This is a genomic window from Bradyrhizobium sp. LeoA1Lang (assembly GCF_055413685.1).
The window spans coordinates 1-56,981 of the sequence record NZ_JBVAPG010000038.1 but is presented as its reverse complement, the minus strand read 5'-3'; the positions used below and the strand labels follow the sequence as shown (position 1 = coordinate 56,981).

Here is a 56,981-nt window from a genome sequence, read left to right as displayed (position 1 = left end):
CCGCCAGCTCTCGCGCTATTCCTCAGCCTTCGCAATTTGCGCCGACATGGCGCTGCTCACGCTCGGCGGCGCGCTCAAGCGCAGGGAGATGCTCTCGGCCCGTTTCGGCGACATCCTCTCCGAGCTCTATCTGCTCTCCGCCGCGCTGAAGCGCTGGCAGGATGAAGGCCGGCAGAAGGAAGATTTCGCCGCGCTCGAATGGTGCATGGCGAGCGGCTTCAAAACCATCGAGAACCGTTTTGCGGAGATTCTCGCCAACCTGCCGAACCGGTTCGTGGCTGTAATCCTGAAGTTCTTGATCCAACCGTTCGGCGCCCGTGTGCTCGGCCCCTCCGACCGCGTCGTGCATCAGTGTGCCGCCCTTGTGCTGGAGCCATCGGACGCGCGCGATCGAGTCACCCCCGATCTCGCCTTCGTCGAGGACGACGGCGGCGTGGCGCGGCTGGAAAAGGCCTTCCGCCTGGTCGCCGCGACCGAAGATATCGCGAAGCAGATGCGCGCCGCGCGCCTGCGCGATCCGGATGAAGCGGTGAAGAAGGGCGTCATCACGCAATCCGATGCCGATAAGCTAGTCGCCGCCCGCGCGGCGGTCGCCGCGGTGATCGAGGTCGACGATTTCGCGCCCGAGGCGCTGTCGCCGATTTACAGGAAGGGTGCCGACGTGCATCAGTTCTTCCAGGAATTGGGAGAGCAGAGGGCTGCGAGCTGATGGCGCGACCGGTCTTTATCGTCGACGGCAGCCGTACGCCGTTCCTGAAGGCGCGCTCCGGTCCAGGACCGTTCACGCCTGTTGACCTCGCCGTAAGGAAAATTGCGGCACGATGAGTAATCCGCCTCGCATCTGGCTCGACTATCGGCCCGTTCGCATAGGTTGGGTCGTCCAAGAGCGTGACATGGCGCTGCTGGTTGAAATGGCGCGTTGGAATACCTGCCTATGGGGCGGTTCCTACAACTGCGTAATTCCAGCCTACGACACCGAATTAGCCGACATGCTAGTGTCGTGCTTCGCTGTAGACGTACTGCTACCAGTTCGTCCAGACGAGACGACCAAAGCCTTCATTGAACGCTTTCCCTACCTGAAGCATCATCGTTGGAGCGACTCCATCTTTCATCAGCAAGACTGCGAATTTGCTGATATCCGACATGTCTTGAGACGCATTGCAGGACGCCAGGACGAGAAGTTTGGAAAAAACGTATGTCTGCCGACATGGGAAGAGGCTGATCCTCTTAGCGTGCTCTTCGCCATACAATTTGGTGGGTATCCTCCTGCAAGTACAGACACCGCCGACTACCAAGGCAGCGTGCAGAGTACATTCGGGATACCGGAAACTCTGATCGCCGCTGAACTGCCGCCCACAATCTTGGAAACAATTCTACCTCTTTGGTTGACGCGCTACGATACTACGCGGTCAAGAGTTCGCGCTGGGTGGCTTGGTGCCGGTATCATGTTGGGCTCAGTCGCGGATTTCGATTCATTGGCGCTGTTCTGGAATCTTCGGGCCGCCGGTGCGCCTCTTATCTTCTACGATCAAAGCCATGGAGAGCGCCTTAGAGCGTACGCTAATGCCTTTCTCGAGAAGTTTCGCAAGCCGGCTCTCGGCAGAGACTCGCACATCACGTTCTGGATGCGCGGGGAGACTCCGCGCGACGACAGCTGGAGGCCCGACTTGGACTTAGGAGGACTGACAGTCAGCTTGAATGATGGTCGAGACTCCATGTTGTGGAACGGGCTAAATATTCGTCCGCAAATGCCGAGCTTTTCAATATTGCACCGAGATGTAGTCCCGACCCACCTCGAGGACAACGGCAAAGCAGAAGCATTCTTCGCGCTGCCCGATCGTCCGTTCGACAATGACGACGTGCATTCGCTGCGTCAAAAATACGCGGTCGTTGTCGACGCGACCCAATACGGGGCGCCAGATGCGGAGCTAACGTTCGAGACGCCATTCGTTCCGCGGCTCAACGAATTTTATGGCCGGAACTTTCATTTTCACCACGACGCGGCTCGGTCGCAGCTTGGTCGGCTCGACCGCGGTGCCGTAGCCTTTATAACTCAAGTTTCAACCCAGCGGCTTCGGGTCAGCGCTTTTCGTGTATTCGACTGGATGAAATCCTTCTTTGCGCTTTCCGGCATCGACATTGAGCGCTCGGAAGCTGGACTGCGCGCTTCGCGCCTGATCGCGCAACTGGGTGGTGTGCAAGATTGTCGCGTGCTGAAAATCCGAGGTGTTCGTAACCTGCTGCGCAAGTATGGCGTTGAGGAGTCCTTCACAAGAAGCGGGGCAATAGAGACGATCCGCGACAGTGACACCGCAGCTCGCGTGGTCGGGTTTGACGCTTTCAGGCGGCTACACATCGAATATCGTGAAAAGGCCGATATGAAGCCCGATGATGTGTTGCGTTATTTACTGATGCGCCGCGTGTTCCGTGTGGGCTTGGAGTTTATCTGCCCGAATTGTCAGCTGTCTCACTGGGCGCATTTGGACGACGTTAAGACTGTTTCGCCGTGCCCGTATTGTGATCACAGTTACGACGTGACGCCGCAACTCAAAGACCGAGATTGGCGCTACCGCCGATCCGGCATCTTCGGGCGGAACGACGACCAACTCGGCGGCGTGCCCGTCGCGCTCACTCTGCAGCAGCTTTCAAACAGTCTCCACGATGACGCTCTGATGTATTCTACCGGGGTTAACTTTCGGCCGCATGGTGCTGAAATCGAAGTCTGCGAATCGGATTTCCTTGTGGTGGTTGCGGGCAAGCTTGGGATCGAGGAATCACCGGTACAAATCGTGTTTGGCGAGGCGAAGACAGAGGGGGAAATTGATCATCAGGATATCCGGAAGCTCGGCAAGTTGGCGGATGCCGTTCCTCCTGAGATCGCACGCGCCTATATATTGTTGTCAAAGACAGGTACATTCTCTCCGAGCGAGATCGCGCTCGCAAGGACATTGAACTCTGATTACCGCAAGCGGGTAATTTTATGGTCCCGGGACCAGCTTGAGCCCTATTATCCTTATGAAAGATGTAGAGAAAAGCTTGGCGACAGCTGGCACGCGGCGTCGCTCAGCGACATGGCACAGATCACACAGCGTCTCTATTTGGGAGGGTAGCGAAGTGATGCAGAGGGCTGCGAGCTGATGGCGCGACCGGTCTTTATCGTCGACGGCAGCCGTACGCCGTTCCTGAAGGCGCGCTCCGGTCCAGGACCGTTCACGCCGGTCGATCTCGCCGTGCAATGCGGCCGGCCGCTGCTGGCGCGGCAGCCGTTTGCGCCCGATAGCTTCGACCAGGTGGTCCTCGGCTGCGTCAATGTCATTGCCGACGAGATGAACCCGGCGCGCGTCGCGGCGCTGCGGCTCGGCATGGGCGAGAAGATGGTCGCCTTTACCGTGCAGATTAATTGCGGCTCCGGTATGCAGTCGATCGACACCGGCTATCGCTACATCCGCGAAGGCACAGCCGATCTCATCCTCGCCGGCGGCGCCGAGGCGCTGAGCCATGCGCCGCTGGTCTGGCCGAACGCCGGCGTGCGCTGGTTTGCTGGCCTTGCCGGCGCCAAGAGCATGGGCGCGAAGATCGCCGCCTTCTTCAAGCTCCGCCCCGGCTATTTCAAGCCGATCATCGGCCTGGAGCGCGGGCTCACCGATCCCATCACCGAGCTCAACATGGGCCAGACCGCCAAGGTCGTCGGCCATCTCTTCGGCATCACCCGCGCGCAATCGGATGCCTATGCCGCCGAGAGCCACCGCCGCCTGGCAAAAGCGCAGAGCGAAGGCTGGCTGAAGGGCGAAGTCGAGACGTCGTTCTCGCGCGACGGCAAGTTCTACGATCACGATGACGGCGTCCGCCCGGACTCGACGCCGGAGACGTTGGCAAAACTGAAGCCGGTATTCGAGCGGCCGTGGGGACAGGTCACCGCGGGCAATTCCTCGCAGATCACCGACGGCGCCTCCTGGGTGATCCTCGCGTCCGAAGAGGCGGTGGCAAAGCACGGGCTGAAGCCGAAGGCCGTCATCCTCGACAGCCAGTGGGCGGCGCTCGATCCTGCTATCATGGGGCTCGGCCCCGTGCTGTCAGCGACCGCGCTGCTGAAGCGCAACGAACTGACCCTGCAGGACGTCGAGACCTGGGAGTTGAACGAGGCCTTTGCGACACAGGTGCTCGGCTGTCTTGCGGCCTGGAACGATGAAAAATTTTGCCGCGAAATTCTCGGCCTCGAGGGCGCGGCGGGCGAGATCGATCGAGCGAAGCTGAATATCGATGGCGGCGCCATCAGCCTCGGCCATCCCGTCGGCACCAGCGGCAACCGCATCGTGCTGCATCTCGTCAACGCCATGAAGCGGCTCGGCACGCGGCGCGGCATCGCCACCGAATGCATCGGCGGCGGGCAGGGCGGCGCCATGCTGATCGAGACGGTGTGATCATGGATTCTGCGATCATGAACGTCCTTGCCGACCGCGTGCTCGAACTCGGGCCCGCGCCGGAAGCCGGTCCCTACAAGCATTTCAAGCTGACGCGCGATGGCGACGGCATCGCCTGGCTGCTGTTCGACCGTGAAGGCGCCAGCGCCAACACGCTGAACGCCGAGGTGCTCGAGGAATTCGATGCGGTGCTGGCCGCGCTCGAAAGCCAGCGTCCGACCGGCCTCGTCATCCGTTCGGCGAAGACAAGCGGCTTCATCGCCGGCGCCGATGTCAACGAATTCCGCGGCGCCAGCGATGCACGCGCGGTCGAAGCCGAGATCGGCCGGGCGCATGCGGTGATCGACCGGCTCGAAGCGCTGCGCGTGCCGACGGTCGCCGTGATCCACGGCTTCTGCCTCGGCGGCGGCCTCGAAGTCGCGCTGGCCTGCCAATCGCGGATTGCCATCGATGACGCGCGGTTCGGCTTTCCCGAGGTGATGCTCGGCCTGCATCCGGGCTTAGGTGGCACCGTGCGCTTCACGCAGCTCGTCAATCCGGTGCAGGCGATGAGCCTGATGCTGACGGGCAAGACCATCGATGCGCGCCGCGCCAAATCGCTTGGCCTGGTCGATGCGGTGACGCAGGAGCGCCATGTCAGAAACGCGGTGAAGGACGCGGTGTTCGGCCGCCTGAAGCGCGCCAGGCCCGGGTCGGTCAACACGCTCCTGAACTTCGGCCCGGTGCGCGGCTTTCTCGCTTCGCGCATGCGCAGCGAGGCCGCCAAGGCCGCGCCGCAGGCGCACTATCCCGCGCCTTACGCGCTGATCGATCTCTGGGAAAAATACGGCAGCGAAAAGTCGGCGATGCTGAATGCGGAAAAGCGTTCCTTCGCCGAATTGATGGTGACGCCGACGGCGCAGAACCTGATCCGCGTCTTCTTCCTGCGCGAGCAGATGAAGAAGCTCGCAGGCAGCGGCAACAGGATCGCGCATGTCCACGTGATCGGCGCCGGCGCGATGGGCGGCGATATTGCCGCCTGGTGCGCGCGGCAGGATCTGCGCGTCACGCTATCGGACATGAAGCCGGAGCCGATCGCGGGCGCGATCAAGCGCGCCGACGATCTCTATGGGAAGATCATCCGCAAGCGCACGGAGGTGCGCGATGCGCATGATCGGCTGATGGCGGATATGGACGGCGAGGGCGTGCGCAATGCCGACCTCATCATCGAGGCGGTGCCGGAAAAGCTCGAGCTGAAACAGAAGGTCTATGCCGGCATCGAGCCGAAGATGAAAGCGGGCGCAATCCTTGCGACCAACACCTCCAGCATCCCGCTGCAGGATCTGCGCGCGACGCTGGAAAAGCCCGAGCGCCTGCTCGGCCTGCACTTCTTCAATCCGGTCTCGCGATTGCAGCTCGTCGAGGTCGTCAGCCATGACGGCACCGACGCCGAGCTGTTGAAAAAGGCGCTCGCCTTCGTCGGCGCCATCGACCGCCTGCCGCTATCGGTGAAGAGCTCGCCGGGCTTCCTCGTCAACCGCGCGCTGACGCCCTACATGCTGGAAGCGATGTTGCTGTTGGACGAGAAGGTCGACAAATCAGTGATCGACGCCGCGGCGAAGAAGTTCGGCATGCCGATGGGACCGATCGAGCTTGCCGACCAGGTCGGCCTCGACATCTGCCTCGACGTCGGCGACATGCTTCGCTCGAAGTTCGGCGACCTGCTGCCGCCGACGCCGGCCTGGCTGCGCGAGAAGGTCGCCAAGGGCGAACTCGGCCGCAAGACGGGCAAGGGCTTTTACGTGTGGAAGGATGGTAAGCCAGACAAGACGTCCGCTGTGACATCGACCGCCGAGCCGACACAGGAGATGATCGACCGCCTGGTGCTGCCGATGTCGAATGTCTGCGTCGCCTGCCTGCGCGAAGGGATCGTCGATAATGCAGACGTGGTCGACGGCGCGATGATCTTCGGCACCGGCTATGCCCCGTTCCGTGGCGGTCCGCTGAATTACGCCCGCACGCGCGGTGTCGAGAATGTGGTGTCCACCTTGCAAGCACTCGAGCAGAAATTTGGCGGCCGCTTCGCGCCCGATGCCGGCTGGGAGAGTTTCAAGTGACTGACACCACCGTTCCGATGGCGCAAAATGAGCCGCAAGGCGATCTCTGCATCCGCACGCTGGCGATGCCGGCGGATACCAACGCCAATGGCGACATCTTCGGCGGCTGGCTGCTCAGCCAGATGGATCTTGGCGGCGGCGTGTTCGCCTCGAAGGTCGCGCGATCGCGCACGGTGACGGTCGCGATCGAGGCGATGAATTTTCGTAAAGCCGTCTATGTCGGCGATCTCGTCTCCGTGCACGCCAACCTTGTGCGCATTGGCCGCACCTCGATCACCGTCCATCTCGAAGCCTGGGTGCTGCGCCGCAAGGAACGTCAATCGATCCTGGTGACCGACGGCAATTTTACTTACGTTTCGATCGACGACCATGGCCAGCCGCAGCCAATCCAGCGCGACGGCGCCACGCTTGCGACGTAACCAAGACGTCTCCTCGCTTACACACAGTTGTTATCTGCCGCTCGTATCCCACACCTCGTGAGAGCAGGTGATTCGGTGTTCGGGAATGCGGCGATATCAGGACAATTCGCCGCGCTGGCCATCGCTTTTCGCGGGACGCAGCAGTGATGAAAGCGCGGAACGATCAGGCTCCCATCACGTTATAGGCCCGCACTTCAATTGGGACTGGGAAATGTCTGATACCTACATCATCGAAGTCGGCTCCAATCCGGCCGGCATCGTCGTGCGCGATGAGCGTGGCTATCGCTTCTTTGCGGCCAGTCCTGAATTCAACCGATTGGAAGGCCAGCTCTTCCGCAACGCCCGCGAAGCCGAGCGCGCCGCACGCCGCCTCGCCGACGGCGAGCTGAAGCTGGCATCATAGATTCCAGGAAGCCCGTAGCCAGGATGGAGCGCAGCGCAATCCGGGGAGACGCCATGCCGTGCCGTTTCCCGGATTACGCTGCGCTCCATCCGGGCTACAACTAGCGCGTTGACCTTGGCGCCAAACCGCCGCAGCATGCGGCTTTCGATGTCGCAAGGTGCCGCCGTGCCAGTATTGACCCATCGCCAGACCGAGATCCTGAACCTCGCGCGCGCCTTTGGCCGCGTGATGGTGGAGGACCTTGCCAAACGTTTCGAAGTCTCCGCGCAGACCATCCGCAAGGACCTCAATGATCTCTGCGACCGTCGTTCGCTGACGCGCATCCATGGCGGCGCGATCATCGCCTCCGGCGTGGAAAATCTTGCCTATGAGGCGCGGCGCTTCGTCGCTGCCGAAGAGAAGAAGGCGATTGGGGCGGCAGCCGCCGCGCGCATTCCGAACGGCTGCTCGCTGTTCATCAATATCGGCACCACCACGGAGGAGGTCGCGAGCGCGCTGACCTCGCATGAGGGGCTGCTCGTCATTACCAACAACCTCAATGTCGCGATGCTGCTGTACCGCCATCCCCGCATCGAGGTGGTGGTGGCGGGCGGTACCGTGCGGCGCGCCGACGGCGCCGTGGTCGGCTCGACCGCGACGCAACTGATCGGCCAGTTCAAGGTCGACTACGCGATCATCGGCGCGTCGGCGATCGACGAGGAGGGCGCGCTCCTGGATTTCGACTATCGTGAAGTCCAGGTCGCCCAGGCCATCATCGCCAACGCGCGCAACGTGATGCTGGTGGCGGACTCAACAAAACTCCGCCGCAGCGCCCCGGTCCGCATCGCCCATATCAGCCAGATCCAGACCTTCATCACCGACACCGCATTGCCGGCGGGACTGGCGAACATCTGCCACAGCAGAGGCATCGAGGTGGTCGTGGCAATGGACAAGCCCGCCGCCGACATCGACGACGCCGCACCCGAGCCCGCCCCGGTGACGCTGCGAAGCGTCTAGCACCGCCAGTGGCCTCGCCCTTCGAGACGCCCGCTTCGCGGCCGCCTCAGGGTGAGGGGATAGATGCGAGCGCGCCGCTCTCTCCTCCACGTCATTGCGAGCGCAGCGAAGCAATCCATCCCTCCACTTGCGGAGGCATGGATTGCTTCGTCGCTATCGCTCCTCGCAATGACGGAAAGGGGCCAGAGCCGTCGCCCCTCATCCTGAGGAGCGCGGAACGCGCGTCTCGAAGGATGAGGCCCCGATATCGCCCCGAATCCCGCCTCATCCCCAAGTCGTAGACCGCGGTTCCCCATTTTCGGTTTGCTTTCGTTTTTCGTTGTGATCTAATCGAATCCGAAAGTGAAATCGCCGAAAGCGAACGCGAGCGGCCGGGGAAGCGTCTGTTGGATCGGATTTTCGACCTCGCAATCATTGGGGGCGGCATCAACGGCTGCGGCATCGCGCGCGATGCGGCGGGGCGGGGTAATTCTGTTTTCCTCTGTGAAATGAATGATTTGGCGAGCGGGACGTCGTCCTGGTCGACCAAGCTCGTGCATGGCGGGCTGCGCTATCTCGAATATTACGAGTTCCGCCTGGTCCGTGAGGCCCTGATCGAGCGCGAGATCCTCTGGCAGATCGCGCCCCATATCATCCGCCCTCTGCGTTTCGTTTTGCCGCACCATGCCGGCCTGCGCCCGGCCTGGCTGCTCCGGCTCGGGCTGTTCCTTTATGATCACATCGGCGGCCGGCACCTGCTGCCGCCGACCCGGTCGGTGGACCTCAGTCGCGACGAGGTCGGCAAGCCCCTGATCAAGAATCGCTACGTCAAAGGGTTCGAGTATTCCGATTGCTTCGTCGACGACGCGCGGCTGGTCGTGCTGACCGCGCGCGATGCCGCCGATCGCGGCGCCGAGATCTGCACGCGCACCCGCGCCGTCGAGATCAGGCGGGCTGACGGTCTCTGGAATGTCACGGTCGAGGACGAAGGCAGCGGCGCGCGGCGGACGGTGCGTGCGCGTGCGCTGGTCAATGCCGGCGGTCCATGGGTCGAAGAGGTGCTGACTTCGAGCGCCGGCGTCAACGCGCGCGCAAAAGTGCGGCTCGTGCAAGGCTCGCATATCGTGGTGAGAAAACTCTACGACCACGACCGCGCTTACATCTTCCAGAACGCCGATGGCCGCATCGTCTTCGTGATTCCCTATCAGAATGATTTCTCGCTGATCGGCACCACTGACCGTGACTATGACGGCGACCCCGCCAAGGTGAAGGCGACGGAGGAGGAGATCAGTTATCTCTGCGCTTCCGTCAGCGAGTATCTCGCAAAGCCGGTGAAGCGGGAGGATGTGGTCTGGACCTATTCCGGTGTGCGCCCGCTCTATGATGACGGTGCGAGCGAGGCCAAGGCCGCCACACGCGATTACGTGTTCGAGCTCGATACGCCCGGCGGCGTGCCGCTGCTCTCGATCTATGGCGGCAAGATCACGACCTATCGGCGATTGGCGGAAGAAGCGCTTGAGCGCCTTGCGCCCTATTTGCGCAGCGCGAAAGCCCGCGAGGGCTGGACCGGCAAGTCGCCGCTGCCCGGCGGCGACATGGATGTCTCCGCGGTCGATGCGCTCGCTGCGGAACTCGTGCGCGACTATCCGTTCCTGTCGGCGCCGCATGCGAGCCGGCTCGCACACGCCTACGGCACGCGTGCGACAAAAGTACTCGGCAGCGCGAAATCGATCGGCGATCTCGGAAAGTCCTTCGGCGCCACCTTGACGGAAAGCGAAGTCAGGTACCTGATGGCGAACGAATGGGCGTTGACCGCCGAAGACATCGTCTGGCGCCGCTCCAAACTGGGTTTGAGGATGTCGGCCGCCGAGATATCGGCGCTCGACGAATGGATCGCCGCTCATGGACTGTCCGGCGAACGTCCGCTACGCGAGGCGGGAGGACGGCCATGAGCGTCACGCTCGACCACGTCACGCGCACCGTGGACGGCATCCCGGCCATCCACGATGTCGCGCTGACGCTCGAGCGCGGCACGCTGAGCGTGCTGCTCGGGCCGACGCTATCAGGCAAGACCTCGATCATGCGGTTGCTCGCCGGCCTCGACAAGCCGACGAGCGGCCGCGTGCTGGTCGACGGTGCGGACGTCACCGGCATCGATGTGCGCCAGCGCTCGGTCGCGATGGTCTACCAGCAGTTCATCAACTATCCCTCGCTCTCGGTCTATGAGAACATCGCCTCGCCCTTGCGTGTGCAGGGACGGCCGCGCGAGGAGATCGACAAGCGCGTGGCGGATGCCGCAAAGCTGTTGCGGCTTGAGCCCTTTCTGAAGCGCACGCCGCTGCAGCTCTCCGGTGGTCAGCAGCAGCGCACCGCGATTGCGCGCGCGCTGGTCAAGGGCGCCGATCTCGTGCTGCTCGATGAGCCGCTCGCCAATCTCGACTACAAGCTGCGCGAAGAGCTGCGCACCGAACTGCCGCGCATCTTCGAGGCGTCGGGTGCGATCTTCGTCTACGCGACCACGGAGCCGTCGGAAGCGCTGCTGCTCGGCGGCGACACCATCTGCATGTGGCAGGGACGCGTGCTGCAGGCCGGCGCCAGCTCGCGGGTGTATCGGCAGCCCGAGACGCTGCGCGTCGCCCAGGTCTATTCCGATCCCCCGCTCAACATCGTCAATATCGAGAAGCGGCACAGCACCGTGCATTATGCCGGCGGCACGCGCGCGCCCGCGACTGGCCTTTATGCGAACCTTGCCGATGGCGCTTATCGCGTCGGCTTCCGCGCGCATCAGCTCGAAGTCGCGAAAGGCGCCGCCGGCCGTCACGTGTTTCCGGCCAGCGTCAGCGTGACCGAGATCACCGGCTCCGAGAGCTTCATCCACCTGCAGCGCGATTCCGCCAATTGGGTCGCGGTGCTGCACGGCGTCCATGAGTATGAACCCGGGAAGGCGCTCAACGTCGCGCTCGATCCCGACAACGTCTTCGTGTTCGACCTGGCCGATCGCCTGGTCGCAGCTCCTGGCCGCACTTGAGGGAGATGCCTGATGGCCCGCATTGACCTCGTCGATCTCGCCCACTCCTACAGCGGCGATAACGCGCCGCCGGAATCCTTCGCGCTGAAACCGGTGACGATGACGTGGCGGCAGGGCGGCGCCTATGCGCTGCTCGGCCCCTCCGGCTGCGGCAAGACCACGCTGCTCAATCTCATCTCGGGCATCGTGACGCCGTCGCGCGGAAAGATCCTGTTCGACGGCAAGGACATCACGCCGCTGTCGACGCAGAAGCGCAACATTGCGCAGGTGTTCCAGTTTCCGGTCATCTACGACACCATGACGGTCGGCGAGAATCTGGCCTTTCCGCTCAAGAACCGCGGCGTGCCGAAGGCGGAGATATCAGCCCGCGTGAAGCGGATCGCCGAGCTGCTCGATCTTGCGCCTTATCTCAACCGCAAGGCGACGCGGCTCACCGCCGATGCCAAGCAGAAGATCTCGCTCGGCCGCGGACTGGTGCGATCCGACGTCGCCGCCATCCTGTTCGACGAGCCGCTGACCGTCATCGATCCCGAATTGAAATGGCAGCTCCGTTCGAAATTGAAGGCGCTGCATCGCGAGCTTGATCTGACCATGATCTACGTCACCCACGACCAGACGGAGGCGCTGACCTTCGCCGACACCGTCGTCGTCATGCATGACGGGCGCGTGGTGCAGAGCGGCACACCGGCCGAACTATTCGATAAGCCCGCGCACACGTTTGTCGGCTATTTCATCGGCTCGCCCGGCATGAACATCGTGCCGGCGCATGTCGATGGGCGTGAGGCGAGGATCGATGGCCACACCATCGGCCTGCACCGCAATTACGGCGTGCTGCCTGCGGGCGCGAAGATCGAGATCGGGGTGCGGCCGGAATTCGTCGACGTCGCGCCGCCGGCCTCGGGCCTGCTGGCAGCGACGATCGAGCGGATCGACGATCTCGGCCGCATCCGATTTGCGCGGGTGCGCGTCGGCGATTCCAAGTTCGCGGCGCGCGTGCCGCCGGGATTTTCGGTGCCCGACAACATGGCCGGGCTCGTGTTCGATCCCGCGCATGTGCACGTCTATGCCGACAGCCGCCTGGTCGAGGGGGTCGCCTGATGGACAAGACGGTCAATCAGAAAGCCTGGTTCCTGGTGCTGCCGGTGTTCCTGGTGGTCGCGTTCTCGGCGGTGCTCCCGCTGATGACGGTCGTGAACTATTCGATGCAGGACACTTTCGGCAACAACCAGTTCTTCTGGAACGGCGTCGGCTGGTTCAAGGAATTGCTCGATCCTACGACTGACCTCGGCGAACGCTTCTTTGCATCGCTCTGGCGCAACCTGATCTTCTCCGCGATCATCCTCGCGATCGAGATACCGCTCGGTATCGTCGTCGCGTTGTCGATGCCGCGCGAGGGCTGGACCGTCGCCGTCTGCCTCGTGATCCTGGCGCTGCCGCTGTTGATCCCGTTTAACGTGGTCGGCACCATCTGGCAGATCTTCGGCCGTCCAGATATCGGCCTGCTCGGCTACACCCTCAACAGCCTGGGTATCCCTTACAACTACGTCTCCAACGAACTCGATGCCTGGGCGACCGTGATCGTGATGGATGTCTGGCACTGGACCAGCCTGGTGGCGCTGCTCTGCTATGCCGGCCTGAAGTCGATTCCGGATGCGTACTATCAGGCGGCGCAGATCGACGGCGCCTCGCGCTGGGCGGTGTTCCGCGCGATTCAGTTGCCGAAAATGAACCGCGTGCTCCTGATCGCGGTGCTGCTGCGCTTCATGGACAGCTTCATGATCTACACCGAGCCGTTCGTCGTCACCGGCGGCGGGCCGGGCAATTCGACCACTTTCATCTCGATCGAGCTCGTCAAGATCGCGCTCGGTCAGTTCGATCTCGGCAAGGCCGCGGCGCTGTCGCTGGTCTACAACCTCATCATCCTGATCGTCTGCTGGGTGTTCTACACCGTCATGACCAATGCCGGCGCCGAGCGCCCGCAAAAAGAGGGAGCTGTGTGATGGGCACGATTCCCGGCCGTCGCCTCATCATCTCGCTGTTCCTGATCTTCCTGTTGTTGCCGATCTACTGGCTCATCAACATGAGCTTCAAGACCAACAGCGAGATCGTCTCGACCATGACGCTGTGGCCGCACCAGCCGACGATCGAGAACTACAAGCGGATCTTCACCGATGAGAGCTGGTATTCCGGCTACATCAACTCGCTGAAATATGTCGTCATCAACACCGTGATCTCGATCTCGGTGGCGCTGCCGGCGGCTTACGGCTTCTCGCGCTACCGCTTCCTCGGCGACAAGCATTTGTTCTTCTGGCTGCTTTCCAACCGCATGGCGCCGGCCGCGGTCTATGCGCTGCCGTTCTTCAACCTCTATTCCGCGATCGGCCTGTTCGATACGCCCTGGGCGGTGGCGCTGGCGCATTGCATCTTCAATGTTCCGCTCGCGGTCTGGATCCTCGAAGGCTTCGTCTCCAGCGTGCCGCGCGAGATCGACGAGACTGCGTTCCTCGACGGCTATTCCTTCCCGCGCTTCTTCATCAAGATCCTGGTGCCGCTGATCGCGAGCGGCATCGGGGTGGCCGCCTTCTTCTGCTTCATGTTTTCCTGGGTCGAGCTGTTGCTCGCGCGCACGCTGACCTCGGTGGATGCCAAGCCGATCTCGGCGGTGATGACGCGCACGGTCTCCGCCGCCGGCATGGATTGGGGCCTGCTCGCCGCGGCCGGCGCGCTCACGATCATCCCGGGCGCGCTCGTGATCTGGTTCGTCCGCAACTATATCGCGCGCGGCTTCGCGCTCGGTCGCGTGTAGGAGGCGCCCCATGGAAAGCATCGCATGGATGGCCTGGACGCTGCCGACGGCGATCTTCTTTGCGCTGCTCGGCATGACGCTGGCGGTGATGACCTGGCTCGCGGTCGCTTATCCCGAAGCCGAGCGGGTCGGCGTGCTCAGGATTCCGACCACGCGCGGCGATCGTCTCTTCATCTCGCTGGTGCTCGCCGCCGTCATCCATCTCGTCTGGATCGGCGTCGTCGGCACCGACTCCATCTACACGCTGCCCATTGGGGAGGAGGGCGTCGAGGCTTCGAGCCTGTGGCTCGCCACACTGATTTCGCTTGCCACGGCCGTTGTGATTTTCCGCACCGTCTGAGGAAGTGAAGAAGAGCAGATCCGGGACCAACCCGGACCTGAATTGTTTTGTCGCTATATCAGGAGGAAACGCCATGCGACATTTGAGAGGAACCACCAGGGGCCGTCTGCTTACGATGACCAGCGCCGCCGCGCTGATCGCGGCCGCCGCCACCGTCGCCGCGCCGGCGCGCGCCGACGACGCCGTCAACCAGAAATGGATCGACAGCGAATTCCAGCCTTCGACCCTGTCGAAGGAAGACCAGATGAAGGAGCTGCAATGGTTCGCGAAGGCGGCCGAGCCCTTCAAGGGCATGGAAATCAACGTCGTGTCGGAAACCATCACGACGCATGAATATGAGGCGAAGACCCTCGCCAAGGCATTCAGCGAAATCACCGGCATCAAGCTCAAGCACGACACCATCCAGGAAGGCGACGTCGTCGAGAAGCTGCAGACCCAGATGCAGTCCGGCAAGAACGTCTATGACGGCTGGATCAACGATAGCGACCTGATCGGCACGCATTTCCGCTACGGCCAGACCATCGTGCTGTCGGACTATATGACCGGCGAGGGCAAGGACGTCACCGATCCCTATCTCGAAGTCAACGACTTCATCGGCAAGTCGTTCACGACAGCGCCGGACGGCAAGCTCTATCAATTGCCCGACCAGCAGTTCGCCAACGTCTACTGGTTCCGCTACGACTGGTTCACCAACCCCGACTACAAGGCTAAGTTCAAGGCCAAGTATGGCTACGAGCTCGGCGTGCCCGTGAACTGGTCGGCGTATGAAGATATCGCCGAGTTCTTCACCAACGACATCAAGGAAATCAACGGCGTCAAGGTCTACGGCCATATGGACTATGGCAAGAAGGACCCCTCGCTCGGCTGGCGCTTCACCGACGCCTGGCTGTCGATGGCGGGCAATGGCGACAGGGGCATTCCGAACGGTCTGCCGGTCGACGAGTGGGGCATCCGCATGGAAGGCTGCCGCCCCGTGGGCTCGTCGGTCGAGCGCGGCGGCGACACCAACGGTCCGGCCGCCGTCTACTCGATCACCAAATATCTCGAGTGGTTGAAGAAGTATGCTCCGCCGCAGGCGCAGGGCATGACCTTCTCTGAATCGGGTCCGGTGCCGGCGCAGGGCAACATCGCCCAGCAGATCTTCTGGTACACCGCGTTCACCGCCGACATGGTGAAGCCCGGCATTCCCGTCATGAACGCAGACGGCACGCCGAAATGGCGCATGGCTCCGTCGCCGCACGGCTCCTACTGGCGGGAAGGCATGAAGCTCGGCTATCAGGACGCCGGCTCGCTGACGCTTCTGAAGTCGACGCCGGCGGATCGCCGCAAGGCGGCTTGGCTCTATCTGCAGTTCATCGTCTCCAAGACGGTGTCGTTGAAGAAGAGCCATGTCGGTCTCACCTTCATCCGCGAGTCCGACATCTGGGACAAGTCGTTCACCGAGCGCGCGCCGAAGCTCGGCGGCCTGATCGAGTTCTACCGCTCGCCCGCGCGCGTGCAGTGGACTCCGACCGGCAACAACGTGCCTGATTATCCGAAGCTCGCCCAGCTCTGGTGGCAGAACATCGGCGATGCGTCGTCCGGTGCGAAGACGCCGCAGCAGGCGATGGACGCGCTCGCCGCGGCCCAGGACTCGGTGATGGAACGGCTCGAGAAATCCGGCGTGCAGGGCGCCTGCGGCCCGAAGCTGAACAAGAAGGAGAAGGCGGAATACTGGTTCGCCAAGGCCGAGAAGGACGGCACCATCGCGCCCCAGCGCAAGCTCGCCAACGAGAAGCCGAAGGGCGAGACAGTCGACTACGACACCCTGATCAAGTCGTGGCCCGCCACCCCGCCGAAGCGTGCGGAAGCGAAGTAAGCTCCCGCAACGCCGTCTTGGCCGGGCTCGTCCCGGCCATCCACGCGTTGCCGCGGGTATGGAAGAACTGGATGCCCGGGACAAGCCCGGGCATGACGGAGAAAAACAAAAGGCCGGGAGCAATCCCGGCCTTCGTCATTCCGGGGCGCGCGAAGCGCGAGCCCGGAATCATCGGACAGCAAAGCACGTGGTGGAATAGATTCCGGGTTCAGCCCTGCGGGCTGCCCCGGAATAACAGTGGGAGAAAGACGTCGTTCTTTCCACCCGTCATTGCGAGCGAAGCGAAGCAATCCATCTCTCCACTTGTGGCAGGCATGGATTGCTTCGTCGCCGTCGCTCCTCGCAATGACGGCGGTATTCGCGGCTACTCCGCCGCCTCCACCGCCTCCAGCGTCGGATAGTCCGTATAACCCTTCGCGCCGCCGCCGTAGAACGTGTTCTTGTCCCATTCGTTCAGCACGGCGCCCTGCTTCAGACGCTCGACCAGGTCGGGGTTGGAGATGAACAGCTTGCCGAACGCGATCAGGTCGGCGGCGCCGGATTCCAGCACCTTGTTCGCCAGCGCGAAGTCATAGCCGTTGTTGGCCATATACGCCTGCTTGAAGCGCTTGCGTAATGACGCATAGTCGAACGGCGCGACATCGCGCGGGCCGCCGGTCGCGCCTTCGATGACGTGGATATAGACCAGCTTCAGCGCATTGAGCCCATCGACGATGTAATCGAACAGCGGCTGCGGGTTGGAGTCGGAGACGTCATTGGCCGGCGTCACCGGCGAGATGCGGATGCCGGTGCGCTCGGCGCCGACTTCCGCGGCCACCGCCTTGGAGACTTCCAGCATCAGCCGCGCGCGGTTCTCGATAGAGCCGCCATAGGCATCGGTGCGCTTGTTGGTGCCATCCTTGGCGAACTGGTCGAGCAGATAGCCGTTGGCGCCGTGGATCTCGACGCCGTCGAATCCCGCTTCGATCGCGTTCGCCGCGCCGCGCCGGAAGTCTTCGATGATGCCAGGTATTTCGGAAAACTCGAGCGCCCGCGGTTCGGACACATCGGTAAAGCTGCCGCCCACGAAGGTCTTGGTCTTGGCGCGGATCGCGGATGGCGCAACCGGCGCGCCGCCGTTCGGCTGCAGCAAGGTGTGGGAGATGCGGCCGACATGCCAGAGCTGGATGAAGATGCGTCCGCCGCGCGCATGCACGGCGTCGGTAACCTTGCGCCATCCCGCAATCTGTTCCTTCGAATAGATGCCGGGCGTGTCCTGGTAGCCTTGGCCCTGTTGCGAGACCTGGCTCGCCTCGGTGATCAGGAGGCCGGCGGAGGCGCGCTGCGCGTAATAATCGACCGCGAGCGGGCTCGGCACCATGCCGGGCGGCACCGCGCGGTTGCGCGTCAACGGTGCCATCGCCGCCCGATTGGGCAGCGTCAGCGGACCAAGCTTGAGGGGCTCGAACAATTTGGAGGATTGGCTCATGGGAGGCTTTCCGGAAATGAACGATACGCAACATTTGTGCATCGCGGCGATGGGCGCAATGCCCCAGCCATTCTTCTCGTGCAGACTAGCAACGCGCGGTGTTCGGTCGCTTGACTGGCGTCAAAAGCGGCACATGCAGGCGAACATAGTAGGATTTGTTGCAAATCAGGATACGTGCAGCAAAACGACCTCTTGAGGAAGCCTGTCACAGAGGCGCCATTTCCCGAAGCGGGTCTAACGAACGGCCGGCATTGCCGCTTCCGTCGGCTGGGCGCGCCCGCGCATCCGCGCCAGCAGCTCCGCTGATGGCCAGGAATCCGCCGGTAGTCCATATTTGATCTGCATCGCCTTCACCGCGCTGCGGCTCGCCTGTCCGAGCACGCCGTCGACCTTGCCGACATTGAAGCCGGCGCGCACCAAGTGCTGCTGCAATTCCTTGATCTCCTGGAACGGCAACTGCGCCACGGGACCCGAAGGCCGCAGCATCGGCGGGCTGCCTGCGATGCGGCTCGCCAGATACCCGGCGGTGGTCGAATAGATCAGCGAATTGTTCCATTCGGTGTAGGCGGCGAAATTCGCATAGGCCAGGAACGCCGGCCCCATCCGTCCCATCGGCAACAGCAGCGACGCCGGCATGTCGTCATTCGCTAGTGGACGTCCATCCGGATAGGTCACGCCGAGCTGCGCCCATTTCGAGCGCGGCAGTTTTGTCGTGAGATCGGCCTGATCCCACGGAAAGCTGGATGCGGTCACGCGCACTTCCTGCAGCCACGGCTCGCCGCGCCGCCACTTCAATCCGTTGGCGATATAGTTCGCAGTCGAGCCGATCACGTCGGGCCCGCTACGCAAGAGATTGCGATGGCCATCGCCGTCATAGTCGACGGCATAGTTGAAATAGTGCGTCGGCAGGAATTGCGTCTGCCCGAGCTCGCCGGCCCAGGAGCCGACCATCTCATCGGCCGAAAGGTCACCGCGGTCGATGATCTTGAGCGCCGCGATGGTCTCGTTCTGGAATATCTCCGAGCGCCGGCAATCATAGGCAAGCGACACCAGCGAAGGCAGCGTTGGAAGGTTGCCCATGTTGGCGCCGAAGTCGCTCTCCAGTCCCCAGAACGCCGCGATCACCGCCGGCGGCACGCCGTATTCCTTCTCGGCGCGCGAGAATGCCGCCGCATAGGTCTTGATGTGCTGCTGTCCCTGCTGCATCCGGTAGGGCGCGGCCATTCTCCCTGCGAACTCGGTGAAGATCTGTCCGAACACGCGCTGCCCGCGGTCGCGGTTAACGATGCCCTGGTTGTAGACGAGGTACGGCGAGGCTTCCGCGATCGCCTGCTGCGATACGCCTTCGGACACCGCGCGCTGCTTGAGATCGGCAAGGAACCGCTCGAAGCTTTGGCCATTATGGCAGGCCGCCGCGCGCGACGAGGACACCGTCGCAGGCCGCGCGGCCGCCGGTGCCTGACGTGTGGGTGCCGGCAACAATTGCTGCGCGGAGGCCGCAGACGAAAACGCCGCAATCATCGTGACGGCCGCGATCGCAAATCGGGTCTTGAACATCAGAACTCGCCGGTAGGGAATGGGCTTACGAAAGATAGTAATGATCTTACGTGAAGCTTTACGCCCAAGCTATCCCTCACTCCGCCGTCGTCCCGGGCTTGCGCGCCGCGGCGAAGCCTTGGCGTAGCCGGGACCCGGGACCCATAACCACAGGAAACTGTTGTGGCGCGAGCAAGTGGTTGCAGCGGAGCACATCACAAAGTCCGGTGGTTATGAGTCCCGGCTTTCGCCGGGACGACGTGGGAGGGAGCCAGCGTATTTTCGCCCGCGTCGCCCCGACGCACCTTTCGCCACTTGCGCTGCCCATAGGCAAATCCCTACCTAAGCTGCGCCTGCAACAGTGGTTTTTCCGCAACGACGCAGGGGAAACGGCGATGAATTATTTCAAGACAGCCCTTCTGCTGGCCGGCCTCACCGCCCTGTTCATGGGGATCGGCTATCTCATCGGCGGCGCCAGCGGCGCGATGATCGCGCTTGTGGTTGCGGCCGCGACCAATCTGTTCACCTACTGGAATTCCGACCGCATGGTGCTCAGGATGTACGGCGCCCATGAGGTCGATGCACGCACCGCGCCCGAACTCGTTGGCCTCGTCGCCGAGCTCGCGCGCCGCGCCGGCCTGCCGATGCCGCGCGTGTTCGTGATGGACGAGGCGCAGCCCAACGCGTTTGCCACCGGCCGCAATCCGCAGAATGCCGCGGTCGCCGTCACCGCCGGCATCATGCAGCAGCTCAGCCGCGAGGAGCTCGCCGGCGTGATTGCGCATGAGCTCGCGCATATCAAGAACCACGACACGCTGTTGATGACGATCACCGCCACCATCGCCGGCGCGATCTCGATGCTGGCGCAATTCGGCATGTTCTTCGGCGGCCACCGTAACAGCAACAGCGGTCCGGGCATCGTCGGTTCGATCGCGCTGATGATCCTGGGGCCGCTGGGCGCCATGCTGGTGCAGACGGCGATCAGCCGCACCCGGGAATATGCCGCCGACAATCTCGGCGCGCGTATCGTCGGCCAGCCGATGTGGCTCGCGTCCGCGCTGATGAAGATCGAGAATGCCGCGCACCAGGTGCCGAACTTTGAGGCCGAGCGCAATCCCGCGACCGCCCATATGTTCATCATCAATCCGTTGTCGGGCCATGGCGTCGACAATCTCTTCTCCACCCACCCGTCGACCGAGAACCGCATCGCAGCGCTGCAGCAGCTCGCTGCCGAGCTCGGCGCCAGTGGTGCACCTTCCGCCGGAACGCGCTATCCTTCAGGCAGCCCATGGGGCGGCACGACCACCTCGCGCGGACCGTGGGGTTAAGCGATATTCGTGGGGCGGATAAACCGCCCCACGAATTGGAGGTGCCGGATGCAGCGCACGCTGATCATCCTCGGACTGCTCCTCCTCGCCGCTGGTCTGCTCTGGCCGGTGATCGGCAAGCTCGGGCTTGGCCGCCTGCCTGGTGACATCCATGTCGAGGGATCAAATTATTCGTTCTATTTCCCACTGATGACGTCGCTATTGCTCAGCGTCGTGCTGAGCGTGATCATCTGGCTCGTCAACCGCTAGGAGAGCGGGGGTTCCGCCGGAATCCCGCCGGCGCCGTCCCGCCCTTGCCGAAAAATACGGCGGATTGGCGCAGTGCAATCGGCCGCGCTGGTGCTACACTCGCAAAACGAGAGGATCACGCCGGAAACAAGCAATGGCCTTGTTTGGTTGGGGCAGAGAGGTTCCGTCAGAAGAGGTCCTGGATGCCAGGGCCGGCGCGGATGCCTTGTTGCAGGCGCTGGACAAGGTCGTCGCGACATATCTCGAAAAGGCCGATCACGGCGATCTCGTCTATCCCGCCTGCAAGCGCAAATCGAATGATGCGAGCGCCAGCCCGCGCGAAATCTGGCGCCACACACGGCTGGAAGGGATGCGCTATCTGACCATGATCCCGGGACGCGACTCCGCGCTTCTGACGGAGCCGTCGCGCCAGGCTGAGCTGATCGACGGCTTCCTGCGCCAGCAGCCGCACGAGGACACGGTGATCGATTTCACCGGACGCGCCGTCGACGACGTCGCGATCGCCATCATCGCCGGGCTGAACTGGCTGAACCATTGCGCGCTGCTCGCCAAGGTCGATCGCGCGAAGGCGTCAGGCACCTTGCGCAATTTCCGCAGGGTCGTGACGGTCGCTCAGCAATGGTGGGGCATGGAGGGCGCGGAGGCCCGCTGCAGGAACATGCAGCAGGCGCGCGAACTGCCGCCGCTGATGCTCAATCTGGTCTGGCTCGAATGCACCCATCTCGCCAAGGACATCACCGTCGCCGCGGTGTTTGGTGCGTCCGGTGAAGCAAGCGATGCATCAACGCGCTTCCAGGCCGCACTCGATCCGGATGAACCGGCCGCGTGAAGCGCGCATTGCGGGCGCATGCAGCAACAACCTCCGCCGTCATTCCGGGGCGCGCGTAGCGCGAATCCATCGGGCCGCGAGCGCAGGTGGAGAAATGGATTCCGGGCTCGATGCTGACGCATCGCCCCGGAATGACTGAGCGACGCGTTGCCCAATCCTCTCCTCCGTCATGGCCGGGCTTGACCCGGCCATCCACGTTGTCCCGGGCGCGAAGGACGTGGATGCCCGGGACCCGGCTACGCCGAGGCTTCGCCGGGCACTCTAATCTCAGTCCGGCGAAGCGATAGCGAAGACGGGCAAGCCCGGGCATGACGGCGTCGTATCATTCGCGCGATTTTCCTTAAGCCAATCAACGTGATTTGGCTCGTCCAGCCCTCACACAAAAAACATTCCGCTTTCGCCGTCGGGCAAATCAGTGATTTAACTCCGCGCGTCTCACCCAGATGAGGGGCGGCTCGCGATCGTCACGAACGTTGCGGTGAGATGCGGTGGACGCGGGTGGCGCGACTGACGAGCGTGACATCAGCGGACGGCGAAGTCGTGTGGTCCTGGCGCCCCGACGCTGGCGCTAAGTTTTTCGCGCGAACAAGTTCGCGCTTGAGATGACGGTGGCAAGAAAGCCCGGTCACCGGGGAGAGCACGAAGTAAGCCGTAACACCATCGCGCAGGGAAAGCCGGAATGCTTCGGTTGAACCTGTGGTCCTACCCCCGTGCTTTTTGTTGCACGGGACCCATGGGTGCAACCGGCACCCGGCTTTCCCTGCGCCCTCTGATATCGAGGAGGGTGAAACGAGACGCAAAGCTCGGGCAATGCATGCCGCGAGAACGCGGACTCACATCCTCTCCGCTGTTTGAAAATTGAATCATAACTCGCGGCAAGCCGTAGGGTGGGCAAAGCGAAGCGTGCCCACCATTACGAGTGGAGTGCTTGACAGTGGGCACGGCGCGATAGACGCGCCTTTGCCCACCCTACGCAGTCCCGCAACTGCTTGTTCGCCACGCTGGGGCCGTGATCTCTTCACTATGATCGTCGGTAATCACGGGACGATCGAAGGCGATCAGCATGGATCAGTTGCGGCGAAAACTCATCCGCACGCTCCTCGGCACCGCATCGGGCACGTTGCTGTTGCGCAGGTCGCGGGCGAACGCGGCGGAAAAGATGACGCTGCAGGAAGCCGGCTATCAGGACACGCCGAACGGGATCTATAGCTGCGGCATGTGCACATTCTTCGAAGCACCGAAATCGTGCAGGGTTGTCGCCGGCGACATCAGCCGCGACGGCTGGTGCAAGGTATATGCTGCGGTGGATTGAGTGCGAGGAAATACAAGGTGGGCCCAGCGCACGCTTGCCTCTATCTCCCCTCACCCTGAGGGGCCTGCGAAGCAGGCGTCTCGAAGGGCGAGGCCACCGGCCGGACCTCATCCTTCTCCCGGCGATGCGTAGCATCGTCCGGAGACGCGGCGAAGACGCCGCTCCTCAGGATGAGGAGCGAACACGGAGCACTCGTTACAACTCCCGCGCATTCGAAAACGCGAACGACGACACCCGCCGCGTGTTCTCGTCCAGGATCAGTGTGCGCGTGATCGGCGGCTCCGCGCGCTGGGCGCAGTTCTCGCGCTCGCAGAGGCGGCAGTTGACGCCAATCGGCGTGCCCTCGGCCTTCTCGAGGTCCATGCCGGCGGCGTAGATCAGGCGCGAGGCGTGGCGGATCTCGCAGCCCAGGCTGATCGCAAAGCGCGGCTGCGGCAGCGGGTGCGGCGCGATCGGCCGGCGCACCATCTGCGCGATCGAGAAATAGCGCGTGCCGTCCGGCAGCTCGATCACCTGCTTGAGCAGCCGGTCCGGCGTGTCGAAGGTCGAATGCACGTTCCAGAGCGGGCAGGTGCCGCCGAATTTCGAGAACGGAAACGTGCCGGAGGAGAAGCGCTTGGACACATTGCCGGCATTGTCGACCCGCAGCATGAAGAACGGCACGCCGCGCGCGTTCGGCCGCTGCAGCGTGGTCAGGCGATGACAGATCTGCTCGAAGCCGGCGTTGAATCGCTGCGCCAGCACATGCACGTCGTAGCTCAGCGCCTCGGCGGCGGCGAGGAAGGGCTGGTAGGGCATCATCACCGCGGCGGCGAAATAGTTCGCGAGCGTGATGCGGTAGAGCCGGCGCGCCGCATCGTCGAGCGGACCGCCGCGGCCGACGATGGAATCGATGCTTCCGCCGCATTCGGCAAGCCCGATTTGCAATGCGAGCTGGAAGGTGCGGCTCGGCGTATCGACCAGCTCGGAAATCAGGAGCTGGCGGCGATGGCGGTCGAAGCGCCGCAGCGTCTCCCGCATCACGTCAACCGGCATGATCCGGGTTACGATCGAGTGCTTTTCGCGCAATCGCGTCGAGAGCGCCGCGAACAGCTCGTCGGCGGCCACGTTCAGCTCGTCGCGCAAATTCTCCGCTGCCGTCTCGAGCTCGGGGAAATAGTTGCGGTTGGCCTCGATCAGGTCGCGCACGCGCTCGATCGGATTGGCCTCGAAGCGGGCGCCCTCGTTGCGGTCGGCCATCTGGGCGGCGACCAGGGTCTCGCCGCGGCGTGCCTCGGCATAGGCGGCGTAGAGGCGCTGCAGCGCGTGCGTTACCCCTGGGCAGAGCTCGGCGAGGTCACGCAGTTCCTGCTTGGGAACGTCGATCTGGCGGAACAGGGGATCGGAGAAGATCTCGTTGAGCTCGGCAAAGAAGCGATCCTCGTCGGCGGTCGCGAGGTCGCGCAGGTCGAGGTCGTAGGTCTCGGCCAGGCGGAGCAGGATCTGCGCCGTCACCGGGCGCTGGTTGCGCTCGATCAGGTTGATGTAGCTCGGGGAAATGCCGAGCCCCTCGGCGATCTGCGTCTGCGACAGCCCCAATTGCTGCCGGATCCGGCGGAATCGGGGGCCGACAAACAGCTTTTTTCCGGGCTCGGCAGGCATGGCAGTGTTGCTGACCTATTATCTACAAAGTTTACAAAATGACATTTCACACAAGAACAGATGTTACATGACATCACCATTCAAATGCAAGCCATCTGTACTAATCGCGGCGCTTTGCGTTTAGCTCCTGACACGCATTTCGCAATGCACTGTCACGAATGTCGATCGACGAGAGTAGCGGAGACAAGCGCTGCGGTTGGTCGTCACCGAAAGGAGCACGCACATGAACTACCAGCCACGTGGGATCAGCGACCGGGCTATCCAGGGACCGGCTTCCTATCTGAGCGAGATTGAAGCCGCCGAAGCACTCCTCAAGACCAAGGACACGTGGAACGGTGTGACCGCCGAAGCCGTGGCGCGCATGCGGCTGCAGAACCGCTTCAAGACCGGCCTCGACGTCGCCCGCTACACCGCGGCGCTGATGCGTGCCGACATGGCCGCCTATGACGGCGACCCCACCAAGTACACCCAGTCGCTGGGTTGCTGGCATGGCTTCATCGCCCAGCAGAAGCTGATTTCGGTCAAGAAGCATTTCGGCACGACCGATCGCCGTTACCTGTACCTGTCCGGCTGGATGATCGCCGCGCTCCGCTCCGAGTTCGGACCGCTGCCCGACCAGTCGATGCACGAGAAGACCTCGGTGCCGGCCCTGATCGAGGAGCTCTACACCTTCCTGCGTCAAGCGGACTCGCGTGAGCTGAACGATATCTTCCGCGCGCTCGACGCCGCCCGCAAGGAAGGCGACAAGGCGAAGGAAAAGGCGCTGATCGAGAAGATCGACAACTTCCAGACCCACGTCGTGCCCGTCATCGCTGACATCGATGCCGGCTTTGGCAACGCGGAAGCGACCTATCTGCTCGCCAAGAAGATGATCGAAGCGGGCGCCTGCGCCCTGCAGATCGAAAACCAGGTCTCGGACGAGAAGCAGTGCGGCCACCAGGACGGCAAGGTCACCGTGCCGCATGAGGTCTTCCTGGCGAAGATTCGTGCCTGCCGTCACGCGTTCCTTGAGTTGGGCGTCGAAGACGGCGTCGTCGTGACCCGCACCGACTCGCTCGGCGCCGGCCTCACGCAACAGATCGCCGTGAGCCACAAGCCCGGCGACCTCGGCGACCAGTACAACAGCTTCCTGGATTGCGAGGAAGTGACGGCCGCCAACGCTCGGAACGGCGACGTCATCATCAACCAGAACGGCAAGATGATGCGTCCGAAGCGGCTTCCCAGCAATCTCTATCAGTTCCGCCCCGGCACCGGCGAAGACCGCTGCGTGCTGGACTGCATCACCTCGTTGCAGAACGGCGCCGACTTGCTGTGGATCGAGACCGAGAAGCCGCATATCGAGCAGATCGCCAAGATGGTCGATCGGATCCGCAAGGTGGTTCCGAACGCGAAGCTGGCCTACAACAACTCGCCGTCCTTCAACTGGACGCTCAACTTCCGTTGGCAGGTCTACGACGCGATGAAGGAAGCCGGCAAGGATGTCAGCAAGTACAACCGTGCCGAGCTGATGAAGGCGGAATACGACAACACGCCGCTGGCAATCGAAGCCGACGAGCGCATCCGCACCTTCCAGGCCGATTCAGCCAAGCGCGCCGGCATCTTCCATCATCTGATCACGTTGCCGACCTACCACACGGCAGCTCTGTCGACTGATAATCTCGCGAGGGAGTATTTCGGCGAGCAGGGCATGCTGGGCTATGTGAAGAATGTTCAGCGCCAGGAGATCCGCCAGGGTATCGCCTGCGTCAAGCATCAGAACATGGCCGGCTCCGATATCGGCGACGATCACAAGGAATATTTTGCTGGTGAAGCCGCGCTGAAGGCGGGCGGCGCCCACAACACGATGAACCAGTTCGGCTAACGGTGGAATCGATCAGGAGACTATCATGACCAAAGGCAGCAATTTCTGGGTGATCGGCGGTGAGTTCGGTTCGATGAACTTCCACAAGCTCGTCGAAGGCTCGGCCCAGGTCAAAGGTCCGTTCAAGACCCGCAAGGAGGCGGAGGACTGCTGGCGCGAAGTGTCGGAAGAGAACCGCCACAAGGCCGGCGTACGCTTCTCCATCGTGGAAGAGCCCTCCCGCGTCCCGGCCTGACAGGCTGCCGACGGTCAGCGTTGAAGAAGACGTCCAAGGACGGACGGCCCCATCCGGATTTCCGGGTGGGGCTGTCTGATTTCGGGACAGCCCCTTGACGCCCCCTTGGGGATAAGTCGCCCGATAACCCCTTGGGAACCAACGGCCTTTGCGGAAGTAACGGTTACTGATAGGTTAATCCGGTAGAACCCGTCAGGACGAGGCCGCAAGGGATGTCGGACGCCCAGAATACCGGCAATGCCGCGAGCGAGATGCGGCCGACGCTGCGCGAAGCTTTGCGCAAGGCCCGGATCGAGGCCGCGGATCGCACTGGCGTCGTCGTCGAGTTGCGCGATGCCGAGGTCGCGCGGCTGGAGATCCTGAACGAGGCGCTCGATCCCTTGTTCGCGCAGGTGCCGGAAAAGGTCGACCTGTTCGACCGCGGCATCAGCCAGGGCGAGACGCCGCGGCTGTGGATCGACGTCGTCGCCCATGTCGTGATGGGCCGCGACAAGCGGATCTACCGCTTCGTGCAGGACACCCGCTTCGGCCGCATCGTGCTCGCCGAATCGCACGACGTGCCCGTCATCGTCGATGCCGTGACCGACTATGTCGCCCGCCGCATGATCGAACGCGAGCACGCGATGGTGGCGACCCCCAAGGCGGCGGAGCCCCTGCCCGCCGAGAAGCCGCAGCGCCGCCGTGGCAGATTCGGGATGTTCCTGCTCGGCTTCATCCTCGGCGCACTCGCGCTGTTCGCGCTGGCGCTGTTTGCGAGCCTGGACAATCTCTAGCGGCCTCACGCCAGCCGCGTGTCGCTCAAACGCCCGACGCGCAAATCGTCGCCGATCCCGCGCACCACTTGCTCGCAGCGCCAGGCATTGCCGTCGCGCTCGATCGAAAACAGATTGTACGCCGCCGCCGGATAATGATGGCGGGGCAGCGCCGAAGCCGAGGGCACGCCGATCGCCGGGATCTTGCCGCTCGGCCCGTCGAACCACATCGTGGAATGGATGTGGTCATGGCCGTGCAGGATCAATTCCACGCCGTATCGCTTGATGAGATCGAGCAGCTTGTGCGAGTCGGTGAGCCGCTTGACGCGCGCATCCGAATGCAGGGGATGATGGACCAGCAGCACGCGGAAGGCGCCCTCGGTCGACAATTCCGCCAGCATGCGCTCGAGGCTTGCGAGCTGCGCGTGGCCGAGCCATCCGGTCGCCATCAAGGGCGGCGTCGGCACCGCGGAGGATGTCCCGATCAGGGCCACCGGACCGCGCCGGCGCAGGAACGGAAACAGCGCGGCGCCATCTGCACCATCGCCGCGCAGATAGTCGGCGAAGGTTGCGGCGAAGCGATGCCGCGTCGAGCGCACATAGGCGTCGTGATTGCCGGGAACGACGGTCACGCGATCCGGCGGGCCGACGCTCTCGAGCCAGGCACGCGCCGGCTTGAACTCCGTCTCCAGCGCCAGGTTGACGAGATCGCCGGTAATCGCAATGTGATCCGGGTGTTGCCCCTGCAAATCCGCCACCAGCGCATCCAGCACCTCGCGGCGATGGTATTTGTGACGGTTGCGGGTCCAGTTCAGATAGCCGAAGGCGCGCTTGCCCGCGAGGTCGCGCAGCCGCGCCACCGGCAACGGCGGCAGATGCGGATCGGACAGATGCGCCAACCGAAACGCCGCCATCATTCCGTCCCTGTTGGCCTGTCCGTGATATACAGCCGCGGCATGGTCATTCCCTGATGGTCCGCATTCTATTGGCAAGCGGGCGCCTTCCGCGCAAGGATCAAACGTCGTTGTCGTTCCAGTCGAGGTTTTCGTGACGATCCTGATGGATTTGCGCAAGCGCTACGAGCCGCAGCTCAGGCGGGTGTTCCATCTCTATTTTCGGTTGGCCCGCGGCATGACGCTCGGCGTGCGCGCGGTCGTGCTCAATCACGAGAACAAGGTGTTCCTGGTCAAGCACAGCTATGTCAGCGGCTGGTACCTGCCCGGCGGGGGCGTCGAGGTCGGCGAGACGCTGATGGAAGCGCTGCGGCGCGAGCTCGAGGAGGAGGGGCGCATCGAGCTTGTGGGCACCCCGGTGCTGCACGGTGTCTTCCTCAACAGCCATGTCTCCCGCCGCGACCATGTCGCGGTCTATGTCATCAGGCAGTACCGCCAGGACCGCCTGCCGGAGCCGAACCATGAGATCGTGGACACCGGTTTCTTCGATCCGGCGGCATTGCCCGCCGACACCACGCCCGGCACCCGCCTGCGGATAGCCGAAGTGCTCGGCGGCGGGGCGCCGATCGCCACATGGCGCTAGCGACGGCTTGTGCTAGAAGACGCGTCCTAAAGATCGAACGCCGCGACAGGGGCCGGATGAAACAATTGAAAACCGCCTTCGGCGTCGTGTTGCTGCTGATCCTGATCAGCAACATCTGGACAATCTCGAAATGGAACGAAAGCCGCGGCGTCTATGATGACATCTGCTACCTCCGCCAGGCGCATCTGTTCCAGCGCTTCGGCATAAGCGGCCTGGACACGAACATCGCCAGGGATGACGACCGCTACATGCTGCGCAAGCTCCAGGAGATCAATTTCCCGGATCCCGGCGATCCCGCGCTTTTGCCGTGCCATACCTTCACGGCGGCGTTGAACAAGGTCGTGCTGCAATATCCGCCGGGCACCGGCTTCGTGCTCGCGCTGTTTCCATCGGGCTTTCAGGTGATCCCGCTCTATGCCGCCGCGTCGATCGCGATTTTCGGGCTTGCGCTGCTTGCCCTGGCCCGCGCTGTCACGCGTTCCGCTGTCGTGCTCGCCGGCGTGTTCGGCATCGTGGCGCTCTATTTGATGATCAATCCGACCAAGGCAAGCTATTCCGTGGCGCCGACCATGGTCGTCTGCGCGCTGACCGGCTTCCTGACCGCGCGGCTGTTCGCTAGTGCGGGCACCCGTCGTATCCTGCTTGCCGCGGCAGTTGGCTTGTTGATCGGCCTTTCCGTCAATTTCCGCCTGCCGAACCTGCTTCTCGCGGCAGGTTATGCGGTGTTCTTCCTCGTCGCCTTCCTGCGTGCACGGAACATGAATACCTTCTGGCAGGGTCTCTCGTTCGGCATCGCGTTCCTGATTGGCATGGCGCCAACACTGATCGCGAACGCGATCAATGCGGGAAGCCCGTTCTCGACCACCTATGGCGGTGTCGACGCGGTGCCGCCGGAAGTGAATGCGTCGGTCCTGCTGCAATATGTGCGGGATGCACAATTCCCGCTGCTGCTGATTGCGATCGCCTCGGTGGTGGCGCTGTGGCGGTCCGGGGGGCGCGTGGCGACACGACAGATTGTCGCCGTGGTCGGGCTCAACCTCGTCATCAACCTGATCTTCTTCATGAGCCATCCCGTCTTCACGCCGTATTACGTGATCCCGATCGTCATGCTGTCATTGTGGACGCTGTTGTTCGCTACCCTGGATCATTGGGCGCCGAAGCTCGCGGAGGATTTTGGCGTGCCGCAAAAAGCGAGTACCTGATGGTCAGCGAGGATGTCACGGCTCGGTCAGCGACGGTGGCAATGATGGCTTCCGCATTCCGCGTCGCGGTGCTGGTGCCGTGCTTCAACGAGGAAGCGGCGATCGGCACTGTGGTTGCCGATTTTCGCAAGGCGCTGCCGCAGGCACAGATCTTCGTCTATGACAACAACTCGCGCGACCGTACCGCCGAGATCGCGCGTGCCGCCGGTGCAGAGGTCCGCAGCGAGCGGCGCCAGGGCAAGGGACATGTGGTGCGGCGGATGTTCGCCGACGTGGACGCGGACATCTATGTCCTGGTCGACGGCGACGCGACCTACGACGCGCCGAGTGCCCCGCGCATGATCGAAGCCCTGGTGAACGATCATCTCGACATGGTGGTCGGCGTTCGGATCGATCAATCCGCCGCTGCCTATAGAAAGGGCCACCGCACCGGCAACCGGATGCTCACCGGCTTCCTCTCCGCCGTGTTCGGCCACGCATTTCGCGACATCCTGTCCGGCTACCGGGTGTTCTCGCGCCGCTTCGTGAAATCCTTTCCGGTGCTGTCGGACGGTTTCGAGATCGAGACCGAGCTCAGCGTCCATGCGCTGGAATTGGCGTTGCCGGTCGGCGAGATCGAGACGCCCTATTATGCCCGGCCGGAGGGATCGGTCAGCAAGCTGAATACCTGGCGCGACGGGTTTCGGATTCTCGGAACCATCCTGAAGCTCTATCGCTCGGAGAGGCCCCTGCGGTTTTTCACCGGCATCGGGATGGTTCTCGCGCTGATCTCGATCGTGCTGGCGATCCCGATCGTCATCACTTTCATCGAGGAGGGGATCGTACCGCGGCTGCCGACGGCGGTGCTGTCGACGGGCCTCATGATCGTGGCGATGCTGTCGGTCTCGTCAGGGCTGGTGCTCGACACGGTGACGCGCGGCCGCCGCGAAATGAAGCTGCTCGCCTACCTGTCCCAGCCGGCCATTAACAAGAAATGACGCGGGCGATGGACCGCGCCCGATCCAGGTGCTATCCCGCGCCTCACCATGAGTGATTTGTCGCTGACCATCCTGCCGGAAGCGCCGAACGACGCCCAGGCGATCGAGCGCCTGCACGAACGTACGTTCGGGCCCGGCCGCTTCGTGCTTAGCGCCTATCGGCTGCGCGAGCATGTCGACCATCTGCTCGATCTGTCCTTCACCGCGCGCATCGGCACACTTTTGGTCGGTTCGGTCAGGCAATTGCCCGTCATGATTGGAGACACACCGGCTTTGATGCTGGGCCCGCTGACGGTGGAGCCGCCGTTCCGCGACCGCGGCGTCGGCCGCGCGTTGCTCGACCGCGCGCTCGCCGATGCCAAGGCCAAAGGGCACCGCCTCGTGATTCTGGTCGGCGACGAGCCTTATTACAGCCGCGTCGGCTTCAAGGTGATCCCGAAGGGCAGGGCGACAATGCCCGGCCCGGTCGACTACAACCGTCTGCTGGTGGCCGAGCTTGTGGAAGGCGCTTTCACCGACGTCTCCGGACCGATCGGCCCCGATTGGAGCAAGGCGCGGTAGGTTAGAGCGTTTTCGAGCGAAGTGGGCACCGGTTCGCATAGCAATCAAGTTTACGCAGATTGCGTAGACTTATCTGCGTAGAAAACGCGTCAAAACAAGAATCTAGAGCTTCGGTTCTGATTCAATCAGAACCGAAAATGCTCTAGGTACGTTCCTCCCTCTCCCACGAGCCGTGGAAGAGGGAAGGGAGCCGGCTCAGAACTTCAGGTTCGCAAAGGCCCGGACGCCGATGCCGGGCAGCAGCACCTGGTCCTTGGTGTAGGAGACGGAGTTGCGGATGTTCTCGTTGAGCAGGTTGTTGCCGACGAGGCCGACCGTCATCTCGCGTGCGCCGAACCAGGACGGATCGAGCGTGGTCTTGTAGCTGACCTCTGCCTTCAGCAGGTTGTAGCCCGCCGTCGGCGTCTCCGCGATCGGAGCAACGTCGTTCTGTGCAAACGCGTGCAGCAGGTTGACGCGCATGAACCAGTTGTCGTCGCGCCAGTAGACGCCGCCGCCGACGCGCATCGGAGGAATGCGTGGCACGTTGGTGCCGTCGCTGAAGGTGGCGCGGACGATGTCGAACTGGTTCTCGATGCCCCAGATGCCGCTATAGAGCGGCCCGATATCGAGCTGGCTTTGGAATTCGCCGCCGCGGAAGGTGGCGTTGCGCTGGGAATAGACCGCCTGGTTCAATTCGCCGTCGGGCGCGCCGCAGGAATTGAAGTCCTCGTCACACATCACGCCGGTGAGCCGGCGAAAGATGAAGTTGTCGAAATGGGTGTAGTAGGCGGTCGCCTCGAAGCGGAATGGTCCGGTCGCCTTGCGCAGGCCGATCTCGACCGATTTCGCGGTCTCGATCGTCAGGTTGGGATTGCCGATATCGAAGGTGGCGGTGGCGTCATGCGGGCCGCGTGAGAACAGTTCGGCGGGTTTTGGCGCGCGCTCGATATATTGCGCGGTGATGCTGCCGACGAGATCGTAGGGCAGGTTCTGGAGCAACCCGATGCTGCCGCTCTTCGGCGTAAAGGACGGATTGCGGGCGATGTTGAACTGCGGATTGCCGTCCGGCAGGAAGTCGGGTGGAAAATTCGGCGTCGAGCCGTGCAACTCGACATGCTCGATACGACCGGCGATCTGGGCCTTGGTCGTCTCGGAGAATTTGAACTCGTTGAAGACGTAGCCGGCGATACGGTTGTTGTTGTTCGGATTCCACAGGCCGTTGAACAGCGAGCCGGGGTCGTCCGGGCTCGGAGCGGTCAATTCCTGGTGGCCGCCCTGCAGGCCGAACGCGGTGGTGACGTCGGCAAAGCGCGCGTTGAACGGCATCAACTGCACCTCGACGCGGGCTTCCTGCTCCTTGTTGGTGAAGGTCTGGCGTACACCGTCGCTGAATGGATCGGCTGGATCGGCCAGCCCAATCTCGTTGTGCCTGTAGTCGGTCGCGCCGGCCCACAGACGGATTGCATCGATGGCCGCCGCATCCGGCCGGTATTCGCCCTTCATGGTGATCTTGGTCTGATGTGCGTCGATCCGGGTCTGATGGTCGGCGCCGTCGATGCCAGGGATGTGATAAAGTGAATCGTTTTGGGTGATTGCAGCGCCGATAAAGCCGCCATTGAAGATATACGAGCCGCCGATCGAGGCACCGTCCGCCTGCATGGCCGAATTCGGCTGCCGCCCGTTGACCGGTCTGGTTTGGTCGAACAGGTAAGGATAACTGGGAATGCTGTAGTCGCCGGCCTTGCGACCAAAGGCGTCGGCGTGAAACGCGAAATTGCCTGCGCCGGTATCGAGCAGGATGCCGCCGTCGACGCCGCGATCGACGGAGCTCACTGCCGTTCGCGTCTCGACGTTCACGCAAGGTGACGAAGGTGCGCCAGCCAGCGGCGCTTTCGCCGGTAGGCCGTAGGTTTGGAACGGCGGGGCCGCGCATGAGGGAAGGGCGTCCGGAATGCGGTTGTTGGTCGCGCTCACGATGCCGCCGATCGAAGTCGAACCGTAACGCATCGCCGCCGGACCACGAATGACCTCGACCTGGTTGGTGGCAAGCGGATCAACCGGCACGTAATGATCCTCACCGAGATCCGAGGCGCCGCCGGCGTTATTGCCGTTCTCGATGATTCCAACGCGATTGACGTCGAGGCCTCGGATGACCGGCCGGCTCGAAGCGCCCGGTGCAAAGGTTGAGCCGGTGATGCCCGGTTTGGAAAACAGGAGGTCACCGAGCTGGGCGGTGCCCTCACGGCGGATTTCCTCATTCGGCACCACGGTGACCGTTGCGAACTGATCGGTCACGACCTGCAGCACCCCTTGCTGTGGCGCTGGCGGCGCGGCCGGCGCGGGCTGCGGCTGTTGGGCCACGCGCTCGCGATTGCGGCCGGGTGTGTTGCGCGCGGCGCGAACGGGGGCGCGCGCCGGAGCAACGGCCCGGTGGCGCCGCACGATCGGACTTGGTGCCGTCACGTTGATATCAGGCAGTTGCGTTGCCGGCGCCGATGCGGGTGCATCCTGAGCGATCGCGCCGCTGCCGAACGCGCATAGTACTAGCCAGCTTGCTCCACCGACGTGGAATGCTCTTTTTCTCTTGAATCCCATTTTCCTGATCCTGATGCCGTCGGCCAAGCCGGCGCACCGATTGCGATGGCCTTCGCATCCCGCTTGCGCAGCGGGCGTGCGAAGGCGGTTCGGTCAATCGATCAGGAGAGGGGTGGCGCGCGCGACTGGAACGCCCGATGGGTAGTGCCGAGATGGGCGAAGCCGGCTTCGGTGGTGAGTTGGAGAAGTTCGATCGCCTGCGGCAGCAACAGCACCGGTGGCGTGGCGAACACCATGCCGTGCGCCATGGCAATGACGGCGCAGATGGCGCAGCCGTCGGTGGGCTGCTGGTGGTTATCCTGGTGCGGAGATTGCTGCTGGGGCGCGGACAGGCTCGCCGCATCCGTGACCATGAGGTCCGCGGCGCGAAGGAAGTCGGTCTGCGATGTCGCGGTCTGGAGAGCGGGAGCGGCCTGCGCCGGATGGAAATGGCCGAACGACAGCACAAACTGAACGGCGAGCGCGAATAGCGCCAGCCGCGCGCCAAGTTTGACGTGTCTTCGAATCCACTTCACGAGTTTACGCCCACCCCCGGGGGACGGTTACCCCAACCGTCCCGATGTTATATTATAACATCGGAAGGAGATGGCGGTGTCAACCGCGGCTCAGGCGAGCGCCGCGCGATCGGTTGAGGCTGTGTGATTGTTGCAACGGCGGCTGACAGACCCTCATGGTGAGGAGCGCGTCTTCGCGCGTCTCGAACCATGAGGCCCATATCTCGAGCGCGGTCCATCCCTCGAGACGCCGCTTCCGCTTCACCCGGCTACGGGACTACGGATCGGGCGATCTCATCGTCCCTCGCGCAGCCACGTCGCGGCGAAGGCACCGAGCAGCAGCAACAGGCCGATCAGGCCTGCGAACATCGGCAGCACGCCGACGCCCTTGACGACGCTGGCGTCGCGCATCCTGACGCCCATCCAGCCCTCGCCGCGGAACACGCTCGACGCACGCACCGGCACGATGCGGGGCATGTCGAGGCTGGTGCCGTCGACCACGCGGCGGGCGTCGCCGCCGGTCGCCTGCGCCAGCGGCTTCAGCATCTCGGTCGTGGACGTCACTTCCGAGAATTCCTTTGGGTTGGTCGGGCCGACATTGACCAATGCCTTCAGCGTGCCGTCGGTCGCCTGCCACAGGCCGAGCTCGTTGGCGGGCAGCGTCGCCTTCCATTCGCCGGGCTCGCCCTGGGTCAGCGTCATCTCACGCGTGGCGCCGCTCGGCGAGGTCACGGTGACCGGCGGAACGCTGTCGCCCATGGTCTGGCGCACCACGGAGAGATCGTGGCCCTGGATCTGCAGCCGCAGCGCCTCCTCGTCCAGATCAGGCTGCTTCATCAGCCAGTGCGACATCCGCCGCAGCAGGTCGAGATGCGGACCGCCGCCCTCATAGCCGCGCGCCCACAGCCAGATGTGGTCGGAGAGCAGCAGCGCCACACGACCCTCGCCGAAGCGCGACAGCAGCAGCAACGGCTTGCCATCGGCGCCGGTCATCACGGGCTGGCCGATCGCGTTGCGGGTGTCGACGGTGCGGAAGAAGCGGCTCCAATGCGGTGGCTCGCTGCTGGAACCTTCCAGCCCGCGCGTCACCGGATGGCGCTTTCCGGCGTCGGAAAGATGCGCATAGAACGGTTTCTCGGTGACGCCGACGGGTTCGGCCGGGAGCACCGAGTCGAGCGGCGTACGCCAGATGCTGGTCGTGGACGCATAGTCGGGGCCGGCGGAGACCAGCACCGCGCCACCGGCACGGACGTAGCGCGCGATATTGTCGAAATAGGCGATCGGCAGCACGCCCTGGCGGGCGTAGCGGTCGAAGATGATGAGCTGGAATTCGTTGATCTTCTGCTGGAACAGTTCGCGGGTCGGAAACGCGATCAGCGACAATTCATTGATCGGCGTGCCGTCCTGCTTCTCCGGCGGACGCAGGATGGTGAAATGCACGAGGTCGACGCTGGCGTCGGACTTGAGCAGGTTGCGCCAGGTGCGCTCGCCGGAATGCGGCTCGCCCGAGACGAGCAGCACGCGCAGCTTGTCGCGCACGCCGTCAATCGCGACCACCGCGCGGTTGTTGACCAGCGTCAGTTCATTGTCGAGCGGAGATGCCTCGATCTCGACGATATTGGGTCCGGCATGCTTGATATCGATGTCGACATTGGCGGTCTGGCCGCTTTGCAGCGTGCGCTCGTTGATCACCTCGCCGTCGCGACGCACGGTGATCCTGGCGCTCTGGCCGGTCACGCCCTGGTCGTCGAGCCGGTAGGTGATGGTCTGGGTCTGGCCGACGATGCCAAAGCGCGGCGCGGCCGAAATTGCAATGCGACGGTCGCGCTCATCCTTGCGTCCCGTAATCAGCGCGTGCACCGGCGCCTGGAAGCCGAGGGCGGCGGCGCTGGCCGGGATGTCATGCACACGGCCATCGGTGATCAGGAAGGCGCCGGCGACACGGTCGACCGGAACGTCCGACAAGGCGGAGGACAATGCGCCGAACAGCTTGGTGCCGTCGGTCTCGCCATCGGCCTGGCCGGCGTCGACGACGCGCACTTCCAGGCCCTTGATCTTCTTCAGGCTGTCGACCAGCGCCTCCTGGGCCTTCGCGGTCTCCTGGTTGCGCGTGCCGAAATTCTGGCTCGGGCTCTTGTCGATCACGACGGCGGCGACCGAGGACAGGGGCTCACGGTCCTCGCGGGTGAAGGAGGGGTTGGCAAGCGCGAGCAGAACCAGCGCCAGCGCCGCGACGCGTATCCATGCGCCGCGCGTGCGTGACAGCAGGAGCAGCGCCGCTATGACGACGATCGCCGCAAGCCCGATCCACAGCACGAGCGAGGGAACGAGGGGTGTAAATGCGATGCCGTAGTTCATAGCGAGAACCGATCCGCATCGTCATGCCCGGGCATAGCAGGCTGCCTTGCGCAGACTGCGTACACTTGTCTGCGCTCCCGGGCATCCACGTTCTTCCTGCAGCGTGGCAAGGCGTGGATGGCCGGGACAAGCCCGGGCATGACGGCGTGTGCGTGGTGAGTGTTCCGGCTTATCATGCGCATCACTGTCCCAGCCGCTCGATCAGGGCCGGCGCGTGCACCTGGTCGGCCTTGTAGTTGCCGGTCAGCGTGTACATCACGATGTTGACACCGGCGCGGAAGGCGAATTCGCGCTGGCGCGGCTCGCCGGGGGTGAGCGGCAGCATCGCCTGGCCGTCGGGCCGGATCGCCCAGGCGCCGGCAAGATCGTTGGAGGTGATGATGATCGGCGAGACGCCGTCGCCGCCGCGCGCGGGCCGCTGCGCGGCTTCGTCATCGTCCTCGCGCGGCAGCGTCTCGACCCAAGTCTGGCCCGAAGTGAAGCGGCCGGGGAAGTCGCGCAACAGGTAGAACGTCTTGGTCAGCACGTGCTCGCGCGGCACGGGCTCGAGTTCGGGCACGTCGAGCGAGGACAGGATTTCGCGTAGCGCCTGCATGCCCGGCGTCTGCGAGCCGCTGTTATCGCCGGGCGGCGCCTCGACGGCGTCGCGGGTGTCGAACAGCACGGTGCCGCCCTGCTTCATATAGGCGTCGATCTTGTTGATCGCGTCCTGCGGTGGCTTTGGCGCGCCGGGGACGATCGGCCAGTAGATCAGCGGGAAGAAGGCGAGTTCGTCGCGCGCGGGATCGACGCCGACGGGATCGCCGGCCTCCAGCGCGGTACGTTGCGCCAGGAACAGTGTCAGCCCGGACATGCCGGCTTTCACGATGGAGTCGACGTCAGCATTGCCCGTGACGACATAAGCGAGCCGTGTCTGCGAAACCGCCTTCATGGCGAAGTCGTCGCTGTTCTCGGCGCGCGTGGTGGACGGCGCCATCGATGCCAGCAGGAAGGCGAGCGCCAGCGCCGCAGGTGCCGCGCGCCGCCGCCACAGCGCGGCAAGGCCGGCGCCGAGCATGGCGACCACGATCGCATCGAGCAGGAACAGACCGAGCGCCGATGACAGCAGGATGCCGCGGAGATCACGTGGCTCGGCATTGGTGTAGCTGGCCCGCCGTGCACGCAGGGCAGACGTATCGAGCGGGGCGATGCGGTCGGTGGTCGCCAGCGTGTTGACGGCGATCGGGGCGTCGGCCGGGCCGTAGAGGCCGGGCGGGTGATCCAGCGTCGCGCGGTCGCGGTAATCGGCAGGCATCGGCTTGGCGGTCGACGGCGGCGGGCCGAACGCGCCAAAGCCATCCAGCGTGCGGAGTGGCGCAACGGTCTCGGCCTTGGCTTCGCCGGCGACTCCAGCACCAGGCTTCGACGTGTAGCCGGACATGTCGACCAGCCGGCGCAGCATCTCGACGAAAGTGCCGGACATCGGCAGGTCCGACCAGCGCGAATCCGCGCCGACATGGAACAGGCTGACCACGCCCTTGCCGCGATGCTCGCCGGTGACGAGCGGCGTGCCGTCTTCCAGCGACGCCCAGCTCTTGGTGGCGAGTACGGCATCCGGCTCGGCCAGCACCTGCCGGCTCACGGTGATATCCTTTGGCACCGCCAGACCGGCGAACGGGCCGTCGGCGGTGAACGAGGCCAGATGCTGCGGCTTCTCCCAGGTCAGGCTGCCGCCGAGGACGCGCCCGCCGCGGCGCAGCTTCACCGGCACCAGATCGTCATCGGCTTGCGCCAGCCGCGGGCCGGCGAAACGCACCAGCACGCCGCCCTGGTCGATCCAGGCGTTGAGCCGCTCGCGGATTTCCGGCGACAGCGTGCCAACATCAGCCATCACGATCATCGGCAGCCGCTGGTCGAGAAATTGCGCGATCGCCTGCTGTGGCGCGCCGCGGTCGCCGAGACGCACATCGGCGAATGGCGACAGCGCACGGGAAAGGTAGAAGGTCGAGGCGAGCAGCGGCTGCGCGGTGTCGTTGGTCGCGCCGGAGACGACGCCGACCGCACGGCGCCGCCACCTCTTGTCGAGGAGCTGCACCGCGCCGGCGGAGCGCTCGCCGGCGATCTCCAGCCGCGCGATATCGTTGCGCAGTTCGACCGGGAGATCGAACGATGCCTCGGTCTCGCGATCCTGCGGAGCGAAGCTGTAGCGCGCCTCGCCGATCGGCGAGCCCTTGGCATCCAGCGCCCGCACCGTGCCGGAGGTGATGCCGGTCTCGGTGCGCAGGACTTTTACCGTCATCTTGGCCGCGGCATTCTCGGCGGCGACGAGGGCCTGCGCGGACGGCGCGCCGCCCTCGTAGATCGTCAGCGTGCGGTTCTCGACCAGCTTGCCGAGGCCTTCGGTGAATTCCGCGCCGCGCCCGGTGTCGACGCCGTCGGACAGCCAGGCGATCTCGGCATCGCCGGTGGCTTTCAGGAACCGATCGATGGCGGGCAGCGTGTCGACGCGGTCGATCGAATAGGGTTTTGGCGCGAACTGCCGCAGCGCGACGCGCGCGGTACCGGCCGGCATCAGCGTGATGTCACGCGCGGACTCCGATAGCGGCACCAGTGCCACGCCGCGGCGGTCGTTCTCCGCATTGGCGATCAGTTCGTCGGCGGCCCTGATCCGCGCGTCCCAGCTCGAGGCCGAGCTCCAGCCGTCGTCGAGCAGGATCACGAGCGGCGCCTTGGAGGACGCAAGGCCGGTCTGCGGATTCCAGATCGGCCCGGCCGCGGCGAAGATGACGAGCGCGGCGGCGAGAAGGCGCAGCAGCGTCAGCCACCATGGCGTGCGCGATGGCGTCTCTTCCCTGGGCTGGATATCGAACAGCAATCTGGTCGGCGGAAATTCGATGCGCCTCGGCCGTGGCGGCATCACGCGGAGCAGCCACCACAGTGCGGGCAGGCTCAGAAGGCCCAACAGCAGCATCGGTTCGGCAAAGGACAGCGGCAGACCTGCGATCATGCGCCGAGCCCCACTTTGACGGTGGACCGTACGCTGGCCTTGCTGACCGTCATGCCGTTGTGCAGGAACAATAGCAGCTCCGCTGCGGAGCGGCTCGTGGTGTGGGTCGAGAACAACCAGTCGAGCCGGTTGGTCTCGGCGCGGATCTCGTCACGATGCAGCGCGACGCGCGCGACATAGTCGCTGGCCCAGCTCTCGGCGCGGCCCGCGGTGATCGCAGTGCCCGCTTCCGGTTCGACGAATTCAACGCGGCCGGAATAGGGGAAGGTTTCCTCGGCGGGATCGACGACCTGGATCACCGTGCCGTGCGCGCCGGAGGCCGACAGCCCGGCGAGCGTGGTTCGGATTTCCGAAATTGGCGACCAGAAGTCCGACAGCACCACGATCTCGGAAAGCGCCGACGGCACGAAGGACGGCGGCAGGCTGGCGCGGGTCGCATCGTCATGCAGTATCGCCTGCGCCATCTTGTCGATGACGGTGCGGCTCGCGGTCGGGTTCATCAAGCCGGGAATGCCGACGCGTTCGCCGCCGGCGACCAGCAATTCGGCCAGCGCAAAGGCGACGATCAGGCCGCGCTCGAGCTTTGAATCGCGCGCCTGCTTGGACGCGAACGCCATCGACGGCGAGCGGTCGGGCCAGATCCAGACGGTGTGCGCCGCCTCCCATTCCTGCTCGCGGACGTAGAGATGGTCGTCACGCGCCGAGCGCCGCCAGTCGACGTTCTGCGACGGCTCGCCGGAGACGAAGCGGCGATATTGCCAGAAGCTTTCGCCGGCGCCGGCGCGGCGGCGGCCGTGCAAGCCATGGATGACGTTGTTGGCGATGCGGCGGGCCTCGAGCACCAGGCGCGGCAGCGACGCGGCGAGCGATCGGCTTTCGCCATCGGCACGTCGGACCGCAACGATCTCCTCGTTCAGGTGCTTGTTCTCTGCGGCCATCAAGCGATCCGCGTCTTCAATTGCTTGATCACGTCAGGAATGGTGCGGCCTTCGGCTCGCGCAGTGAAAGTGAGCGCCATGCGGTGCTTGAGCACGGGTTCGGCGAGATCGAGCACGTCGTCGATCGAGGGCGCGAGCCGCCCGTCGAGTAGGGCGCGGGCGCGGACCGCAAGCATCAAGGCCTGGCTGGCGCGCGGGCCCGGTCCCCAGGCGATCAGCTTCTCGCCTTCCGGATTGGGCCGCGCGGCGCGCACCAGCGACAGGATGGCGTCGACGACGGAGTCGCCGACCGGCAGCCTTCGCACCAGCCGCTGTGCGCTGAGCAGCAGTTCCGCGTTCATCGCAGCCTTCGCCAGCGTCTCTTCCGCGCCGGTGGTCTCGAACAGGATGCGACGTTCGGCCTCACGGTCGGGATAGTCGACGTCGATCTCCATCAGGAAGCGGTCGAGCTGCGCTTCCGGCAGCGGATAGGTGCCTTCCTGTTCCAGCGGATTCTGCGTCGCCAGCACATGGAATGGCTTGGGAAGGTCATGACGTGCACCCGCAACCGTGATGTGCTGCTCCTGCATGGCTTGCAGCAGTGCCGATTGGGTGCGCGGGCTGGCGCGGTTGATCTCGTCCGCCATCAGAAGCTGCGCGAATACCGGACCTGCGATAAAGCGGAACGAGCGCTTGCCGGTGCTGCTCTCATCCAGCACCTCGGCGCCGAGGATGTCCGACGGCATCAGGTCCGGGGTGAACTGGATGCGCTTGGTGTCGAGGCCGAGCGTGATGCCGAGCGTCTCCACGAGCTTGGTCTTGGCAAGGCCGGGAACCCCGATCAGCAGCGCATGTCCGCCGGAGAGGATCGTCACCAGTGTATTCTCGATCACCCGGTCCTGGCCGAAAATAACCGTGGAAATCGCCTCTTTCGCCGTACGGATCTGGCCGGCAACCTGCTCGGCCGAGCGGACGATCACGTCTTCCAGTTTTTCGACACTGTCTGCACCAGCCATTCCGTGCTCCTTATCGACGGCGCAACCTCGCGTCGTCACGCCATTGGCCCCATGCTAAGCATACGCGAAGGCCATGTATTCGTTGAATTAAACTATCCCCACCTTAACGGGTTTTCAGGGTATGAACGCCATCACGATGTGGCGAGAACACCATCCCCGCGCACATCTGAAGGATGTACGTAAGCGACGTGCACCAATCGTGCCAGATTGAAGCTCTCAACCTTAAGGCAAACCATGGCGAACGAAGGGCAAACAAGTCGTCAGGGCCTCGAAGGATTGACCGCCGCGGCCACCAATGCCGCGAAAACAAATCCTGCCGGCGGCAAGGGCCTTCCACCCGTGCATTTATGGAATCCGCCGTTCTGCGGCGATCTCGATATACGAATCGGCAGCGACGGCACATGGTACTATATGGGTACACCGATCGGCCGGCCGGCGCTGGTGCGGCTGTTCTCCACCATCCTGAAACGCGAAGACGGCAAGCATTTCCTGGTGACGCCGGTGGAGAAGGTCGGCATCCGCGTCGACGACGCGCCATTCCTTGCGGTCGAGATGCAAAAGGATGAGGACGGACGCGGACGGCTGCTCAGGTTCCGCACCAATGTCGACGACTGGGTCGATTGCGACGCCGCGCACGCCCTCCGCTTCGAGCCGGGCAATGACGGCGGGCTCACGCCCTATCTGCACGTCCGCGCCGATCTCTGGGCCAAGGTCACCCGTCCGCTCTACTACGATCTGGTTGACATGGGGGAAGAGCGGATGGTCGATGGTCATCCGATGTTCGGAATCGAGTCCGGCGGCGCATTCTTCGCGATGGCGGATGCGAAAGAGGTGAGGGACGCGCTTTGAACGAGCCGATGCTGAAGACGGAGCCGGCGGCGATCAGCTCGGCGGAGTTTTTCGCGCGCAGCCATGCGCGGCTGAATTTCGACGTCCCGCCCGGCCTGGTCGATCCCAACATCATTCCGAGGACCGGCGACTCCGGCAATGACCGCATGCTCGAGATCGTCGCGCACGAACAGCCGGTGCGGCCGGCCGCGGTGCTGATCCCGGTGGTCGACCGCGATGAGCCGACGGTGCTGCTGACGCAGCGCTCGGAGCATTTGAGCAGCCATGCCGGCCAGATCTCATTCCCCGGCGGCAAGATCGATGCGACGGATGCGTCGCCGCTCGACGCCGCGCTGCGCGAGGCCGATGAGGAAGTCGGGCTGACGCGCGACTTCATCGAGCCACTCGGCTATCTCGACCTCTATGGCACGGCATTTGGTTTTCGCATCCTGCCGACGGTGGCGCGCGTGAAGCCCGGCTTCAAGCTCAAGATCAACGAGGGTGAAGTCGTCGACGCGTTCGAGGTGCCGCTTTCGTTCCTGATGAATCCGGCGAACCATCAGCGACACAGCAAGGAATTCCGCGGCACCGAGCGCTCCTATTATGCGATGCCCTTCGCCGAGCGTTACATCTGGGGCGCCACAGCCGGGATCCTGCGCGTATTGTACGAACGGATCTACCTGCCATGATCCGTCCGGTATTGACCGAGATCGGAATTTTCCTGATCCCTTTCGCGGTCTATGCCTTGTTCCTCATTGCAACGCGCTCCGGCGTCTTGGCGAAATCGTCCTGGCCGTTGCCTTTGATTGCGAAGCTCGTGCTGGGAGCGCTGCTGCTGGTCGTGGTCAGTTTCGTGCTGCTCGCGCATTTCTCCGGCGCGCCGCCGAATTCGACCTATATCCCCGCTCATATCGAGAATGGCAAGCTCGTGCCCGGAGTTGAGAAATGACGCACGCACGTGCGCTGGAGCAGGCGCCTTGGCTGAGATCGGGATCCACGGCACGCGTGCTCGCGCTGCTCAACGCCAACGGCGAGGAAGCGCGCGTGGTCGGCGGCGCGGTGCGTAACGCGCTGCTGCACCGGCCGATCGGCGACATCGATCTCGCGACCACGGCGGTCCCTGAGGAGGTGATGCGCCGCGCCAAGGCGGCAGGAATCAAGAGCGTGCCGACCGGCATCGAGCATGGCACGGTGACGCTGGTCGTCGACAAGCATCCGTTCGAGGTCACGACGCTGCGCGAGGATACCGAAACCTATGGCCGCAAGGCCAAGGTCGCATTCGGCCGCGACTGGGCGCGCGATGCCGAGCGGCGCGACTTCACCATCAACGGCCTTTCGGTCGATGCCAAAGGCGTGGTGCACGATCATGTCGGCGGGCTCGACGATATCGCCGCTCGCCGCGTGCGCTTCATCGGCGATCCCAGTCAGCGCATCGCCGAGGATTACTTGCGCATCCTGCGCTTCTTTCGCATGCATGCGGCTTACGGCGCCGGCGATCCCGATCGCGCCGGCTATCTCGCCTGCATCGCCGGGCGTGCCGGCCTGGCGCAGCTTTCGGCGGAGCGCGTGCGCATGGAAATGCTCAAGCTCGTGGTCGCCGACGGCGCGGTAGCCGCGGTCACCGCGATGGCCGAGGGCGGCCTGCTGCAGATGATCCTCGGTAGCGTCGGCTATACCGGGCCGTTCGCAGTCATGATCGCAGCCGAGCGCGAGCTCGGGCTCGAGGCGAGCGCGGTGCGCCGGCTCGGTGCGCTCGCACTCGCCATCACCGAGGACGCAAAGCGCGTTGCGGTCAAGCTGCGGCTCACCAATGCAGAGGCGAAGGCGCTGGAAGCGATGGCGGATCGTTCGTGGCAACTCGCTGGTATCGACGAGGCGGCGGCGCGCCGCTGGCTCTACCGTCTCGGCGAGGCGGCCTATCTCGACCGGCTGATGCTGGCCTGGGCGCGGATGAGCGATGGCCACGACATCGCTCATTGGCGCGAACTGGCGCGCCTGCCGCAGCGTTGGCAGGCGCCGAAATTTCCGCTGAAAGCGGCCGATTTCATCGCGCGCGGAATTGCCGAGGGACCGGCGCTCGGCCATGTGCTGGCCCAGGCCGAACAGGCGTGGCTCGCTGCGGAGTTTCCGCTCGACCAGGCGGCGCTCTCGGCGATCGCCGATGAGATGGTCGCCCGCTTCGCCCACGACCACCGATTGTGAACTCCTCGCCAGCCTGTCCGGTAGCCCGGGTGAAGCGCAGCGTAACCCGGGGTGCTGTTCGACATGGAGCGGAGTTGTCCCGGGTTGCGCTGCGCTCCACCCGGGCTACGAGGTTGCTCATTGTCACTGAGCGCCAGGCGCCGCCGGGCTTTGTGAACCAGGCCGCATCGCAGGCAGGGACTTAAGCGACCTTGCCCTTGCGGCGATCGTCTTCGTCCTCATCGTCTTCTTCGTCGTCTTCTTCGTCTTCCTCGTCGTCGTCCTCTTCCTCGTCATCGGGAATGGCGGCTTCGAGGACGGCAACGGGAAGCGTTTCCCGAAACAGATCGCCGTCGATACCCATCCATACGCACTCGACGGAATCCTCGTTGACTTCCGCAACCGTAATCGGGTGCCCGCCCGATTTCAGCATCACCACATCGCCTGGTTTTAGTTCCATGGTCCACCCTTCGCCTTGATTGACGCGCGGGCACGTTACAGAGCTGTCATGACAGTCCGATCACGAGGGATCGCCGCTACAGGATTTTGATGGGGATTACGGCGAAGCGCAGGGTTCGCTACCGATTCGCGCCGGGAAGCAGTTCGGTCAGGGATCGTATGATGCGATTCGGCCTGACCGCCGATCCCGCGGGAAGACCATCCCCGTGCACGTCGATCCAGATCGAGTAAATGCCGAGCCGCTGCGGCGCGACGACTTCCCATTCCAGATTGTCGCCGACCATCCAGGTGTCCGCTGCGCTGACGCCGAGCGCATCCATGGCGTGCAGATAGGCGCGTTCTTCGGGCTTGCCGAAGCCATGCTCGCCTTCGATCTGGATGTGATCGAAGCGGTGCGTCAATGCGAAGCGCTCGATCTTGGCGCGTTGCATCAGAGCGGCGCCGTTGGTGACAAGCGCGAGCTTGATGCCGAGCGCGCGCAGTCCGTCTATGGCGTCATGCGCGCCGGGAAACAGGAAGATGCTTTCCTCGCGAAACGTCGTGAACCGGTCGGCGATCCGGACTGCGAGGTCGTCTGAAACGGACGGGTGGCCGCTCGCACGAAGCGCGGCAAAGCCGCCCCTGACCGTTTCTCGGCGCGCTTCCTCGAGCTTCAACCGCCAGATCGGCTCCGCTGTGGACCAGAATTTCCGGGCGAAAGCCAGGATCGCGGCGGCAACCACCGGCGGATCCATCGGCGTCAATTCATCGGCGAATTCGGCCGCGATCGTGTTCCAGGCGATCTCGGGCCGGCCATAGGCCGAAAGGATGGTGTCGTCCATGTCGATCAGCATGGCGCGGGGGAGTTTGGTCACGACGGCGATCTCACGGCCATTTCGCATGCGGCGGCATCGACGACAGGATCGAATCGACATTGCCGCCGGTCTTCAGGCCGAAAATCGTGCCGCGGTCGTAGAGCAGATTGAACTCGACATAGCGCCCGCGCCGGACCAGTTGCTCCTCGCGGTCCTCAGCGGTCCATGCCGTCGCAAAATTGCGCCTGACCAGTTCGGGATAGATCTTCACGAACGCGCGGCCGACATCCTGGGTGAAGGCGAGGTCGGCGTCCCAGTCGCCGCTGTCGTGCCAATCGTAGAAGATGCCGCCGATGCCGCGCGCCTCCTTGCGATGCGGCAGGTAGAAATAGTCGTCGCACCATTTCTTGTATTTCTCATACGGCGCGATCCGCGCATGCGCATCGCAGGCTGATTGCATCGCGGCATGGAAGGCGAGCGTATCCGGATCGTCCTGCGTGCGCCGCCGGTCCAGGACCGGCGTGAGGTCGGCACCGCCGCCGAACCACGCCTTGGTGGTGACGACGAAGCGGGTGTTCATATGCACCGCCGGCACGTTCGGATTGTGCAGATGCGCGATCAGCGAGATGCCCGAGGCCCAGAAGCGCGGATCGTCCGCCGCGCCCGGGATCTGGGCGCGGAATTCGGGGGCGAACTCGCCATGCACGGTCGAGCAGTGCACGCCGACCTTTTCGAACAGGCGCCCGCGCATCAGCGACATCACGCCACCGCCGCCGGGCTTGCCGGTATGGTCGGTGCGGTCCCATGGCGTGCGCACGAAGCGCCCGGCTTCGCCTGGATAGAGCCAAGCAGGCGCGTCATCCTCCAGCCGCTCAAAGGCCGCGCAGATATCGTCGCGCAGCGTTTCGAACCAGGTTTTTGCGCGCGCCTTGCGCTGTTCGATCGCGGATTTTTCCATGACTTAGGCTTCCGGTCCGAAATAGGTGCAGCTCTCGTTGCAACTGTCGCGATGCACGCTGACGCGGCTGACCTTGCCCGCATGCTGCACCCGTTCGAAGATGAATCGCGACAGGTTTTCAAGGGTAGGCAGTCCAAGCGCCTCGATCTTGTTGAGGAACTTGTGGTCGAGCGTCTTCTGCACCTCGGCGATGCGGCGTTCGAGCAGGCCTAGGTCAAGCACCATGCCGGTCGCTGGGTCCGGCGTTCCGCGCACCGTCACTTCCGCACGAAACGAATGGCCATGGATCTCCTGGCTGCTCGCGCCAAGGGTCGTTCCGGAGAGCGCATGCGCCGCCTCGAAGCGGAACGATTTCGTCAATTCCCACATCCTGAAAGTCCAACTCCTATCTGATGCCCAGCGTCTTGTGCGTCTGCACGCTCAGCCGCCATTTAGGGTGTTGCAAGCAATACTCGACCGCGCGCGCGGTGTTTTGAATTACATCAGGCCCATCCATCGGCTGCAGCGAGAAGCGCTCGAAATCGAGATCGACGAAGCGTTCCGGCGCGGCGTCCTGTTGCGGATAGACCAGCTTCAACTCGTTCCCCTTCCGCACCACGAGTTCCGCGCCCGCCTTCGGGCTGACGCAGACCCAATCCAGCCCGTCTGGCGGTGTGATCGTGCCATTGGTCTCGACGCCGATGGCAAAGCCGCGCGCATGCAGCGCGTCGATCAGTTCGGTGTCGACCTGCAGCAGCGGCTCGCCACCGGTCAGCACGACATAGCGGCCGACATTATCGCCCGTCCATTGTGCGCCGATGATGTCGGCAAGTGCTGCGGCACTCGCATAGCGCCCGCCGAGCGTGCCGTCGGTGCCGACGAAATCGGTGTCGCAGAATTGGCAGGTTGCGCTGGCGCGGTCCTGCTCGCGGCCGCTCCACAGGTTGCAGCCGGCAAAGCGGCAGAACACCGAGGCACGGCCGGCCTGCGCGCCTTCGCCCTGCAGGGTGAGAAAAATCTCCTTGACCGCGTAGCTCACGGAATCTCCTTCAGCTCAGGCTGCGGGTCTGCCGCAAGGCCTCGCCGATCGCCAGCGCCGCCGACATCGCGATATTGAGCGAGCGCATGGGCGGCTTGATCGGGATCACCAGCCGCGCATCGGCGGCCGCCACCACCGCATCGGTGACCCCAGCGGATTCGCGCCCGAAGAGCAGTATATCGGAAGCGGCATAGCGAAAATCGAGGTAGGAACCGGCGACCTTGGTTGTGAACAGTATCAGCCGATAGCCCGCCTCGCGGCGCCATTCCTCGAATTTCGTCCAGGAGTCATGGCGCATCAAATGGACGTGGTCGAGATAGTCCATTCCCGCCCGGCGGAAATGCCGGTCGGAGGTCGGGAAGCCTGCCGGCTCGATGATATGAGCGGCCACATCCAGGCAGGCGCACAGCCGCAGGATGGTGCCGGTGTTCTGTGGGATATCGGGCTGGAAGAGCGCGATCTGCATGGCCGTGGCGCTGGGTTAAGTACCGACGAAATGTCTCAAGAAAACAACGTTCGTCGCTCATTTCGTGCATTGCACGCCTGCGAGCCGATAGCGGGCTTGCGCTCGTCCGGCAAGGGTGCCAATAGAACGATTCTGGACTGCTGTTCCGCCAGTAGGGAGGAGGGACAGTGGTTTTCTGCCGCCGCGGGGGCCGCGGGCGCCGGCAGGCCTCCCGGTTGCAATGGGCGCCGCCGGGGCGGTTCCACCGGCTGCAGACAAGGAAAGGGCTTGGAATCGTGACGACAGCGTCTTCGGCGGACCATCCGACACGCCGTGATTTCCTTTTTGTTGCAACGGGTGCTGCTGCTGCGGTGGGTGCAGCTGCGACGGTCTGGCCATTCATCGACCAGATGAACCCGGATGCGGCGACCATCGCCGCCGGTGCGCCGATCGAGGTCGATTTGACGCCGATTGCCGAGGGGCAGGACATCAAGGTGTTCTGGCGCGGCAAGCCTATCTACATCAGCAACCGCACCAAGAAGCAGATCGAGGAGGCGCGCAGCGTTCCGCTCTCGAGCCTGCCTGACCCGCAGACCGATGAAGCCCGGGTCAAGTCCGGCCATGAGCAATGGCTGGTCGTGATCGGCATCTGCACCCATCTCGGCTGTATCCCGATCGCCCATGAGGGCAATTACGACGGATTTTTCTGCCCCTGCCATGGCTCGCAATACGACACCTCCGGTCGTATCCGCCAGGGGCCCGCGCCCGCCAATCTGGCGGTGCCGCCCTATCAGTTCGTTTCCGATACCAAAATCCAGATCGGCTAAGTCTCGGCCCAGCCGAGGCTAGACCGATCGCGTCGTCTTTCTTCTCAGGATCGCATCAATGAGCGGACCATCCGATTTTCAGCCGACCAATCCCGCCTTGAGGTGGATCGAGCGGCGACTGCCGATCTTCGGCCTCATGCACTCCTCCTTCGTGGCCTATCCGACGCCGCGTAACCTGAACTACTGGTGGACCTTCGGCGCCATCCTCTCGATGATGCTGGCGGTGCAGATCCTGACCGGCGTAATCCTGGCGATGCACTATACCCCGCATGCCGATCTCGCCTTCCGCTCGGTCGAGCTGATCGTGCGTGACGTCAATTACGGCTGGCTGCTCCGCAACATGCACGCCTGCGGCGCGTCGATGTTCTTCTTCGCCGTCTACATCCACATGTTCCGCGGCCTTTACTACGGGTCATACAAGGAGCCGCGCGAGGTGCTGTGGATCCTCGGCGTCATCATCTATCTGCTGATGATGGCAACCGGCTTCATGGGCTACGTGCTGCCGTGGGGGCAGATGAGCTTCTGGGGCGCCACCGTCATCACCAACCTGTTCTCCGCCGTGCCCTATTTCGGCGAGAGCATCGTGACGCTCCTATGGGGCGGTTACGCCGTCGGCAACCCGACGCTGAACCGCTTCTTCTCGCTGCACTATCTGTTGCCCTTCGTGATCGCCGGCGTGGTCGTGCTGCACGTCTGGGCGCTGCACGTGGCGGGCCAGAACAACCCGGCCGGCGTTGAGGCCAAGACCGAGAAGGACACGGTCGCCTTCACGCCCTACGCGACGATCAAGGACCTGTTCGGCGTTTCCTGCTTCCTGATCTTCTATTCCTGGTTCATCTTCTACATGCCGAACTATCTCGGCGATGCCGAGAACTACGTCCCGGCCAACCCCGGCGTGACGCCGGCGCATATCGTGCCGGAATGGTATTACCTACCGTTCTACGCCATCCTGCGTTCGATCCCGAACAAGCTCGCGGGCGTGATCGCGATGTTCGCGGCGATCATCATCCTCTGCTTCCTGCCTTGGCTCGACAGCGCCAAGACCAGGTCGTCGAAGTACCGTCCGCTGGCCAAGCAGTTCTTCTGGATGTTTGTCGTGGTCTGCGTCCTGCTCGGCTATCTCGGGGCGCAGCCGCCGGAGGGCATCTATGTGATCGCCGGCCGCATCCTGACGGTCTGCTACTTCGCCTACTTCCTGATCGTGCTGCCGTTGCTCTCCCGGATCGAGACGCCGCGGCCGGTGCCAAACTCGATCGCCGACGACGTGCTGGCGAAGACGGGCCGCAAGGCCGCGCCGATGGTCTCGGCCGTGATCGCGATCATGGTTGCGGGCGGGCTCTTGGTCGGCGACGCGCAAAGCGCCAGGGCCGAGGGGGGCGAGGTGGCACCGCCGGCGCAGAAATGGTCGTTCTCCGGCCCTTTTGGCAAGTTTGACCGCGGCGCGGTGCAGCGCGGGTTGCAGGTCTACAAGGAGGTCTGCGCGACCTGCCACAGCCTGTCCTTTGTCGCGTTCCGCAACCTCGCGGATCCCGGCGGGCCTGGCTATTCGACGGCCCAGGCCGCCGCATTCGCCTCCGACTACAAGATCAAGGATGGCCCGAACGACCAGGGCGAGATGTTCGAGCGTCCGGGCCGGCCCGCTGACTACTTCCCGTCGCCGTTCCCCAACGAGCAGGCGGCCCGTGCGGCCAATGGTGGCGCGGCTCCGCCGGATCTGTCGCTGATCACCAAGGCCCGTTCCTACAAGCGCGGCTTCCCCTGGTTCGTGATCGACTTCTTTACCCAGTACCAGGAGCAGGGCCCGGATTACGTCACCGCGATCCTGGAAGGCTTCGAGGAGAACCCGCCGGCCGGCGTGACCATTCCCGAGGGCTCCTACTACAACAAGTACTTCCCGGGCCACGCCATCAAGATGCCGAAGCCGCTGAGCGACGGTCAGGTCGCCTATAGCGATGGTTCGCCGACCACGGTCGCGCAATACGCCCACGACGTCACGACCTTCCTGATGTGGACCGCGGAACCGCATATGGAAGCGCGCAAGCGGCTCGGGCTTCAGGTGTTCGTGTTCCTGATCCTGTTCTCGGTCCTGATGTACTTCACCAAGAAGAAGGTCTGGGCCAACGCGCACTGATCGCGCTTTCGGCAACGTGATTTGAAAAAGCCCCCGCGGGGGCTTTTTTGCTGGCGCGATTGCGTCTCGCGCGCTGAGTAGTCAAGATACTCGCAACCCCCTCAGAAACATTCCGGAGGAATTCATGGGCACCACCATCACCTTCAAGCGTCCGGACGGCAAGGACGCAGGCGGTTATCTCGCCAACGCGGCGCGCGGCGATGCGCCGGGCGTGGTCGTGATCCAGGAATGGTGGGGCCTGCAGGACCAGATCAAGGGTATGTGCGACCGCTTCGCGCGGGCTGGCTTCGACGCGCTGGCGCCCGATCTCTACAAGGGTACGGTGGTGCCGTATCACGACACCGATGCCGCGGGTCGCGAGATGAACTCGCTCGACTTCATGGACGCCACCACGCAGACCGTACGTGGCGCCGCGCAATATCTGGCGCGGAACGGCGCCAAGGTCGGCCTCACCGGCTTCTGCCTTGGCGGCGCGGTGACCGTCATCGGCGCTACCAAGATTCCGGAACTGACCGCCGGTGTCGTGTTCTACGGCATCCCGCCGGAGCAGGCGGCAAAGCCGGCCGACGTCAAGATCCCGCTGCAGGCGCATTTCGCCAACAAGGATGATTGGTGCACACCGCAACTGGTCGACACCTTCGAGAAGGCCATGAAGGCCGCCGGCAAGTCGCTCGAGCTCTTCCGCTATGACGCCGAGCACGCCTTCGTCAACGAGCAGCGCATGTCGGTGCACGACCGCCAGGCCGCCGAGCTCGCCTGGGACAGGGCGACGGAGTTCTTCAAGAAGCATCTGGGCTGATGGGTGCATCCCCTCATCCTGAGGAGCGGCGTCTTCGCCGCGTCTCGAAGGATGAGGCCGACGGCGGGGCCTCATGGTTCTCCGAGCGATGCGCAGCATCGTCTCGAGACGGCGCAAGCGCCTCCTCGCCATGAGGGATTTGCGCTGACGGCTCGTGGCAGCCTTAGGGTTTTCCGGTCACCCCGTCCCACCATGGACAGGTGCCTGACATCAGCTTGAAATTGCCTTGCATCACCTGCACCGGCGCGCGGCGGCCTTGGGCGGCGGCGTGCATTCGCATCTCGCGAGCGAGTTCGCGGTCCTTGGCCGGCAGCCAGACGCGCTCGTGACCCCACAGGCTCGGGCCGTCCTGCATCTCGTATGGCTGCCACGTCGCCGGATCGATCTCGCGGCCGCCCCAGCCGCATTCGATCATGAAGGATGACGGCGTCCTGGCGTAGAACGAGGTCATGAAGTCATTGGTGTGGCGGCCGAGCGAGGTGCCGACGCGGTCGGGCTGGCTGAGCGCGACATCGTAAGCCTGCCCGACATCGTCGAGCGAGAACATCTCGACCATCAGATGATGCATGCCGCTCTTCCCGGTCTCGATCAGCGCGAGGCTATGATGGCGCGGATTGACGTGGAAGAAATAGGCGCGAAACGGCTGCAGGATGTAGTCCGAAAGCCCGAAGCCGAGCACGTCGACATAGAACGCCATCATCGGATCGATGCGTTCCACCGTCAGCACGGCATGCCCGAGCCCGAGCGGGCCGGTGCGGAAGCCAGAGATCGCGCGGCCCGGCTTGAACGGCGTGGCATCGATCTCCGCGCCGCAAAACGCTTCCAGCCGGTTGCCTTCGGGATCGTGGAAGGAGATCAGCCCGAGCACATGCCTGGCATCGGCGAGCGCTTGCGGCTCTATGGCCACCGCGATGCCGGCTTGCTCGAGCCGGGCAGCGAGTTCATCCAGTGCCGCCGCATCCGCCACCTCCCAGCCGAAGAAGCGCGATCCTTCCGGAGCGGCGCGATCGATCACGATGCGTTGTTTGCGGTCGTCCATCCGGAAGGTGAGCAGGGAATTGCCGCGCTCGACCGCCTGCAGGCCGACGAGGGTGGTGCCGAATTCCCGCCAGTCATCGAGTTCGGCCACGCCAAACCCGGCATATCCGAGACCTGATAGCCCCATATGCGCCTCCACCGTTGTCCATTGGGGCGGTTGGTCCGCCACTCCTTGGGATCAAACTTACGCGAATTCGCGGGCCTTCAAACCCCAAAGATGGATTTTTGGGCAGGCCAGCGGCCGTGCCCGTCCCTTGACATCGCCCTCGCCGGGTGGTGATTAGCGCGGTATGAGCACCGTTGCCCGCCCATCCTGTCTTTGGTGGCCCACCTTCTCATAGGTGGCCGGTGCGATTTCATTTAAAATATCGTCGAAGGTCGCCATCGCAGTGCGACGGTCCCTTCGGTTGTCCTGTGTGGCGCTCCCTCGTTAAGTCTCGTAAGAGGAACACATGAACAGGACAGTCTTCTCCCTGCCGGCGAAAAGCGAGTACCGCACCAGTGGCGGGCTTGCGGTCACCCGTGTGGTCGAACAGTTCACCGGCAATGCCGGCCGGCTCGACGACCTGATCGATCTGCTCGACCGCCGCCGCGGCGTCGTGCTGTCCTCGGGCACGAGCGTGCCCGGGCGCTACGAGAGCTTCGATCTCGGCTTCTCCGATCCGCCGCTGGCGCTGGAGACATCAGGCACGAACTTCTCGCTATCAGCGCTGAACAAGCGTGGCGAGGTGCTGATCGCCTTCCTCGGCGATGTCCTGCGCGAGCCCTGCGTCGTCATCACCGAGAAGAGTGAGGCGCGCCTCGCAGGCCATATCATCCGCGGCGAAGCCCCGGTCGAGGAAGACCAGCGCACCCGACGCGCCAGCGTGATGTCACTGGTGCGCGATCTCGTGGCGGCCTTCTCGTCCAGTGCCGATCCGCTGCTCGGCCTGTTCGGCGCCTTCGCCTACGACCTCGTGTTCCAGATCGAGGACCTCGTGCAGAAGCGGCCGCGCGAGGCCGACCAGCGCGACATCGTGCTTTATGTGCCCGACCGGCTGCTCGCCTATGACCGCGCCACCGGCCGCGGCGTGGTGCTGACTTACGATTTCGCCTGGAACGGCAAGTCGACCGAAGGCCTGCCGCGCGAGACCGCCGAGAGCCGCTATCTCAAGGCGGGTCGGCAGGGTTTCGCCGATCACGCGCCCGGCGAATACCAGGCGACCGTGGAAGTCGCGCGTGCGGCGTTCGCCCGCGGCGATCTGTTCGAGGCGGTGCCCGGCCAGCTCTTCGCCGAGCCCTGCGAGCGTTCCCCGGCGGAAGTGTTTCAGCGGCTGTGCCGGATCAACCCGTCGCCCTATGGCGCGCTGATGAATCTGGGCGAAGGCGAATTCCTGGTGTCGGCTTCGCCGGAAATGTTCGTCCGCTCCGATGGCCGGCGCGTGGAGACCTGTCCGATCTCGGGCACGATCGCGCGCGGCAGCGATGCGATCGGCGATGCCGAGCAGATCCGTCAGCTCCTGAACTCGGAGAAGGACGAGTTCGAGCTCAACATGTGCACCGATGTCGACCGCAACGACAAGGCGCGCATCTGCGTGCCCGGCACCATCAAGGTGTTGGCGCGGCGCCAGATCGAGACCTACTCAAAACTGTTCCATACGGTCGATCACGTCGAGGGCATGCTGCGTCCGGGCTTCGACGCGCTCGATGCCTTCCTCACCCATGCCTGGGCGGTGACCGTGACGGGCGCGCCGAAATTGTGGGCGATGCAGTTCGTGGAAGACCACGAGCGCTCGCCGCGGCGCTGGTATGCCGGCGCCATCGGCTGCGTGAATTTCGACGGCAGCATCAATACCGGGCTCACGATCCGCACCATCCGCATGAAGGATGGGCTCGCCGAGGTTCGCGTCGGCGCCACCTGTCTCTTCGACTCGGATCCGGCGGCCGAGGACCGCGAGTGCCAGGTGAAGGCCGCAGCCCTGTTCCAGGCGTTGCGCGGCGACCCGCCGAAGCGGCTCTCCACCATTGCCCCCGATGCCACCGGCTCCGGCAAGAAGGTGCTCCTGATCGACCACGACGACAGCTTCGTGCATATGCTGGCGGATTATTTCCGCCAGGTCGGCGCCGCCGTCACCGTGGTCCGGCACATCCACGCCCAGGAGATGCTGAAGCAGAAAAGCTGGGATCTCCTGGTGCTCTCACCCGGTCCAGGGCGGCCGAAGGATTTCGGGATCTCGAAGACCATCGGCACCGCGATCGAGAAGAAGCTGCCGATCTTCGGCGTGTGCCTGGGCGTGCAGGCGATCGGCGAATATTTCGGCGGCCAGCTCGGCCAGCTCGGCCAGCCCGCCCATGGCCGTCCCTCGCGCATCCAGGTGCGCGGCGGCCGGTTAATGCAAAATTTGCCGAATGAGATCGTGATCGGCCGCTACCATTCGCTTTATGTCGAGCGCCAGAGCGTGCCTGATGTATTGTCGGTGACGGCGACCACGGAGGACGGCATCGCGATGGCGATCGAGCACAAGACCTTGCCGGTCGGCGGCGTGCAGTTCCACCCGGAATCGCTGATGTCGCTCGGCGGCGAAGTCGGCCTGCGTATCGTGGAAAACGCATTCCGGCTGGACACCAGGGCGTAAGGACGAAAGCGAGACAGCAATGACGTTTGACCTCGACCTGAAGGCCGCCATTCGTACCATTCCGGACTATCCGAAGCCCGGCATCCTGTTCCGCGATATCACCACGCTGCTCGCGGATGCCCGCGCCTTCCGCCGCGCGGTGGATGAATTGGTGCATCCCTGGGCCGGTTCGAAGATCGACAAGGTCGCCGGCATCGAGGCGCGCGGCTTCATCCTCGGCGGCGCGGTCGCGCACCAGGTCTCCGCCGGTTTCGTGCCGATCCGCAAGAAGGGCAAGCTGCCGCATACCACGGTGCGGATCGCCTATTCGCTGGAATACGGCCTCGACGAGATGGAGATGCATGCCGATGCCGTGCATCCCGGCGAGCGCGTGATCCTGGTCGATGATCTGATCGCCACCGGCGGCACCGCGGAGGGCGCGGTCAAGCTCTTGCGACAGATCGGTGCCAACGTCGTCGCCGCCTGCTTCATCGTCGATCTGCCCGAACTCGGCGGCGCCGCCAAGCTGCGCGCAATGGACGTCCCCGTGCGGACGCTGATGGCCTTCGAGGGACACTAAAAGTCACCTCGCCCCGCTCTTGCGGCTGTCCGATTCACACATCGCGGAGCGCCAGACTGGTACCAAATTTGATGCGCTGGAAGGCTTCGAGCCCCAGGCGCATCGTTTTCGGCCCGGGCTTGCCATAGTAGCCGTCCCATCCGCCCAG

At 63.9% G+C, this 56,981-nt stretch carries 51 protein-coding genes (1 of these 51 running past the window's edge); 34 read left to right on the top strand and 17 right to left on the bottom strand.

The window, feature by feature from the left end; genetic code table 11:
- From ACZYOF_RS15530 to ACZYOF_RS15465, 14 genes are all read left to right on the top strand, one after another.
- Window positions 1-709 carry the end of an acyl-CoA dehydrogenase gene (locus ACZYOF_RS15530; protein WP_463716298.1) on the top strand. It extends 1,505 nt beyond the left edge of the window, so 709 of the gene's 2,214 nt are visible here — the last part of the coding sequence; the start codon falls outside the window, past its left edge; the stop codon is at window positions 707-709.
- Between the two features lie 184 nt (window positions 710-893).
- Window positions 894-3,110 carry a hypothetical protein gene (locus ACZYOF_RS15525; RefSeq protein WP_463716296.1) on the top strand — a complete coding sequence of 739 codons (2,217 nt, stop codon included), beginning with the start codon at window positions 894-896 and terminating at the stop codon, window positions 3,108-3,110.
- 27 nt (window positions 3,111-3,137) lie between these two features.
- Entirely contained in the window at window positions 3,138-4,421 is a 1,284-nt protein-coding gene (locus ACZYOF_RS15520; RefSeq protein ID WP_463716295.1) for an acetyl-CoA C-acetyltransferase, read from the top strand.
- Between the two features lie 2 nt (window positions 4,422-4,423).
- Window positions 4,424-6,517 (top strand): 3-hydroxyacyl-CoA dehydrogenase NAD-binding domain-containing protein, encoded by a 2,094-nt coding sequence (locus ACZYOF_RS15515; protein ID WP_463716294.1) that lies wholly within the window; start codon window positions 4,424-4,426, stop codon window positions 6,515-6,517.
- Between the two features lie 17 nt (window positions 6,518-6,534).
- Window positions 6,535-6,936, top strand: a complete 402-nt coding sequence (locus ACZYOF_RS15510; RefSeq protein WP_130576855.1) for an acyl-CoA thioesterase — start codon at window positions 6,535-6,537, stop codon at window positions 6,934-6,936.
- 211 nt (window positions 6,937-7,147) lie between these two features.
- Entirely contained in the window at window positions 7,148-7,339 is a 192-nt protein-coding gene (locus tag ACZYOF_RS15505) for a hypothetical protein (RefSeq protein ID WP_130576836.1), read from the top strand.
- Window positions 7,340-7,486: 147 nt separating this feature from the next.
- Window positions 7,487-8,335 carry a DeoR/GlpR family DNA-binding transcription regulator gene (locus ACZYOF_RS15500; RefSeq protein WP_463716293.1) on the top strand — a complete coding sequence of 283 codons (849 nt, stop codon included), beginning with the start codon at window positions 7,487-7,489 and terminating at the stop codon, window positions 8,333-8,335.
- 386 nt (window positions 8,336-8,721) lie between these two features.
- Window positions 8,722-10,266, top strand: a complete 1,545-nt coding sequence (gene glpD, locus ACZYOF_RS15495) for a glycerol-3-phosphate dehydrogenase (protein ID WP_130576837.1) — start codon at window positions 8,722-8,724, stop codon at window positions 10,264-10,266.
- On the top strand, window positions 10,263-11,342 hold the full coding sequence (locus ACZYOF_RS15490) for an ABC transporter ATP-binding protein (RefSeq protein WP_130576838.1): 1,080 nt from the start codon (window positions 10,263-10,265) through the stop codon (window positions 11,340-11,342). Before glpD ends, ACZYOF_RS15490 begins: the two co-directional genes overlap by 4 nt.
- 12 nt (window positions 11,343-11,354) lie before the next feature.
- Window positions 11,355-12,440 (top strand): ABC transporter ATP-binding protein, encoded by a 1,086-nt coding sequence (locus ACZYOF_RS15485; RefSeq protein WP_130576839.1) that lies wholly within the window; start codon window positions 11,355-11,357, stop codon window positions 12,438-12,440.
- Window positions 12,440-13,342: a carbohydrate ABC transporter permease gene (locus ACZYOF_RS15480; protein ID WP_130576840.1), complete on the top strand. Its 903-nt coding sequence runs from the start codon at window positions 12,440-12,442 to the stop codon at window positions 13,340-13,342. Before ACZYOF_RS15485 ends, ACZYOF_RS15480 begins: the two co-directional genes overlap by 1 nt.
- Entirely contained in the window at window positions 13,342-14,148 is an 807-nt protein-coding gene (locus ACZYOF_RS15475; RefSeq protein WP_130576841.1) for a carbohydrate ABC transporter permease, read from the top strand. The genes ACZYOF_RS15480 and ACZYOF_RS15475 overlap by 1 nt, the downstream gene beginning before the upstream one ends.
- A 10-nt stretch (window positions 14,149-14,158) precedes the next feature.
- A complete protein-coding gene (locus tag ACZYOF_RS15470) occupies window positions 14,159-14,488 on the top strand; it encodes a DUF2160 domain-containing protein (RefSeq protein WP_463716292.1) in 330 nt (109 codons plus the stop codon).
- 115 nt (window positions 14,489-14,603) lie between these two features.
- A complete protein-coding gene (locus ACZYOF_RS15465; RefSeq protein ID WP_463716297.1) occupies window positions 14,604-16,346 on the top strand; it encodes an ABC transporter substrate-binding protein in 1,743 nt (580 codons plus the stop codon).
- 364 nt (window positions 16,347-16,710) lie between these two features.
- Here ACZYOF_RS15465 and ACZYOF_RS15460 read toward each other — a convergent pair whose 3' ends face one another.
- Both ACZYOF_RS15460 and ACZYOF_RS15455 read right to left on the bottom strand, forming a co-directional pair.
- On the bottom strand, window positions 16,711-17,814 hold the full coding sequence (locus tag ACZYOF_RS15460) for an alkene reductase (protein ID WP_394568421.1): 1,104 nt from the start codon (window positions 17,812-17,814) through the stop codon (window positions 16,711-16,713).
- 234 nt (window positions 17,815-18,048) lie between these two features.
- The gene (locus tag ACZYOF_RS15455) at window positions 18,049-19,371 is read right to left on the bottom strand and encodes a lytic murein transglycosylase (RefSeq protein ID WP_463716291.1); all 1,323 of its coding nucleotides are present in this window, start codon (window positions 19,369-19,371) and stop codon (window positions 18,049-18,051) included.
- A 374-nt stretch (window positions 19,372-19,745) separates the two neighbouring features.
- Here ACZYOF_RS15455 and htpX point away from each other — a divergent pair, with 374 nt between their 5' ends.
- The 4 genes from htpX (at window position 19,746) to ACZYOF_RS15435 (ending at window position 23,068) form a co-directional block, all read left to right on the top strand.
- Complete coding sequence (gene htpX, locus ACZYOF_RS15450; protein ID WP_282532146.1) at window positions 19,746-20,678, top strand: zinc metalloprotease HtpX; 933 nt, start codon at window positions 19,746-19,748, stop codon at window positions 20,676-20,678.
- A 48-nt stretch (window positions 20,679-20,726) separates the two neighbouring features.
- Window positions 20,727-20,927 (top strand): DUF2905 domain-containing protein, encoded by a 201-nt coding sequence (locus tag ACZYOF_RS15445; protein WP_282532145.1) that lies wholly within the window; start codon window positions 20,727-20,729, stop codon window positions 20,925-20,927.
- A 133-nt stretch (window positions 20,928-21,060) separates the two neighbouring features.
- Complete coding sequence (locus ACZYOF_RS15440; protein WP_282532144.1) at window positions 21,061-21,756, top strand: hypothetical protein; 696 nt, start codon at window positions 21,061-21,063, stop codon at window positions 21,754-21,756.
- A gap of 1,063 nt (window positions 21,757-22,819) precedes the next feature.
- Complete coding sequence (locus ACZYOF_RS15435) at window positions 22,820-23,068, top strand: hypothetical protein (RefSeq protein WP_463716290.1); 249 nt, start codon at window positions 22,820-22,822, stop codon at window positions 23,066-23,068.
- 195 nt (window positions 23,069-23,263) lie between these two features.
- On the opposite strand, the gene ACZYOF_RS15430 is transcribed toward ACZYOF_RS15435, so the two are convergent.
- Complete coding sequence (locus ACZYOF_RS15430) at window positions 23,264-24,709, bottom strand: helix-turn-helix domain-containing protein (RefSeq protein WP_463716289.1); 1,446 nt, start codon at window positions 24,707-24,709, stop codon at window positions 23,264-23,266.
- 223 nt (window positions 24,710-24,932) lie between these two features.
- Between ACZYOF_RS15430 and ACZYOF_RS15425 the strand changes: the two genes are divergently transcribed.
- From ACZYOF_RS15425 to ACZYOF_RS15415, 3 genes are all read left to right on the top strand, one after another.
- Window positions 24,933-26,570 (top strand): isocitrate lyase, encoded by a 1,638-nt coding sequence (locus tag ACZYOF_RS15425; RefSeq protein WP_463716288.1) that lies wholly within the window; start codon window positions 24,933-24,935, stop codon window positions 26,568-26,570.
- Between the two features lie 25 nt (window positions 26,571-26,595).
- Window positions 26,596-26,805, top strand: a complete 210-nt coding sequence (locus tag ACZYOF_RS15420) for a DUF4170 domain-containing protein (protein ID WP_027581316.1) — start codon at window positions 26,596-26,598, stop codon at window positions 26,803-26,805.
- A gap of 212 nt (window positions 26,806-27,017) precedes the next feature.
- Window positions 27,018-27,578, top strand: coding sequence for a hypothetical protein (locus ACZYOF_RS15415; RefSeq protein ID WP_463716287.1), 561 nt, complete (start codon window positions 27,018-27,020; stop codon window positions 27,576-27,578).
- A gap of 5 nt (window positions 27,579-27,583) precedes the next feature.
- Here the strand turns inward: ACZYOF_RS15415 and ACZYOF_RS15410 are convergent, their stop codons facing one another.
- Entirely contained in the window at window positions 27,584-28,471 is an 888-nt protein-coding gene (locus ACZYOF_RS15410) for a metallophosphoesterase family protein (protein WP_463716286.1), read from the bottom strand.
- Window positions 28,472-28,616: 145 nt separating this feature from the next.
- On the opposite strand from ACZYOF_RS15410, the gene ACZYOF_RS15405 reads away from it, so the two are divergent.
- The 4 genes from ACZYOF_RS15405 to ACZYOF_RS15390 are packed head-to-tail and all read left to right on the top strand — an operon-like array spanning window position 28,617 to window position 31,833.
- Window positions 28,617-29,093, top strand: coding sequence for an NUDIX domain-containing protein (locus ACZYOF_RS15405; protein ID WP_165421420.1), 477 nt, complete (start codon window positions 28,617-28,619; stop codon window positions 29,091-29,093).
- Between the two features lie 56 nt (window positions 29,094-29,149).
- A complete protein-coding gene (locus tag ACZYOF_RS15400) occupies window positions 29,150-30,295 on the top strand; it encodes a hypothetical protein (RefSeq protein ID WP_463716285.1) in 1,146 nt (381 codons plus the stop codon).
- A 44-nt stretch (window positions 30,296-30,339) separates the two neighbouring features.
- On the top strand, window positions 30,340-31,272 hold the full coding sequence (locus ACZYOF_RS15395) for a glycosyltransferase family 2 protein (protein ID WP_463716284.1): 933 nt from the start codon (window positions 30,340-30,342) through the stop codon (window positions 31,270-31,272).
- Between the two features lie 48 nt (window positions 31,273-31,320).
- On the top strand, window positions 31,321-31,833 hold the full coding sequence (locus ACZYOF_RS15390; protein WP_394568028.1) for a GNAT family N-acetyltransferase: 513 nt from the start codon (window positions 31,321-31,323) through the stop codon (window positions 31,831-31,833).
- 195 nt (window positions 31,834-32,028) lie between these two features.
- Here the strand turns inward: ACZYOF_RS15390 and ACZYOF_RS15385 are convergent, their stop codons facing one another.
- The 6 genes from ACZYOF_RS15385 to ACZYOF_RS15360 all read right to left on the bottom strand — a co-directional run bounded on the left by ACZYOF_RS15385 (window position 32,029) and on the right by ACZYOF_RS15360 (window position 42,181).
- Complete coding sequence (locus ACZYOF_RS15385) at window positions 32,029-34,410, bottom strand: TonB-dependent receptor (RefSeq protein ID WP_463716283.1); 2,382 nt, start codon at window positions 34,408-34,410, stop codon at window positions 32,029-32,031.
- Between the two features lie 101 nt (window positions 34,411-34,511).
- Window positions 34,512-34,925 (bottom strand): DUF2946 family protein, encoded by a 414-nt coding sequence (locus tag ACZYOF_RS15380; RefSeq protein WP_463716282.1) that lies wholly within the window; start codon window positions 34,923-34,925, stop codon window positions 34,512-34,514.
- Window positions 34,926-35,198: 273 nt separating this feature from the next.
- Window positions 35,199-37,262, bottom strand: a complete 2,064-nt coding sequence (locus ACZYOF_RS15375) for a hypothetical protein (protein WP_463716281.1) — start codon at window positions 37,260-37,262, stop codon at window positions 35,199-35,201.
- A gap of 181 nt (window positions 37,263-37,443) precedes the next feature.
- Window positions 37,444-40,248 (bottom strand): DUF4159 domain-containing protein, encoded by a 2,805-nt coding sequence (locus tag ACZYOF_RS15370; protein WP_463716280.1) that lies wholly within the window; start codon window positions 40,246-40,248, stop codon window positions 37,444-37,446.
- Window positions 40,245-41,186, bottom strand: coding sequence for a DUF58 domain-containing protein (locus ACZYOF_RS15365; RefSeq protein WP_282531622.1), 942 nt, complete (start codon window positions 41,184-41,186; stop codon window positions 40,245-40,247). The genes ACZYOF_RS15370 and ACZYOF_RS15365 overlap by 4 nt, the downstream gene beginning before the upstream one ends.
- Complete coding sequence (locus ACZYOF_RS15360) at window positions 41,186-42,181, bottom strand: AAA family ATPase (RefSeq protein ID WP_130582713.1); 996 nt, start codon at window positions 42,179-42,181, stop codon at window positions 41,186-41,188. Before ACZYOF_RS15360 ends, ACZYOF_RS15365 begins: the two co-directional genes overlap by 1 nt.
- A gap of 234 nt (window positions 42,182-42,415) precedes the next feature.
- Between ACZYOF_RS15360 and ACZYOF_RS15355 the strand changes: the two genes are divergently transcribed.
- From ACZYOF_RS15355 to ACZYOF_RS15340, 4 genes are read left to right on the top strand one after another with little or no spacing between them, the layout of a single operon-like run.
- Complete coding sequence (locus ACZYOF_RS15355; RefSeq protein ID WP_463716279.1) at window positions 42,416-43,030, top strand: DUF1285 domain-containing protein; 615 nt, start codon at window positions 42,416-42,418, stop codon at window positions 43,028-43,030.
- An 8-nt stretch (window positions 43,031-43,038) separates the two neighbouring features.
- A complete protein-coding gene (locus ACZYOF_RS15350) occupies window positions 43,039-43,698 on the top strand; it encodes a CoA pyrophosphatase (protein ID WP_463716278.1) in 660 nt (219 codons plus the stop codon).
- Entirely contained in the window at window positions 43,695-43,958 is a 264-nt protein-coding gene (locus ACZYOF_RS15345; RefSeq protein ID WP_463716277.1) for a DUF6111 family protein, read from the top strand. Before ACZYOF_RS15350 ends, ACZYOF_RS15345 begins: the two co-directional genes overlap by 4 nt.
- Window positions 43,955-45,211, top strand: coding sequence for a CCA tRNA nucleotidyltransferase (locus ACZYOF_RS15340; RefSeq protein ID WP_463716276.1), 1,257 nt, complete (start codon window positions 43,955-43,957; stop codon window positions 45,209-45,211). Before ACZYOF_RS15345 ends, ACZYOF_RS15340 begins: the two co-directional genes overlap by 4 nt.
- A 181-nt stretch (window positions 45,212-45,392) precedes the next feature.
- On the opposite strand, the gene ACZYOF_RS15335 is transcribed toward ACZYOF_RS15340, so the two are convergent.
- From ACZYOF_RS15335 to ACZYOF_RS15310, 6 genes are all read right to left on the bottom strand, one after another.
- Window positions 45,393-45,650, bottom strand: a complete 258-nt coding sequence (locus ACZYOF_RS15335) for a YodC family protein (protein WP_463716275.1) — start codon at window positions 45,648-45,650, stop codon at window positions 45,393-45,395.
- Between the two features lie 118 nt (window positions 45,651-45,768).
- Window positions 45,769-46,530 (bottom strand): HAD family hydrolase, encoded by a 762-nt coding sequence (locus ACZYOF_RS15330; RefSeq protein ID WP_463716274.1) that lies wholly within the window; start codon window positions 46,528-46,530, stop codon window positions 45,769-45,771.
- On the bottom strand, window positions 46,514-47,401 hold the full coding sequence (gene hemF / locus ACZYOF_RS15325) for an oxygen-dependent coproporphyrinogen oxidase (RefSeq protein WP_463716273.1): 888 nt from the start codon (window positions 47,399-47,401) through the stop codon (window positions 46,514-46,516). The genes ACZYOF_RS15330 and hemF overlap by 17 nt, the downstream gene beginning before the upstream one ends.
- 3 nt (window positions 47,402-47,404) lie before the next feature.
- Window positions 47,405-47,770, bottom strand: a complete 366-nt coding sequence (locus ACZYOF_RS15320; protein ID WP_394569339.1) for a 6-pyruvoyl trahydropterin synthase family protein — start codon at window positions 47,768-47,770, stop codon at window positions 47,405-47,407.
- A 16-nt stretch (window positions 47,771-47,786) separates the two neighbouring features.
- Window positions 47,787-48,419, bottom strand: a complete 633-nt coding sequence (queE, locus tag ACZYOF_RS15315) for a 7-carboxy-7-deazaguanine synthase (RefSeq protein ID WP_463716272.1) — start codon at window positions 48,417-48,419, stop codon at window positions 47,787-47,789.
- 10 nt (window positions 48,420-48,429) lie between these two features.
- Window positions 48,430-48,885 carry a tRNA (cytidine(34)-2'-O)-methyltransferase gene (locus tag ACZYOF_RS15310; RefSeq protein ID WP_282531631.1) on the bottom strand — a complete coding sequence of 152 codons (456 nt, stop codon included), beginning with the start codon at window positions 48,883-48,885 and terminating at the stop codon, window positions 48,430-48,432.
- Window positions 48,886-49,160: 275 nt separating this feature from the next.
- Here ACZYOF_RS15310 and petA point away from each other — a divergent pair, with 275 nt between their 5' ends.
- The 3 genes from petA (at window position 49,161) to ACZYOF_RS15295 (ending at window position 52,621) form a co-directional block, all read left to right on the top strand.
- Window positions 49,161-49,691 (top strand): ubiquinol-cytochrome c reductase iron-sulfur subunit, encoded by a 531-nt coding sequence (gene petA / locus ACZYOF_RS15305; RefSeq protein WP_463716271.1) that lies wholly within the window; start codon window positions 49,161-49,163, stop codon window positions 49,689-49,691.
- Window positions 49,692-49,749: 58 nt separating this feature from the next.
- Entirely contained in the window at window positions 49,750-51,822 is a 2,073-nt protein-coding gene (locus tag ACZYOF_RS15300; protein WP_463716270.1) for a cytochrome c1, read from the top strand.
- 124 nt (window positions 51,823-51,946) lie between these two features.
- Complete coding sequence (locus tag ACZYOF_RS15295) at window positions 51,947-52,621, top strand: dienelactone hydrolase family protein (RefSeq protein ID WP_130582637.1); 675 nt, start codon at window positions 51,947-51,949, stop codon at window positions 52,619-52,621.
- Window positions 52,622-52,784: 163 nt separating this feature from the next.
- On the opposite strand, the gene ACZYOF_RS15290 is transcribed toward ACZYOF_RS15295, so the two are convergent.
- The gene (locus tag ACZYOF_RS15290) at window positions 52,785-53,786 is read right to left on the bottom strand and encodes a VOC family protein (protein WP_463716269.1); all 1,002 of its coding nucleotides are present in this window, start codon (window positions 53,784-53,786) and stop codon (window positions 52,785-52,787) included.
- A gap of 325 nt (window positions 53,787-54,111) precedes the next feature.
- Between ACZYOF_RS15290 and ACZYOF_RS15285 the strand changes: the two genes are divergently transcribed.
- Together ACZYOF_RS15285 and ACZYOF_RS15280 are read left to right on the top strand one after the other, a co-directional pair.
- Window positions 54,112-56,274 (top strand): anthranilate synthase component I, encoded by a 2,163-nt coding sequence (locus ACZYOF_RS15285; protein WP_463716268.1) that lies wholly within the window; start codon window positions 54,112-54,114, stop codon window positions 56,272-56,274.
- 19 nt (window positions 56,275-56,293) lie between these two features.
- Window positions 56,294-56,833 carry an adenine phosphoribosyltransferase gene (locus ACZYOF_RS15280; RefSeq protein WP_208821721.1) on the top strand — a complete coding sequence of 180 codons (540 nt, stop codon included), beginning with the start codon at window positions 56,294-56,296 and terminating at the stop codon, window positions 56,831-56,833.
- Window positions 56,834-56,981 lie beyond the last annotated feature (148 nt).

Coding starts and splice junctions, on each gene's coding strand:
- ACZYOF_RS15525 (WP_463716296.1), top strand. CDS start 894: ATGGCGCTGCTGGTTGAAATGGCGCGTTGGAATACCTGCCTATGGGGC.
- ACZYOF_RS15520 (WP_463716295.1), top strand. CDS start 3,138: ATGGCGCGACCGGTCTTTATCGTCGACGGCAGCCGTACGCCGTTCCTG.
- ACZYOF_RS15515 (WP_463716294.1), top strand. CDS start 4,424: ATGGATTCTGCGATCATGAACGTCCTTGCCGACCGCGTGCTCGAACTC.
- ACZYOF_RS15510 (WP_130576855.1), top strand. CDS start 6,535: ATGGCGCAAAATGAGCCGCAAGGCGATCTCTGCATCCGCACGCTGGCG.
- ACZYOF_RS15505 (WP_130576836.1), top strand. CDS start 7,148: ATGTCTGATACCTACATCATCGAAGTCGGCTCCAATCCGGCCGGCATC.
- ACZYOF_RS15500 (WP_463716293.1), top strand. CDS start 7,487: ATGTCGCAAGGTGCCGCCGTGCCAGTATTGACCCATCGCCAGACCGAG.
- ACZYOF_RS15490 (WP_130576838.1), top strand. CDS start 10,263: ATGAGCGTCACGCTCGACCACGTCACGCGCACCGTGGACGGCATCCCG.
- ACZYOF_RS15485 (WP_130576839.1), top strand. CDS start 11,355: ATGGCCCGCATTGACCTCGTCGATCTCGCCCACTCCTACAGCGGCGAT.
- ACZYOF_RS15480 (WP_130576840.1), top strand. CDS start 12,440: ATGGACAAGACGGTCAATCAGAAAGCCTGGTTCCTGGTGCTGCCGGTG.
- ACZYOF_RS15475 (WP_130576841.1), top strand. CDS start 13,342: ATGGGCACGATTCCCGGCCGTCGCCTCATCATCTCGCTGTTCCTGATC.
- ACZYOF_RS15470 (WP_463716292.1), top strand. CDS start 14,159: ATGGAAAGCATCGCATGGATGGCCTGGACGCTGCCGACGGCGATCTTC.
- ACZYOF_RS15465 (WP_463716297.1), top strand. CDS start 14,604: ATGACCAGCGCCGCCGCGCTGATCGCGGCCGCCGCCACCGTCGCCGCG.
- ACZYOF_RS15460 (WP_394568421.1), bottom strand. CDS start 17,814: ATGAGCCAATCCTCCAAATTGTTCGAGCCCCTCAAGCTTGGTCCGCTG.
- ACZYOF_RS15455 (WP_463716291.1), bottom strand. CDS start 19,371: ATGTTCAAGACCCGATTTGCGATCGCGGCCGTCACGATGATTGCGGCG.
- htpX (WP_282532146.1), top strand. CDS start 19,746: ATGAATTATTTCAAGACAGCCCTTCTGCTGGCCGGCCTCACCGCCCTG.
- ACZYOF_RS15445 (WP_282532145.1), top strand. CDS start 20,727: ATGCAGCGCACGCTGATCATCCTCGGACTGCTCCTCCTCGCCGCTGGT.
- ACZYOF_RS15440 (WP_282532144.1), top strand. CDS start 21,061: ATGGCCTTGTTTGGTTGGGGCAGAGAGGTTCCGTCAGAAGAGGTCCTG.
- ACZYOF_RS15435 (WP_463716290.1), top strand. CDS start 22,820: ATGGATCAGTTGCGGCGAAAACTCATCCGCACGCTCCTCGGCACCGCA.
- ACZYOF_RS15430 (WP_463716289.1), bottom strand. CDS start 24,709: ATGCCTGCCGAGCCCGGAAAAAAGCTGTTTGTCGGCCCCCGATTCCGC.
- ACZYOF_RS15425 (WP_463716288.1), top strand. CDS start 24,933: ATGAACTACCAGCCACGTGGGATCAGCGACCGGGCTATCCAGGGACCG.
- ACZYOF_RS15420 (WP_027581316.1), top strand. CDS start 26,596: ATGACCAAAGGCAGCAATTTCTGGGTGATCGGCGGTGAGTTCGGTTCG.
- ACZYOF_RS15415 (WP_463716287.1), top strand. CDS start 27,018: ATGTCGGACGCCCAGAATACCGGCAATGCCGCGAGCGAGATGCGGCCG.
- ACZYOF_RS15410 (WP_463716286.1), bottom strand. CDS start 28,471: ATGGCGGCGTTTCGGTTGGCGCATCTGTCCGATCCGCATCTGCCGCCG.
- ACZYOF_RS15405 (WP_165421420.1), top strand. CDS start 28,617: ATGGATTTGCGCAAGCGCTACGAGCCGCAGCTCAGGCGGGTGTTCCAT.
- ACZYOF_RS15400 (WP_463716285.1), top strand. CDS start 29,150: ATGAAACAATTGAAAACCGCCTTCGGCGTCGTGTTGCTGCTGATCCTG.
- ACZYOF_RS15395 (WP_463716284.1), top strand. CDS start 30,340: ATGGCTTCCGCATTCCGCGTCGCGGTGCTGGTGCCGTGCTTCAACGAG.
- ACZYOF_RS15390 (WP_394568028.1), top strand. CDS start 31,321: ATGAGTGATTTGTCGCTGACCATCCTGCCGGAAGCGCCGAACGACGCC.
- ACZYOF_RS15385 (WP_463716283.1), bottom strand. CDS start 34,410: ATGGGATTCAAGAGAAAAAGAGCATTCCACGTCGGTGGAGCAAGCTGG.
- ACZYOF_RS15375 (WP_463716281.1), bottom strand. CDS start 37,262: ATGAACTACGGCATCGCATTTACACCCCTCGTTCCCTCGCTCGTGCTG.
- ACZYOF_RS15370 (WP_463716280.1), bottom strand. CDS start 40,248: ATGATCGCAGGTCTGCCGCTGTCCTTTGCCGAACCGATGCTGCTGTTG.
- ACZYOF_RS15365 (WP_282531622.1), bottom strand. CDS start 41,186: ATGGCCGCAGAGAACAAGCACCTGAACGAGGAGATCGTTGCGGTCCGA.
- ACZYOF_RS15360 (WP_130582713.1), bottom strand. CDS start 42,181: ATGGCTGGTGCAGACAGTGTCGAAAAACTGGAAGACGTGATCGTCCGC.
- ACZYOF_RS15355 (WP_463716279.1), top strand. CDS start 42,416: ATGGCGAACGAAGGGCAAACAAGTCGTCAGGGCCTCGAAGGATTGACC.
- ACZYOF_RS15350 (WP_463716278.1), top strand. CDS start 43,039: ATGCTGAAGACGGAGCCGGCGGCGATCAGCTCGGCGGAGTTTTTCGCG.
- ACZYOF_RS15345 (WP_463716277.1), top strand. CDS start 43,695: ATGATCCGTCCGGTATTGACCGAGATCGGAATTTTCCTGATCCCTTTC.
- ACZYOF_RS15340 (WP_463716276.1), top strand. CDS start 43,955: ATGACGCACGCACGTGCGCTGGAGCAGGCGCCTTGGCTGAGATCGGGA.
- ACZYOF_RS15335 (WP_463716275.1), bottom strand. CDS start 45,650: ATGGAACTAAAACCAGGCGATGTGGTGATGCTGAAATCGGGCGGGCAC.
- ACZYOF_RS15330 (WP_463716274.1), bottom strand. CDS start 46,530: ATGCGAAATGGCCGTGAGATCGCCGTCGTGACCAAACTCCCCCGCGCC.
- hemF (WP_463716273.1), bottom strand. CDS start 47,401: ATGGAAAAATCCGCGATCGAACAGCGCAAGGCGCGCGCAAAAACCTGG.
- ACZYOF_RS15320 (WP_394569339.1), bottom strand. CDS start 47,770: ATGTGGGAATTGACGAAATCGTTCCGCTTCGAGGCGGCGCATGCGCTC.
- ACZYOF_RS15310 (WP_282531631.1), bottom strand. CDS start 48,885: ATGCAGATCGCGCTCTTCCAGCCCGATATCCCACAGAACACCGGCACC.
- ACZYOF_RS15300 (WP_463716270.1), top strand. CDS start 49,750: ATGAGCGGACCATCCGATTTTCAGCCGACCAATCCCGCCTTGAGGTGG.
- ACZYOF_RS15295 (WP_130582637.1), top strand. CDS start 51,947: ATGGGCACCACCATCACCTTCAAGCGTCCGGACGGCAAGGACGCAGGC.
- ACZYOF_RS15290 (WP_463716269.1), bottom strand. CDS start 53,786: ATGGGGCTATCAGGTCTCGGATATGCCGGGTTTGGCGTGGCCGAACTC.
- ACZYOF_RS15285 (WP_463716268.1), top strand. CDS start 54,112: ATGAACAGGACAGTCTTCTCCCTGCCGGCGAAAAGCGAGTACCGCACC.
- ACZYOF_RS15280 (WP_208821721.1), top strand. CDS start 56,294: ATGACGTTTGACCTCGACCTGAAGGCCGCCATTCGTACCATTCCGGAC.